This window comes from Pseudomonas sp. GW821-FHT02H09, assembly GCF_059421425.1.
Genome location: NZ_JBWKVA010000005.1, coordinates 171,593 through 228,173 on the forward strand (window position 1 = coordinate 171,593; position 56,581 = coordinate 228,173).

The window sequence follows — 56,581 nt, forward strand, 5'->3', positions numbered from 1 at the left end:
ACAGCGGCACGCCTTACTGGGCGGTCATGCTGTCCACCGCAGCAGCGTTCCTCGCGGTATTCGCCAACTATGTGGCCCCGGCTGCAGTGTTCGAATTCCTGCTCGCCAGCTCCGGTGCCATCGCTTTGCTGGTGTACCTGGTTATCGCCATATCCCAGCTGCGTATGCGCCAGAAGCGCATGGCCGCCGGTGAGAAGATTGCCTTCAAGATGTGGCTATTCCCGGGGCTGACCTACGCGGTGATCGTGTTTATCGTCGGCGTGCTGACCATCATGCTGTTCCAGGAAGAGCATCGCGTGGAAATTCTCGCCACGGGTCTGCTGAGCGTTCTGGTGGTCGCAGCGGGTCTGCTGGTGGCGCGTCGTCGCAAGCTCGAGAAGCGTGGGGCGACGGTGTTGAATTGATGGTTGATTCAGTCGCGTAACAAAAACGGCCGCTGTCAGGGATGACAGCGGCCGTTTTTGTTTCCGGGTGCTTTAACGAATGGGTTTACTCGTTCGTTTCCAGAAGCACATCGAGTGCTTTTTTGTAGCTGTCCAGCGCAGTCCCGAAATCTGTTATGACTTCAGGGTCTTCAAGCCAGCGCTGGGCTTGCTCGCGATCAATACCGTCGGCCCACATGCGGTAATCAATCAGCATGTCCGCGGCCAGGTGAGTAGCGGCCATTGCCTCGTTCTCGGCATTTTCCATATCCAGCAGCTCCGGCTGCTCGTCGATAATCTTGCTGAGCGAGATGAGCATTCTTATCAGCATCTCTACGCGACTGGTGGTCTCTTCCGCGTCCTGCATGAGGATGAACATATTCAGGATGTCTTCCGGAATTTGCTCATCGTCCATGCTGGTCGGATCGTCGTACATTGCTATGGGTTTTCTGGTTCCCATGCGCAGTTGCTTGGCTTTGGCCTTCGCGCGTTTGGCGCGTTTCTGTTGTTTGTTCAGGGATGCCATTGGTTTCGGTCGTTTTAAGGAGGGGAAGGAGGGGGCTGTGGCTATTAAAACGCAGGAGTAAAACCCGATAAACCGTATTTTTTGATGGCTGGCTTCTGAGTTGCGGCAACGCATGTCAGTTCAATTCGTGACGCACTGCGTCACAGTTTGAGCGCCCAGGAAAAACGATGGCCCGCAAGTTACGATGAAGGGTTAGCGTCACGCCGCTTACCCTGGCAGCCTGGTTTCAGTAGGAGTTTACCCAGTCTTCAACGCGCAAGCCGCGAACATGTTCAAACTCTCGAAGGTTGTTCGTCACTACAATCAGGCCCTTTGAGCGGGCATGGCCAGCGATCATGTGGTCATACGGACCTATCGGTGTTCCCGCTTCAGCAAGTTCGGACCTGATCATGCCGGTATGCGCAGCTGCTTCATAGTCATAGGGCAGTACGTCAAGCCGGGCGGAGAAACCTTCGATTACTGCCAGATTCTTTTCCGGTGCTGCTGACTTTTCGGCGCCGTAGATCAGCTCCATTAGCGTGACAGCGCTGATGCACAGTTGACCATGGTGACGATTGAAAGCCTCGCGCACGATTTGTGGTTTGTTCTTGATGGTGAAGATGCAGATGTTGGTATCGAGCATGAACTTGATCATTAGAACGACTCGCGCTCCTGATCGGCTGGTTGTTCACGACCGGCCATAAAGTCGGGGCTCACACTTTCTCCGTCGAACCAGCTATCCCAGGCTTCGCCAGCAGGGGTAATGATGCGGGTTCGGCCGATCGCCACGACATCGACCCGCTTCACGTCTTGAGGCATAGCCACTGCTTTTGGCAGTCGAACTGCCTGGCTTCGGTTGCTCATGAAAAGGGTGGTCTGTTCCATTCGATACTCCTCAGCTCTGAATAGCGACAGCAAGCCCAATCATAGAATGCGGATGGGATATGTCATTGGGATATACGTAGTGGCTGGTGAAGAATGGAGCGCATCGTGACACCTTCATAACGAAAACGGCCGCCGTCAGTGCAGACGGCGGCCGTTTTTTGTCGATTTGAAAGCGTTAGCGTTACGGCTTCAGCAATGCGTCTGATGCAGCAACGTAATCGGCCTGGAATTGCGGGCTCTCGATCCAGGCAAGCGCCGTTGTTTCGTCCGCCTCGGTGGACCACTGGCGATACTCGATGAGTGCGGCGAGGATGAAGTCGGTCGCGCCTTCTTCACCTTCTTGCTCAAACACCAGCTCAAGCAGCGGATCCCCCAGGAAAACCGCGCACATCGCTTGCTGGCTGGTGGTTTCGGCGGCGCGCATTTTTTTGAACAGTTCGGTCAAGTCAACCGATTCAAAGTCGATGCGATCGTCATTCGGATCCAGCGCTTCGACTGAGGTGCCCGCGCGTTGAGTCCGGTTCTGTTTGGCCTTGGCTTTGGCGCGGGAGGCGCGCTTGTGTTGTTTGTTCGCGGATGCCATGGGCTTCGTTCCGTAATTCGTTGAAAAGGGCAGGTCAAGCGGGTGCGTGGCGTGGCATTAGCCGCCCGTGTGTACCGGGGGCAAGCTCGCCGTTCTGCAACCAGGACAATGCAATGGGCCATAGTGTGGCTTGGTAAGGGCTGCGAAAAAAGGCGAAATGTCCGACTTCCACTTCGCCGATGTCTTCTGGGGCGATTCGCAAGTGCGTTTTCGTGCTGGCAGTGAAGTAGCCAAGCAGTCGCTCGATGGCTGCGACAGTGCCATAGGGATCGTCGCTGAGGCTGATGGCGAGTGTCTGGGCTGTCACCGTAGAGAATGGCAGTTCGTCGAACATGCGCCCGCTGGGGCGCCTCTCGTACTGTGCGGTCGGGGTGCTCCAGTCCCGGACTACGCCGGCGGGGGTATCTTCCAGCCAGCCCAGGCGCTTGCCGGGAAAGTAGCCGCAGAACATCGTCACCAGCGGCATCAGCAGATGCCACTTGCAGAACATCTGCCAACGGCTGGCGGGGGCATAGTCGCGCCAGTAGGCGAATTGCGCGCCTACGGTCACCAGGCGCCGGATCAGGTGTCCCGAAGCGCCCAGCCCGGCTGCGCAGCCGCCGAAACTATGGCCGACCACATCAATGGGTTGGCCGGGGAACTCCCTGCGTGCGCGTTGCAATATGGCTTCGAAATCGAGCGCGCCCCAATCCGACCATGACGCGTTGAAGCCACGTAACGATGCCGGTCGTGACTCGCCGATCCCGCGATAGTCGTAGACGATGACATCGAAGCCGTGGCCAAACAGGTAATCGGCGAAGCGAAAGTAATGCCGGCAGCGCACCGAGGTGGCCGCGTTGATAATCACCACCGGGCGCTCGGCGTTTGCGTGAAGATGGCGCCAGGTGAATCCGCCAAGCACGAAGCCATCGGCGGCGGGCTCCTTGAAGGAGTCGCAGGGCCCGGTTGTGACCGACGGTCCCGGTGCCTTGGCAACTGGCGACTGCGACGCTGAAGGCGAGGCTGGACTCTGCAGATTCATGGGCACTGGCTCTTTTTCAGGAGAGACGAAAGAACGATCAAGTTGCTCACTATAGGATCGGCTGAAAACATCGGCAGTCTTTTTTCAGCGGCGCCATTGTCCGGTTCATCGACTCCGGCGTTGTGAAGTCTCACGCCCAATAAGCCGAATTTAAACTTTTTAGAATCAGGCGAATCAACAATACAGGGGGAGACTAAACCGGGATGCCGCCGTTTTATGGCATAGCGCTTAGTGGTGGCATCGCATTCATGGGTTCTGTAAGAACCCGGGAGTCGTCGTCATGAAGTCCTTGCGCATACTTGCGTTTTCTGGAGCTGCTGCGGTCATGCTGTCGGGTTTGCCTGCAACGGTATTGCTGGCTGCCAGCGCAGAGCCGATCGATAGTTCGGCAGTGCAACTTGAGCAACAACAGCAAAACGGTATTGCCTATCTGTCAGGCGGTATTGGTCTGGACGAGTCACGGGCCATTCAGCAGGCCAAGGGATACAACCTGCACATGACCTTTTCCACCGGCCCGGGCAATGAATATATCCCTGATGTCGATGTCGCGATTCAGAACATGCAGGGACATTCAATGCTGACGCTGAGTCAGGTCGGCCCTATCGTTTATGTTCAGTTATCACCCGGTAAATATGTCATCGTTGGCACTCGCAATGGTCAAGAACAACGAAGCACCGTTGAAATCAAGGGCGGGGCTGTTCGTGATCTGGTTTTCCACTGGAAAGATGCCAAATAATCGCTGATGCCTGAAGGTCATTAGTAATTCTTCAAAAACTACAGACAACAAAAAACCCGCACCAGGCGGGTTTTTTGTGGGCTGTCACGTGGTTGTAGACACCACATGAAAGCTGAATGTGGTGCCCAGAGACGGAATCGAACCGCCGACACGGGGATTTTCAATCCCCTGCTCTACCGACTGAGCTATCTGGGCAACGGGGCGCATTAAACGGGTTTTTCAGGGGGTCGTCAAGCACGATTTGAAAAAATGTTTAATTATTACCGTCGCTTACGGCCTAAACCTTCTGCGACGGGTTTATTCAGCGGGTGGAACGTAGCCTTCGGCCTTGGCGTAATCCTCGCCGGAAAAGAACTTGTCCATTTCGCCCTGCAGATATTTGCGGTCTTCGGCGTTCATCATGTTCAGGCGTTTTTCATTGATCAGCAGGGTCTGGTGCTTCTGCCAGTCGGCCCAGGCTTTCTGGGAAACGTGGTTGAAAATGTCTTCACCTTTGGCGCCTGGAAACGGAGCGCGTTCGAGGGCGGGCAGTTCTTCTTTGTACTTGCGGCACATGATGGTGCGGGTCATGACAACTCTCCTGCGTTCAATACATCGGCCGCGCGTTTCAGCAGCTTTTTCACCGGGGCGGCAAGGCCCAGGCGCGGCGGGTTGGCGAGGTTATACCAGAGCCAGTCGGCCTCGGCCACGTGATGGCCGAACGTATGGACCTGAACCAGCCAGGGTTCGATAGCCAACTGGAAATGGCTGAAGGTGTGAATCAGGCTCTGCAGTTCGTGATGCTTGCCCAGTTCCAGCGAGTGTTGCAGCGCCAGATGTTCCAGGTCGCCGAGGTCATCCAGCTCCGGCAAGCTCCAGAGACCGCCCCACAGGCCCGTGGAGGGGCGCCGATAAAGCAGAATGGCACCTTCGCGGTTGGCCAGCATCGGCATCAGGGTGCGCTTCTGAGGGACGCTCTTGCGCGGCTTGGGGACCGGGTAGCGAGTCTCCAGGCCAAGCATGTGCGCTTGGCAGCCGCTTTCCAGCGGGCAAAGCAGGCAACTGGGCTTGCTGCGGGTACAGAGCGTCGCGCCAAGGTCCATCATTGCCTGGGTGTAGTTGTTGACCCGGGTATGGGGTGTAAAGCGCTCAGCGTTGGCCCACAGCTGTTTGGCGACCTTGGGTTCGCCCGGGTAGCCCTCTTGCGCAGTAAAGCGCGCCAGCACCCGTTTGACGTTGCCGTCGAGGATCGGCGCGCGCAGGCCCATGCTCAGGCTGGCGATGGCGCCAGCAGTAGACAAACCGATACCGGGCAGCTCGATGAGCTTTTCGACGTCGCGGGGAAACTCTCCAGCGTAGTCGGCAACGATGATTTTCGCGGTCTTCTGCAGATTACGGGCGCGGGTGTAGTAACCCAGGCCGGTCCACAGGTGCAGCACTTCGTCTTCGGGGGCGGCGGCCAGGGCTTCGACCGTTGGCAAGGACGCCATGAAACGGTCGAAGTAGTTCAGCACGGTGCTGACCTGAGTCTGCTGCAACATGATTTCCGAGACCCACACCCGATACGGGGTGATGCCTTGCTGCCAAGGCAAATCGTGGCGGCCGTGGCGGTCGTACCAGTCCAGTACCGCCGTTGAAAATTGCTCGGATTTCATCGTTTGAATAGCCCCTTGAGGGCGTCTTTCAGTTCTGGACTGACTTTATCGCCGAATTTCTCTTCAAGTTTTTCGTTGAGCTTGTCGCCGGCCAGTTTGCTCGCGACTTGGCCCAGGCGATCGTTGTCCAGGCGGCAGGCTTTGGCGCCGAGCTCCAGCGGACCACGGCAGCGCAGTGGCCACTCGATGCCGGCGTAGCGTTGATTGACTTCGCAGGCAGGGTCCGGCATGTCGCTCTTGTCGCCTTCGATGATGACGCCGACGCGGTAATCCATGCCGAGTACCCGCAGATCGATGTCACCGTTACCGTTGACGGTCAGGCCGGGGATGCGCACTTTCAGGTCCGGGTTGCTGGCCACGCCGTTATGCAAGGTCAGGCTGCCCTGGAACTCCCGGAACGGTGTGTCCTTGCCCCGCGGTGCACTGCTGAGGGTTTTGTGATTGAGCGTGGCAATGCCGTGGCAGAGCTGTTGCTCGAGGTTGGCGTTGAGCAGTACGCCATTGTTGATGAGGAAGCTGGTGGTGCCGTTGAGGCTGTCGATCAGCGCCTTCTGGCTGTTACCGCTGCCAGTCAGGTTGCTGTTCAACGTGACCAGACCTTTGACCGGTGTTGTTTTTCCCTGGCTTTCGAGGAGGCGTTCGACCGGTATTTTGTTGATGCGTGTCTGCATGCTCAACAGCGGCACTGGCTGACGTACATCAAGGTTGCCATCGGCTTCGAAGTTGCCGTTGTAGAGGTCGCCGCGCAGGTTCTCGAGTTTGAGCAGACCGCCCTGGCCGGACGCCTTCAGCGCTGCGTTCTGGATCGGCAATTTGTCGAGAGTCAACAGGCCGAAGTTCAGGTCAGCGTCGATATCCAGTTTGCTCAGGCGTTCGACCGGCAGCAGTTTTTCAGTGCTCCAGGCGTCTTTGGTCGGTGCGGCGGGCAGTGGTGAGTTACCAGCCATGGCGGCGGCTTCGCTGCTTTTCACTTCGGCCTGACGGGTCACCGCGGCGCTATTGGCCTCTGCGGATTTCGGCGGCAGGTAGCGATCGGCGTCGAAGGTATCGCCCTTGAGCTGTACGCGCAGCGACAGTTTGGCGAAATCGTCGACCGCGATGCGCCCGGTGAAGGTGCTGCCGTCGAGTTTCAGACTCAGGTCTTCGAGGGCGATACTGGTCGGCGTGCCAGTTAGACGGCTGACCAGTTCGACTTTGCTCAGGCTGCCTTCTGCCATGGCTGGAAGCTTCTGGTCGATGCTGTCGACAAATTTTGCCAGGTCGAACTGGGCAATCGACAGTCCGCCGCTGATTTGCGGGGTCTTGTCCAGATCATTGACCTTGAGCTCGCCCAGTGCACGCAGTTGGTTGGCCGACAGCTTCAGGCCGTTCCATTCGGCAATGTTCGCCGCCATGTCCAGCAGCAACTGGCCCTGGGCGGCGAAAGTCACGATCTTGCCTTGCAGTGGATCGCCAGAAGCTTCGCCGGACAGTTTCATGTCTTCAAACTGATAACGCTTGAGCGCGCGGTCGAAGCGCAGGTCACCATTGAGTTCGGTCCTGACCCGCAACACAGGTTGGTTGCTGCCCAGAAATGCGGTCAGCTTGACCGGGATGTTCGTCCCATCGTGGATCGCGCCGGTGCTCAGCTGAATACTTTCGGCACTGAATTGTTTGCCACTCTGCTCATCAACGTACTCAACGCGAGCGTTGTTCATGGTCAGGCTGTCGATATCCAGGCGAGCCGGCTGGGCAGACTTGTCGGGCGTTGCAGGCTTGGCTTGCGCGGGCTCGCTGGCTGTCGTTGCGCCAGCGTCAGCCGGTGTGGCGACCGGCACGGTCTTGCCAATATCTTCCCAATTGCCGTGGCCGTTCTTGTCGCGACTCAGGCGCAGGTTCAGACCTTCGACGCGGACATCGCTCATTTGCACTTCGCGGCGCAACAGCGGCAACACTCGCACCGACAGACCGAGCATCTGCAGATCGGCGAAAGGTTTGGTCGGGTTGGCCAGAGTCGCGACGCCGGCTTCGTGCAGTTCCAGGCCCAGCCAGGGGAACAGGCTCCAGCCGATATCGCCATTGAGCGTCAGCTCAATATGGGCCTTATCGCGGGCAATCTGGCGAATCTCGTCTTTGTAGTCGTTGGGATCGAAGAAATGGGTCAGAGCGAAGCCCAGAGCCACAATGATCAGCAACAGCCCGAGAATTACCAGACCCAGGATTTTGCCAAACGCTTTCATGGGCGAGTCCTTGTAGTGTGTCGAAATTCGTAAATTAGCCGGGGAGTATAGCGCTCCGATTCTGACGACTGGTCATGGATCGCGACTAGAGCACATCCAGCGGCAGGTGCAGCTTGGCCGCCAGCGCTTGCGCTTGCAGATGCCCCGCAGGTGCCAGTAGACGCAGTTTTGCACCGGTTTGTTCAACCATTCGTTGTGCTTCGCTCACCAGGCGCTCGGCCACACCGCGACGTCGGGTGATTTTTCGTACGCACAATTGAGATAAATGCCAGACATCTTGCTGTCGTTGCAGGCGCGCGGCCCCCAGCAGCCGGTCATTGAAGCGCCCGACGATCAGGGTGCCATCGCGCAAGTTGCTTTCGATCAGTTGCAGATAGTCCTGGAACGGCGCCAACAGCCAGTCCGGGGCGTCGCGATAGATCTTCTGCAGGTCCTGTTGATCCTGATAGGTGGCTTCGTTTAGCGACTCGACAATGATGGGCATGGGATTTCCTTGAGCAGTACAGGAGCAGATGACGCAGAAAAGGTGATGTCAGTTTGGTTTTTCTGTCATGGGCAAATGGTAACCTTTCGCAGTTCGTCCGTCCTTCTGCGACTTGATGTCGCGTTCCAGAAGTTTCACCCGATAAAACGGTCATGCCTGCGTGCACCAAGGCTGTGGGTGAAGGGTGGCTGACGGACCCTATTAATCATTGGGGGAAATATAAATGAGCTCCAGCTCCGAGGCGGGCATTCTCGCCGCCCAGCCAGCGTTTCTGTCTAAAGAACGCATCATTGCCAGGCCCGGTTTCAACCGCTGGCTGGTACCACCGGCCGCGTTGGCCATCCACTTGTGCATCGGTATGGCCTACGGCTTCTCGGTGTTCTGGTTGCCGCTGTCCAAAGCCTTGGGCATCAGCGCTGCGGTGGCGTGCGCGCCGGACATGAGTTTTATCGCACAGGTCTTTTCGGCCAAGTGTGACTGGCCGATCTCTATGCTGGGCTGGATTTTCACGTTGTTCTTCATCTTCCTCGGCTGTTCCGCGGCTATTTGGGGCGGTTGGCTGGAACACGCCGGCCCGCGCAAGGCTGGCGTCGTTTCGGCGTTGTGCTGGTGCGGCGGTCTGATGATTTCTGCGTTGGGTATCTATACCCACCAGATATGGCTGATGTGGATCGGCTCCGGGGTCATTGGCGGTATCGGGTTGGGATTGGGTTATATCTCGCCTGTCTCGACGCTGATCAAGTGGTTCCCGGACAAGCGCGGCATGGCGACTGGCATGGCGATCATGGGGTTCGGTGGCGGCGCGATGGTGGGGGCTCCGCTGGCGGCAGCCTTGATGAGTCATTTCGCTTCGTCAACGGGCGTCGGCGTGTGGCAGAGCTTTCTGGTGATGGCCGCGATTTACTTCGTATTCATGATCGGCGGTGCGCTGTCCTATCGCGTTCCGCCAACCGGCTGGAAACCTGAAGGCTGGACCGCGCCGGCGAAAAAAACGGCCAACGCAATGATTACCCATCGCCATGTGCACGTTAGCGTCGCGTGGAAAACCCCGCAGTTCATTCTGGTCTGGCTGGTGCTGTGCCTGAACGTATCCGCCGGTATCGGCATCCTTGGCATGGCTTCGCCGCTGCTGCAGGAAGTTTTCGCCGGTCAGCTGCTCGGCAATGGCCTGGCATTCGGCCAGCTGGACGCCGCTCAGTTGGGGCAGATCGCGGTCATCGCGGCTGGTTTTACCGGATTGCTGAGCCTGTTCAACATCGGTGGCCGTTTCTTCTGGGCGACCTTCTCGGACTATCTGGGTCGTAAAAACACTTACTTTGTGTTCTTCGCTCTGGGTTTTGCACTGTACGCGTTGATCCCGAACCTCGGTCATCTGGGCAATATTGCGCTGTTTGTGGCGGCGTTCTGCATCATCCTGTCGATGTATGGCGGCGGTTTTGCGACGGTTCCGGCTTATCTGGCGGACCTGTTCGGCACGCAAATGGTCGGCGCAATCCATGGTCGTCTGCTCACCGCCTGGGCAGCAGCCGGGGTACTCGGTCCGGTTCTGGTGAACTACCTGCGTGAGTATCAGCTGAGCATTGGCGTCGAGCGCGCGGCGGCTTACGACATCACCTTGTACATTCTCGCGGGCCTGCTGGTGCTGGGTTTGCTCTGTAACCTGCTGGTGCGTCCGGTGGCCGACAAGCACTTCATGACCGACGCCGAGCTTGCCGCGGAACAGGCGCTGGGTCATGACAAGGGCGCAAACAGCACCACCGTGCTGGAGTGGAAAGCTTCGCCGGGCAGCGTACCGTTGGCAGTTGCCGCGTGGCTGGTGGTGGGCATCCCATTGGCGTGGGGTGTCTGGGTAACTCTGCAGAAGACCGCGGTGTTGTTTCACTAACACCAACCTGTAGGAGCCGAGCTTGCTCGCGATGAACGATGACGGGGTGTGTCAGACGCGTCGCCTCGCGGGCAAGCCTCGCTCCTACAAAAGCTCGCTCAGCGATGAGTGACAGCTTGTCCTGACATGTATATCACTGACAGCACTGTTTTCAGCTCGTCAGTGATATCGTCCTTCGTGTTTCTGTTTGGCGTCCGCAAGCCTATAATGACTGCCTTTTTCGCCCAATGATTTTGCGGAGCTGGTGATGGCCGAACGTAAGGCGTCCGTCGAGCGCGACACTCTGGAAACCCAGATCAAAGCCTCGATCAACCTGGATGGCACCGGAAAGGCCCGATTTGATATCGGTGTTCCTTTTCTTGAGCACATGCTTGATCAGATCGCCCGTCACGGGTTGATCGACATTGATATCGAAAGCAAGGGCGACCTGCATATCGACGACCACCACACCGTGGAAGACGTTGGTATCACTCTGGGTCAGGCCTTCAGCAAAGCCATCGGCGACAAAAAAGGCATCCGTCGTTACGGCCATGCCTACGTGCCGCTCGATGAAGCGCTGTCGCGCGTGGTGATCGACTTCTCCGGCCGTCCAGGCCTGCAGATGCACGTGCCCTATACCCGCGCTACCGTCGGCGGCTTCGATGTCGACCTGTTCCAGGAATTCTTCCAGGGCTTCGTCAACCACGCCAATGTCTCCTTGCATATCGACAATCTGCGTGGGCACAACACCCACCACCAGATCGAGACCGTGTTCAAGGCGTTCGGTCGCGCGCTGCGCATGGCCGTCGAGCTGGATGAGCGCATGGCCGGGCAAATGCCTTCGACCAAGGGCGTGCTCTGATGCAGACGGTCGCGGTTATCGATTACGGCATGGGCAACCTGCACTCGGTGGCCAAGGCCCTCGAGCACGTCGGTGCCGGCAAGGTGCTGATCACCAGCGATGCCAGCGTGATTCGCGAAGCCGACCGGGTGGTATTCCCCGGCGTGGGCGCGATTCGCGATTGCATGGCGGAAATCCGTCGCCTGGGCTTCGACTCGCTGGTGCGCGAAGTCAGCCAGGACCGTCCGTTTCTCGGCATCTGTGTCGGCATGCAAGCCTTGCTCGACCGTAGCGAAGAGAACGATGGCGTTGACTGCATCGGTCTGTTTCCAGGCCAGGTGAAGTTCTTCGGCAAAGGCCTGCACGAAGATGGCGAACACCTGAAAGTCCCGCACATGGGCTGGAACGAAGTGCAGCAGACGGTGGATCACCCGCTGTGGCACAACATTCCCGACCTGGCACGGTTCTACTTCGTGCACAGCTACTACATCTCTGCCGGCAATCCGCGGCAGGTGGTGGGTGGCGGTCACTACGGCGTCGACTTCGCCGCAGCGCTGGCTGATGGCTCGCGTTTCGCCGTGCAGTTCCACCCGGAGAAGAGCCATACTCATGGCCTGCAACTGCTGCAGAACTTCGCTGCGTGGGATGGTCGCTGGTAAATGGCCGTCAAGAAGAAGCCGCCGATCCTGACCCTCACTCCCGAACAGGAGAACGAGGCGAATCACAAGATCAAGCGCTTCATGGAAGATCGCTTCGAACTGAATCTGGGTTCGTTCGAAGCGGCTGAAATCCTTGAGCTGTTTACCCGCGAAATTGCGCCACACTATTACAACAGGGCGATTTTCGATGTGCAGGCGCACCTCAAAGAGAGGTTCGAAAGCATCGAAAGCGACTTGTGGGCGCTCGAGAAAAGCTGATTTCCGAGCGAAGCTGAAAAATCGAATTTTAAGGTTTGCCAGATGCTGATTATTCCCGCTATCGATCTCAAAGACGGTGCTTGTGTACGTCTGCGCCAGGGCCGCATGGAAGACTCCACGGTGTTCTCCGATGATCCGGTGAGCATGGCTGCCAAGTGGGTGGAGGGTGGTTGCCGCCGTCTGCATCTGGTCGATCTGAACGGCGCTTTCGAAGGCCAGCCGGTCAACGGCGAAGTGGTCACCGCGATTGCCAAGCGTTACCCGAACCTGCCGATCCAGATCGGCGGCGGTATCCGCTCGCTGGAAACCATCGAGCACTACGTCAAGGCGGGCGTGAGCTACGTGATCATCGGCACAAAAGCCGTGAAAGATCCGGCGTTCGTTGCCCAGGCTTGCCGCGCCTTCCCGGGCAAGGTGATCGTCGGTCTGGACGCCAAAGACGGCTTCGTGGCCACCGACGGCTGGGCTGAAATCAGCACCGTGCAGGTCATCGACCTGGCCAGGCAGTTCGAGGCTGACGGCGTGTCTGCCATCGTTTATACCGACATCGCCAAAGACGGCATGATGCAGGGTTGCAACGTGTCGTACACCGCAGCGCTGGCCGCGGCCACGCGGATCCCGGTGATCGCCTCCGGCGGTATCCACAATCTGGGCGACATCAAGTCGCTGCTCGATGCCAAGGCGCCGGGGATCATCGGCGCCATCACCGGCCGGGCGATCTACGAAGGCACTCTCGATGTTGCCGAGGCGCAAGCCTTCTGCGACAGCTATCAAGGCTGAGGACTCACCATGGCGCTGGCCAAACGCATTATCCCTTGCCTGGACGTCGACAACGGTCGTGTGGTCAAGGGCGTCAAGTTCGAGAACATCCGTGATGCCGGCGACCCGGTGGAAATCGCCCGTCGCTATGATGAGCAGGGTGCCGACGAGATTACCTTTCTCGACATCACCGCCAGCGTCGATGGTCGCGATACCACGTTGCATACCGTCGAGCGTATGGCCAGCCAGGTGTTTATCCCGCTGACCGTCGGTGGCGGTGTGCGTACCGTGCAGGACATCCGCAACCTGCTGAATGCCGGCGCGGACAAAGTCTCGATCAACACTGCAGCGGTATTCAATCCTGAGTTTGTGGGCGAGGCCGCGCAGCATTTCGGCTCGCAATGCATCGTCGTCGCTATCGACGCGAAGAAGGTGTCAAAGCCTGGCGAAACCCCACGCTGGGAAATCTTCACCCACGGTGGGCGCAAGCCGACAGGCCTGGATGCGGTGGAGTGGGCGAAGAAAATGGAAGGCCTCGGTGCCGGTGAAATCCTGCTGACCAGCATGGATCAGGACGGCATGAAAAACGGCTTCGATCTGGGCGTCACCCGGGCCATCAGCGATGCCTTGGGGATCCCGGTGATTGCGTCCGGCGGTGTCGGTAACCTGCAGCATCTGGCGGATGGCATTCTTGAAGGCCACGCCAGCGCGGTACTGGCGGCGAGTATCTTCCACTTTGGTGAATACACCGTACCGGAAGCCAAGGCCTACATGGCGCATCGCGGCATCGTGGTTCGATAAGCTGGACAGCATGGCGGGCTCACGGCACTCTTGGGCACGCCATGGATTCCGGTAGCTCGTCATGTTTAAACGTTTTTTCCTCGTACTCGCCAGCGCTTGGGTGTTGCTCACTGGCGCCGCTCACGCAGCAGACAATACCGACACCTCTCTGGTGTTGCTGACGGAAAACTTCCCACCGTACAACATGGCGAAGAACGGTAAAAACTTCGCTCAGGACGAGAACATTAACGGTATCGCGGTGGATATCGTCCGCGAAATGTTCAAGCGCGCCGGAATCAACTACAGCCTGACCCTGCGCTTCCCCTGGGAGCGAATCTACAAGCTCGCTCTGGAAAAGCCGGGATACGGCGTGTTCGTCATGGCGCGTCTGCCGGATCGCGAAAAACTCTTCAAATGGGTTGGCCCCATCGGCCCGGACGACTGGATCATGCTGGCCAGGGCCGACAGCAAGATCACCCTGGAGTCGCTCAACCAGGCACGCAAATACAAGATCGGCGCCTATAAGGGTGACGCGATTGCCGAGACCCTGACCAAGCAAGGTATAGCTCCCGTGTTGGTCCTGCGCGATCAGGACAACGCGAAGAAGCTGGTTCACGGCCAGATCGACCTCTGGGCCACCGGCGACCCGGCCGGTCGCTACCTCGCGCGACAAGACGGGGTGACCGGGCTCAAGACCGTGTTGCGCTTTAACAGTGCCGAGCTTTATCTGGCGTTGAACAAGAATGTGCCGGATGAGGTGGTGGCGAAGTTGCAGGCCGCGTTGGACCAGCTGCGCAAGGAAGGCGTGGTCGACGACATCATGGCGCGGTATCTCTAACCTTCACGCTGATCGTTCCCACGCTCTGCGCGGGCATGCATCCCGTGACGCTGCGCGTCACAGTGGGCGCGGAGCGCCCATGGCTGCGTTACCACGCGGAGCGTGGGAACGATCTATTAGCGATACACCCCATCTTTCCCATGCCCCACCGTCGCCTTGTTCCCGCGCAGGCTGATCATCAACTTGATATCGATCCACTCGATGCCCTGGGCCTTGAGCTTGGGCAGTTCGCGTTCGAGTACGGCGAGGGTTTGCGGGTAGGGGTGGCCGATCATCACCGCCGAGCCCTGTTTGCGGGCCAGGCTGATTGCTGTCTGCAACTGGGTAGTGATGGCTTGTTCGGTGCGCTCATCGTCGAGAAACACGTCTCGTGAAACGCTCGCCAGTCCAATCTTCTGCGCCTCGGCGGCGGCCACGGTTTTAGCGCTGGTGCGGCTGTCGACGAAGAATTTGTGCCGACGCTGCAATTCGGCCATCAGCCAGGCCATGGCCTTGGTTTCTGCGGTCATGCGGCTGCCCATGTGGTTATTGATACCACTGGTATAGGGAACGGCCTTGAACGCGGCATTCAGGCGCTTTTCAAGCTCTTCTATGGGGAGGTCGGGATGCCAGGCAAACGGGCCGGTGGCCGGGTCCATGGGCATGTGCAACATGACGATCTTGCCAGCGCGGTGAGCTTCGCGGGCAAATTCGGCAGCATGGGGAGTGTCGGGCATGATCGCAGTGGTCACCGGCCCTGGAAGCGCCAGCACTCGGCGATCCCGTGGCAGGTTTTGCCCGAGGTCGTCGATGATCAGGCTCAGGTAAGCCTTGTGCGGGGCTGCCGTCGTTTCGGCGGTTGCTGCATGAGCAGCACCCGCCAGACCCCACAGCAGACTGAGGATGAGCGCAAAGCGCATCTCAGTGGCCGCGGGTGATGCTCAGGCCTTTGAGCAGGCTCAGGGCCTGGGCCAGCTGGTAGTCATCGTCCTGCAGCGATGGCTGCTTGGCTTTTGCGGAGGCCCGGGTTGGCTTGTCGGCGCCGCCGTTGCCATTGCCCAGGTGACCTTGCAGATCAGCTTCCTTGAAGTATTCGCCGTCTTGCTCGTTGGTGATTTTGGCTTTGCGCACTTCGATGTCCGGCACGATGCCTTGAGCCTGGATCGAACGACCGTTCGGGGTGTAGTACAGCGCGGTGGTGATTTTCAGCGCGCGGTCATTGTTCAGCGGCAGTACGGTTTGCACCGAGCCTTTACCGAAGCTGGTGGTGCCCATCAACACAGCACGTTTTTGATCTTGCAGGGCGCCGGCGACAATTTCCGAAGCCGAGGCGCTGCCACCGTTGATCAACACCACCATTGGTACGGCTTCGCTTTCGTCTTTACCGGTCGCGGAGAAACGCAGTTCGGAGTTGGCGATGCGGCCCTTGGTGTAGACAATCAGGCCCTTGGTGATGAAGTGGTCGACCACTTCAACAGCCGATTGCAGCACGCCGCCCGGGTTGTTGCGCAGGTCCAGGACGATACCGCTGAGCCGCTTGCCGTTATCCTTGCGCAGCTTGGCCAGGGCCTTGGAGACCTCCTCGCCGGTTTTTACCTGGAACTGGGTGATGCGGATGTAACCGTAGCCGGACTCGAGCAATTGGCTCTTCACGCTTTTGACCTGAATGGTGGCGCGAGTCAGCGTCACGTCGAACGGTGTGCCGCCGTCGCGAACCAGGGTCAGGGTGATTTTCTGGCCGATCTTGCCACGCATTTTGTCGACCGCTTCGGTCATGCTCTGGCCGCGAGTCGGCTGGCCGTTGATCTTGACGATAAAGTCGCCGGCCTGAATGCCTGCTTTGGACGCTGGAGTATCGTCGATCGGCGAAACGACCTTGATGAAGCCGTCTTCGGCCCCGACTTCGATGCCCAGGCCACCGAATTCGCCGCTGGTGCTTTCCTGCAAATCAGCGAAGTCTTCCGGGCCGAGATAGGCCGAGTGCGGGTCAAGGTTGCTGAGCATGCCCTTGATGGCGTTTTCCAGCAGGGTCTTGTCGTCTACGGGTTCGACATAGGCGGCCTTGATCCGGTCCATGACTTCGGCGAAAGTGCGCAGCTCATCGAGTGGCAATGGAGCCTTGGTGGTCGCGGCCGTTGCCACCGCAGCGGCTTGGGCGGCAAACGCGTGAGGCGCACCGATCACAATGGCGATCGTCAGGGCCAGCGAGGTTAGGCGGGACAAATGCAGCATGTCGAACAAACTCCTGAGATTAGGTAACGCGCTTATCCTTGCGCACGGCACCATTGTGCCGGATCACTCGGGTGACCCTGCTGACGAATAGCGAAATACAGCGCTGGCGTGTCTTGCCCGCCACTGTTGCCGACAGTGGAGATCGACTCACCGGCTTTTACAACATCACCAGCGGCTTTAAGCAGCGTCTGGTTGTGACCATAAAGGCTCAGAAACCCGTTGCCATGGTCGAGAATGACCAGCAACCCGGCCCCTCGCAACCAGTCGGCGAACACCACGCGACCGCCATGTACGGCGTGCACCTGGCTGCCGGCGGAGGCGCTGATCATTACGCCGTCCCACTTGGTGCGGGCATCATCGCCACGGGTTTCACCAAAACGCGCAAGCAGTCGACCATCAACCGGCCATGGAAGTTTGCCGCGCGCTGACGCAAAAGGGCCGCCGTAGGAGGCTCCAGCACTGGAAACCAAGGGGCCGGGCGCGGCTTTAGCCGGTTTGTGCGGGCTCTCGTCGGCAGCCGCCTGGGCCTCACGCAAGCGCTTTTTTTCGGCTTCTTGCTGGGCGATCAACGCTTTTTGCCGCGCTTCTTCTGCCTCGCGGGCCTGACGGGCCAGAGTTTCTTCGATGGTTTTGAGTACTTTAGACAGGTCCGCTTGATCCTGCTCGCGGGCTTGAAGCTTCTGGTCGCGAGCCTTCACATCGTCGTTGAGTCTGGCCAATGCCAATTGGCGTTCTTTGCGGACTTTGTCGAGTTCGTCGCGCTGGCTGTCGAGGCTGCTTTTCTGCACCAGCAGTTGGGCTTGCTGCATGGCGATGTCCTGCTCGACGTTGGCCAGTTGGCGCAGGGTTTCGTTGAAATTCTTCAGCTGCTCCAGGCGTGCCTGGCTCAGGTAGTCGTAATAGGTCAGGGTCCGGGCGAACTTTTCCGGGTTTTGTTGATTCAGCAGCAGCTTCAAGTATTCCTGACGGCCGTTCTGGTAGGCGGCTCGGGCCTGAATAGCGATCAGTCGTTGCTGTTCAATGCGCGCGCTCTGGAGTTTTTTTTTCTCTTCATCGAGTCGCTGCAGCTCGGATTCGCTTTTTTTCAGCTCTTTCTGCAGGGTTTCGACCTGTTTCTCCAGTTTGCCCATCTCGGTTTCGGTGCCGCGCAGTTCTTTCTGCACGCCGGATTTTTCCTCCTGCAGTTTGCCGAGGAGTTTTTTCAGCTCAGTAATATCCTGACGCGTGGCGTCCAACTGTTGTTGGGTTTGCGCGCGCTCATCGGCAAAGGCCGGTTGGAGCAGGCAGGTCAGAGCTAGGGCAATCAGGGCGCGAAGCATAGAGGCGGGCGACACCAGGGAAAGGGACAGCCTAGTATGCCCGCCGCGGACCGCAAAAAAAACGCCCCGAAGCTAACTGCTTTGAGGCGTTCGTCATAAAAAGCCGTTTATGGCCTTTGATTGAGTCGTTTTACTATCAGACTAGTATCGAAGTGCCAGTCATTTCTTCAGGTTGCTTGAGACCCAGCAGTTTGAGCATGGTCGGCGCCACGTCGGCCAGTACCCCGCCTTCGCGGACTTTAAGGTCGCGTTTGCCGACATAGATGAACGGTACCGGCTCAGTCGTGTGAGCGGTATGGGCTTGACCTGTGGTCTCGTCCGACATCTGCTCGACGTTGCCGTGGTCAGCCGTGATCAGTGCCTCGCCGCCGACCTTTTCCAGTGCCTCGACAATCCGCCCAACACACAGATCCAGGCATTCAACGGCCTTCACTGCTGCCTCGAACACGCCGCTGTGACCGACCATGTCACCGTTGGCATAGTTGACGATGATGACGTCGTAACGCTGGTTTTCGATGGCGTCGACGATTTTGTCGGTGACTTGCGGCGCGCTCATTTCAGGTTGCAGGTCATAAGTCGCGACTTTCGGCGACGGGATCAGGATGCGCTCTTCGCCCGGGAAAGGTTCTTCACGGCCGCCAGAGAAGAAGAAGGTCACGTGGGCGTACTTCTCGGTCTCGGCAATGCGCAGCTGAGTCTTGCCGTTTTTTGCCAGGTAATCGCCCAGCACGTTTTCCAGGCTGCCCGGCGCAAACGCCGACGGTGCTGGAATGCTTGCCGCGTATTGAGTGAGCATGACGAAACCGGCCAGTTTCGGCTGGCGGGCGCGTTCGAAGTCGTTGAAGCCGTCTTCGACAAACACCCGGGTGAGCTCGCGAGCGCGGTCGGCGCGGAAGTTCATGAAGACCACGGCATCGCCGTCTTCGACCTTGACCGGCGTACCAATGGTTGTGGCTTTAACGAATTCGTCGCTCTCGCCGCGTTCGTACGCAGCTTGCAGGCCTTGCTGAGCAGTGGCCGCGTTGAATTCACCCTTGCCGTCGACGATCAGGTCGTAGGCCTGGGACACACGGTCCCAACGGTTGTCGCGGTCCATGGCGAAGTAGCGGCCAATGATGCTGGCGATCCGGCCCTTGCCAAGGGTTCTGAAGGTTTCATCAAGCAGTTCGATTGACGATTGGGCGCTTTTTGGCGGAGTGTCACGGCCGTCGAGAAAGGCGTGCAGGTAGATTTTCTCCGCGCCACGCTTGAACGCCAGCTCGGCCATGGCCACCAGGTGGTCCTGATGGCTATGCACGCCGCCTTCGGACAAGAGTCCGAGCAGATGCACCGCTTTGCCAGCGGCCACGGCTTTATCTACCGCAGCGCAGATGGTCGGATTTTCGAAAAACTCGCCGTCGCGGATCGATTTGGTCACTCGGGTGAAGTCCTGGTACACCACGCGGCCGGCGCCAAGGTTCATGTGGCCGACTTCCGAGTTGCCCATTTGGCCGTCCGGCAGGCCGACGTCCATGCCTGAGCCCGAGATCAAACCGTTCGGGACAGTGGCGCACAGACGGTCAAGGACTGGCTTTTTGGCCGAATAGACGGCGTTGTGTTCTTGGCTTTCACTGTAACCGAAGCCATCCAGAATCATCAGGACCAAAGGTTTAGGCGTGGTAGTCATAGATTCCACTCGTGGCTGGATTGAAAGAGGCGATGGAAAAGGGAGTGGCAGTTTAAAGCTAAGTTCCGACCGCGTCACCGCCGGGCGGGGTGTGGTCGGCCAAGGCGGCTGTGTATACTGGCCGACATTTTAACGCCCTGGAACCTCCTTCGATGGTTGCTCACCTGATTGAATTTGCCACTAACCACTATCTGCTCGTCGGTATCTTCGTCGTACTGCTGGCGTTGCTGATCGCTTATCAGATGCAAGGCGGCGGCCGCAGCCTGAGCACCGGTGAACTGACCGGGCTAGTCAACAAAGACGCAGGCGTGGTAATTGACATTCGTCCGACCAAGGATTTCGCCGCCGGTCACATCGTAGGCGCGTTGAACATTCCTCAGGACAAACTGACCGCTCGCGTCGGTGAACTGGAAAAGCACAAGGCCAAGACCATTATTCTGGTCGACGCCATGGGCCAGACTGCCGGCACTCATGCCCGCGAACTGATAAAGGCCGGCTTCACCGCCGCCAAGCTGTCCGGTGGTATTTCCAGCTGGAAAGCCGACAATCTGCCGCTGGTGAAGTGATATGAACAACGTCGTCGTCTATTCCAGCGATTACTGCCCTTATTGTTCGCGAGCCAAGTACCTGCTCGAGAACAAAGGCGTAGCCTTCGAAGAGATCAAGGTCGATGGCAAGCCGCAGGTGCGTGCCGCGATGGCTCAGAAGGCCGGGCGTACGTCCGTGCCGCAGATCTGGATCGGCAGCACCCACGTTGGCGGCTGTGATGATTTGTTTGCCCTGGAGCGCGCCGGCAAGCTCGACGCCATGCTCAAGGCTTGAATTCCTTACCCTACAAGACCCGAGATCAGAAAGGATCCGAGATGACTGACCAACAGAACACTGCAGCTAGCGAAGAAGAAACCGCACCGCAATTCTCCCTGCAGCGCATCTACGTGCGTGACCTGTCCTTCGAAGCCCCGAAAAGCCCGGCGATCTTCCGCCAGCAGTGGGAGCCGACCGTTGGTCTGGATCTGAACACCCGTCAGAAGGCTCTGGAAGGTGACTTCCACGAAGTCGTGCTGACCCTGTCGGTTACTGTGAAGAACGGTGAAGAGGTCGCGTTCATCGCTGAAGTGCAACAGGCCGGGATCTTCCTGATCAAGAACCTGGACGACGCTTCGATGAGCCACACCCTGGGCGCGTTCTGCCCGAACATCCTGTTCCCGTATGCTCGCGAAACCCTGGACAGCCTGGTGACTCGCGGTTCGTTCCCGGCCCTGATGCTGGCTCCGGTGAACTTCGACGCACTGTACGCGCAAGAACTGCAACGCATGCAGGCCGCCGGCGAATCGCCGACTGTGCAATAAGCGTTCGATGTTGACGAAAAAAGCGCCGTTACAGGCGCTTTTTTCATGGGGCTGGAATACGTGGCTCGATCATTCCCATGCTTTGCGTGGGAATGCCTCAAGGGACGCTCCGCGTCCAGTGACGCAGAGCGTCACGGGCTGCATTCCCACGCAGGAGCGTGGGAACGATCAGGATGTGTGGTTATTTGAAGCCGAGCTGCCGCCAGCCTTCGTAAACCGCCACGGCGACGGTGTTCGACAGGTTGAGACTGCGGCAGCCTTCACGCATCGGCAGGCGCAGTCGTTGTTCGGCCGGTAGGGCGTCCAGTACGTCGGCGGGCAGGCCACGGCTTTCCGGGCCAAAGAGAAAAGCATCACCTTCGGCAAAGCTGGCATCGTGAAACGGCCGCGAACCTTTGGTGGTAAAGGCGAACAAGCGCGGCTGGCCGAGGCTTTCCAGGCAGCTGGCGAGGTCGGCATGGCGTTGCAGGGTGGCGTACTCGTGATAATCGAGACCGGCCCGGCGCAGGCGCTTGTCGTCCATCTCGAAGCCCAGGGGCTCGATCAAATGCAGGTGGCAGCCACTGTTGGCGCACAGCCTGATAACGTTGCCGGTATTCGGCGGAATTTCTGGTTGAAATAGGATGACGTGAAACATGCACGGCTCCGAAGGTAAAGATGGGCTGCATTCTACGCCTGAAGCAGACCCGCAGCCGAAGCTATTACTGCGGGTGCTCGGCTCTTTGGCGATTGTCGGCGTGATGGTCGGGCTGATGATCGGTCGCCTGACGGCGCCGGATCCCACTGAGTTGCAGCAGGTGGAGGTTGTCGCTGACGGCCTGGTGGTGTGGTTCAACAATGAGCCGAAGATCCACGGTGAACATATCGACGGGACCGTCGCGCTATTGTTCGACGCGACGGGCAGGGCTCAGAACGGCCGTCTGAAGGTCAACGACAGGAGTGTGAACTGGCGGGTAAGGGCTGCGGATGCGGGATTGTTACTGAATCTGGTGGCGGCCCGACCGTTGCGTGGTGAGTGGGCTGGTGCTGAGGTGGACGGGCGCTGGCGGCTGGAGATCCATCTCCGGGAGGAATAAAAGAGGGAATCCCCGGCCTGCCTGTACCAAGGTTCCCGAAACCGGGTGGGGCTCGTCGCTGTCTGCGTCATGAGCCCCAGGTGTAAAGAGGGGAATCCCCGGCCTGCCTGTACCAAGGTCCCCGAAACCGGGCGGGGCTCGTCGCTGTTTGCGTCGTGAGCCCCAAGTGTAAAGAGGGGAATCCCCGGCCTGCCTGTACCAAGGTCCCCGAAACTGGGTTGTGCTTGGACTATTGCAGGGGGCGTGCCAGTTTTTGATAAAACGAGTTGAAAACCCTTTGGATGCCGCTGAAAGCCCCGTATTTCGGGGCTTTTGCGTTTTAGGGGATTTTGTTTTCAGAGAGAAAAACTGAGTTTTTCAGGTTTTTGTTTCTGCTCGATCGCAGCTCACGATGCGTTGAGGCAGTGCACGCACACCATTGCGGTGCACGAAAGCCCAAAAGCATCGCGGGCAGATGTACATTGATCGTGCCCACGCTCCGCGTGGGCATGCATCCCGTGACGCTCTGCGTCACAGTGGGCGCGGAGCGCCCATAGAGGCGTTACCACGCAGAGCGTGGGAACGATCGGGGATCAGGACTTAACCCTCATCTCCCTCGTCATCATCACCGCCATCGACCTTCATCCCCAGTTCCTTGATCTTGCGGGTCAAGGTGTTGCGGCCCCAGCCCAGCAGCACGGCGGCGTCGCGGCGGCGGCCGGCGGTGTGTTTGAGGGCTGTTTCGATCATGATCCGCTCGAAGCTCGGCACTGCACTGTCGAGCAGGCTCGATTGACCGCGTGCCAGCGCCTGATCGGCCCATTGGCGTAGCGCCTGCTCCCAGTTGGTCACCGGTGCAGAGTCTTGTGGCAGGTTCAGCAGTTCTGGTGGCAGGTCGCTGATATGTACTTCGCGACCCGAAGCCATCACCGTGATCCAGCGGCACGTGTTCTCCAGTTGACGCACGTTGCCGGGCCACGGCAGGTTTTTCAGGTATTCCTCGGTTTCGCTCTTCAGCAGTTTTGGCTCGACTGCCAGCTCTTGCGCGGCGCGGCTGAGGAAGTGCTTGGCCAGGGTCGGAATGTCTTCGCGGCGGTCCGACATGCGCGGGATGTGGATACGAATCACATTGAGGCGATGGAACAAGTCTTCACGGAATTTCCCGGCATGAACCAGGGTTTCCAGATTCTGGTGAGTCGCGGCGATGATGCGTACATCGACCTTGACCGGCGTGTGACCGCCGACCCGGTAAAACTCGCCATCGGCCAATACCCGCAACAGACGCGTCTGGGTGTCGGCCGGCATGTCGCCGATCTCATCGAGAAACAACGTGCCGCCATCGGCTTGTTCGAAACGTCCGCGGCGCAGGTTGGCTGCACCGGTAAACGCGCCTTTCTCGTGGCCGAACAGCTCGGATTCCATCAGATCCTTGGGGATCGCGGCCATGTTCAGGGCAATGAACGGTGACGCCGCCCGTGGGCTGTGACGGTGCAAGGCGTGGGCCACCAGTTCTTTACCGGTGCCGGATTCGCCGTTGATCAATACGGTGATGTTGGAGTGGCTGAGACGACCGATAGCGCGAAACACTTCCTGCATTGCCGGTGCTTCGCCAATGATTTCCGGGGTGCGGGTCAGGGTCGGCACCACTTCCAGGCCTTGCTGTTCCTGGGCGTGCTGGTTGGCGCGTTTGACCAGGGAAACGGCTTCGTCAACATCGAACGGCTTGGGCAGGTACTCGAAAGCACCACCCTGATAGGACGCGACAGCGCTGTCCAGGTCGGAGTGAGCCGTCATGATGATCACTGGCAACCGTGGGTGCTGTTCGCGAATCCGCGCCAACAGGTCCAGACCGCTGGTGCCCGGCATACGGATGTCGGAGATGATCACATCCGGTTGCTGGCGAGCCAGGCGGCTCATCACGCCATCGGCACTGTCGAAGCTTTGGGTGGTCATGCCTTCTTGTTGCAAGGCCTTTTCCAGAACCCAACGGATAGAACGGTCGTCATCGACGATCCACACGGTTTCACTACGGCTCATGTCGATGGGGCTCCTTGTTCCAGTGGCAGAAAGATCGAGAACGTGGTGTGGCCAGGATGGCTGTCACATTCGATCAGGCCCTGGTGCTGGCTGATGATGTTCTGAGTAATGGCAAGGCCCAGCCCGGTACCGTCCGGACGGCCGCTGACCATCGGGAAGAAGATGGTTTCTTGCAATTCGGCGGGGATGCCCGGGCCGTTGTCGATGATTTCGATCTTGGTCACCAACCGATGGCGCACATGGCCAATGGTGAACTGACGCATCGCGCGGGTGCGCAGGCTGATCCGGCCCAGGCGCAGTTCGTTCTGGCTGCTGATGGCCTGCATGGCGTTGCGCACGATGTTGAGTACTGCCTGGATCATCTGTTCGCGGTCGATCAATACGTCAGGAATGCTCGGGTCATAATCGCGCACCAAGGTGATGCAGCCCTGGCTTTCTGCTTCCACCAGACTGCCCACGCGCTCGAGCACTTCATGGATGTTGGTCATCGCCAGTGACGGCAGTTTGTTCGAGCCGAGCATGCGATCCACCAGGTTGCGCAGGCGATCGGCCTCTTCGATGATGACGTTGGTGTAATCCTTGAGGCTTTCTTCCGGTAGCTCGCGGGCCAGCAACTGTGCGGCGCCGCGAATCCCGCCCAGAGGGTTCTTGATCTCATGGGCCAGGCCGCGCACCAGCATCTTGCTGGTTTCCTGTTTGGACAGCTGAGCCTCTTCCTTGGTGATTCGCAGCAAGCGGTCACGCGGGTGGACTTCCAGCAGCAGCAGGGTGTTGCCATTGCTGAGGATCGGCGTCACGGCGTAATCGACGGTCAGGGTCTGGCCGGTCAGCGCAGTGAGCATCGCTTCGCGCTTGGTGAACGGGTGAGCCTGCTCGACGGCCTGGCGCAAGGAGTTCAGGGCTTCGGCCGATTCGGTGAACAGCTCGCTGATGAATTGCCCATGACTGCGCTGGCCGCTGATGGCCAGCAGCATTTCCGCCGCGGGGTTCATGTACTCAAGGCGCAGGTCCGCGTTGAGCAGAATGGTCGCGGTGGTCAGGTTGTCGAGTAGCAAGCGGTGCAGTGTGTCGCTGATGGTCATGAGTATATGGTGACCTCTTTTGAAGCAATACAACCCGGGGCCGGTCCCGGATTGCGCGCGCGGATATAGCGCTGATATGAGGAAAATGCAAAAACCAAACCAAGGCTCCGAAAAGAAGCGTTAAACCCCTGAAACAGGCGTTTGAAGCTCGATTGCGTGGCGTTCTGCCAGCTTCTCCGGGTATTTTCGAACCAAAATGGGTTGATAAGTGGGTGGGGTGCAATTCATTGCACCAATATAGTGCGCAAACCTGGGCGGCGTTTAGAAGAATGAAAAGATGCTGCTCTTTTCTTCTTTGGCTTTCCTTGCCATTGGCTGTGGGGTGGTATCGCTCGGGTTCACTGGCTTGGGATTACCCTGTGTCAATTGGACACGTTTTTGCGTTACCTGACTGGGGGTGATCAATGAGGGCCCGATTTCCCGGCGCTTGGACTTCCGTTTGATGAAGGCATCACGGTGCGATGTCAGTATGAGCTCTCTGGCGTGTATCGCGCCCACAAAAAAGGCCTCCCGAAGGAGGCCTCTGTTACGCCGCTTGCGCGAGCGCTACCGGATTAGCAGCTGTAGTACAGCTCGTATTCCAGTGGGTGTACGAAGGTACGTACTTTGATTTCTTCTTCGCTTTTCAGGGCGATGTAAGCGTCGATGAAGTCGTCGCTGAAAACGCCGCCTTTGGTCAGGAACGCACGACCTTTGTCCAGCTCTTCCAGGGCTTCTTTCAGGCTGCCGCAAACTTGTGGGATCTCTTTGGCCTCTTCAGGCGGCAGGTCGTACAGGTTTTTGTCAGCAGCATCGCCTGGGTGGATCTTGTTCTGGATGCCGTCCAGGCCAGCCATCAACAGTGCAGCGAAGCCCAGGTACGGGTTGGCTGCTGGATCCGGGAAGCGAGCTTCGATACGGCGAGCTTTAGGGCTGGACACGTAAGGAATACGGATCGAAGCGGAACGGTTGCGAGCCGAGTAGGCCAGCATTACTGGAGCTTCGAAGCCTGGGACCAGACGCTTGTAGGAGTTGGTCGACGGGTTGGTGAAGCCGTTCAGGGCCTTACCGTGCTTGATGATACCGCCGATGAAGTACAGGGCGGTGTCGGACAGGCCGGCATAACCTTCGCCAGCGAAGGTGTTCTTGCCATCTTTGGAGATGGACATGTGAACGTGCATACCCGAGCCGTTGTCGCCGTACAGCGGCTTAGGCATGAAGGTCGCGGTGCGGCCGTAAGCGTCGGCAACGTTGTGTACGCAGTATTTCAGGGTCTGAACTTCGTCAGCCTTGGCTACCAGGGTGTTGAACTTGACGCCGATTTCGTTCTGGCCGGCAGTCGCCACTTCGTGGTGGTGAACTTCGATGACCAGGCCCATTTCTTCCATGGCATTGCACATGGAGGTACGGATTTCGTGGTCGTGGTCGAACGGAGGAACCGGGAAGTAGCCGCCTTTGACGCCTGGACGGTGGCCTTTGTTACCGCCTTCGACGTCCTGGTCAGACATCCACGAACCTTGTTCGGAGAAGATCTTGAACATGGAGCCGGAGATGTCGGACTTGAACTTCACTTCGTCGAAGATGAAGAATTCTGGCTCTGGACCAACGAATACGGTGTCGCCGATACCGGTGGACTTCAGGTATTCCTCGGCACGGTGGGCAATGGCGCGTGGGTCGCGGTCATAGCCTTGCATGGTCGAAGGTTCGATGATGTCGCAGACCAGGATCAGGGTCGGCTCTTCGGTGAACGGATCGAGAACGGCGGTAGAGTCGTCCGGCAGCAGGATCATGTCGGAGGCTTCGATGCCTTTCCAGCCGGCGATGGAGGAGCCGTCGAACATTTTGCCGATTTCGAAGAAATCTTCATCCAGCGCATCACGGGCCGGCATGGTCACGTGGTGCTGAGTGCCTTTTGTGTCAGTGAAGCGCAGATCAATCCATTTGACGTCATGATCTTTGATGAGTTGAACCGACTTCGACATAGTGTCCTCCGGGTGGCTTCGGGCTGGTAGTGGAGTGCCCTTAGAATGTGGGTGATGCCGGCGCGAATACTCTGCCAAGGCAACCTGCCTCACAAGGGAGCAAATTGCATGCCAGTGCCCCGACTTGGGTTTTTCGCCCCAAACTCACGCATATATAGCTGAACGCAGGAAATTCCGCGGGCTTTTCGCACTGCAATGTGGCGTCAAAAAGCCTTGACGCCCCGTTTTAGTGCACCAAGGGCCATCTGTATATTAACTGGTTAAACCTTGAGCAATTTCCGCTATAATCCGCGCCCCCCTTTTTCGGCTGGCCCCTCGCGCGCTGTTTTCATGAAACTAATCGTAAAAGTTTTCCCCGAAATCACTATCAAGAGCCGCCCGGTACGGATGCGTTTCATCCGCCAGCTGGCCAAGAACATCCGTGCCGTGCTCCGCGATCTGGACCCAGCGGTGGTGGTGAACGGTGTGTGGGACAATCTTGAGCTGGAAACACAGGTCAGCGAGCCGAAAGCCTTGAAGGATATGACTGATCGCCTGAGCTGCATGCCGGGCATCGCGCATTTCCTGCAGGTCGACGAGTACCCGTTGGGCGACTTCGACGACATCGTCGCCAAGTGCAAACAGCACTTCGGTGATGCCTTGCCGGGCAAGATTTTTTCAGTGCGCTGCAAGCGCGCCGGCAAGCACGAATTTACCTCGATGGACGTCGAGAAATACGTCGGTAGCCAGCTGCGTCGCCAGTGCGGCGCCGCCGGGATTTCCTTGAAAACGCCGGCAATCGAAGTGCGGATGGAAATTCGCGACCAACGGTTGTTTGTGATTCACAGCCAGCACAACGGCATCGGCGGTTATCCGTTGGGCGCCCTCGAACAGACCCTGGTGTTGATGTCCGGCGGTTTCGATTCGACGGTGGCGGCCTACCAGATCATGCGCCGCGGGCTGATGAGCCATTTCTGCTTCTTCAATCTCGGTGGGCGTGCCCACGAATTGGGCGTGATGGAAGTCGCGCACTTCATCTGGAAGAAGTACGGCAGCTCCCAGCGCGTGTTATTTGTCAGTGTGCCATTCGAGGAAGTGCTGGGAGAAATTCTCTGCAAAGTCGATAACAGTCATATGGGCGTAGTATTGAAGCGTATGATGTTGCGCGCTGCGTCCCGAATCGCTGATCGGTTGGACATCGATGCGCTGGTGACCGGCGAAGCGATTTCCCAGGTTTCCAGCCAGACGCTGCCGAACCTGTCCGTGATCGACTGCGTGACCGACAAGCTGGTGTTGCGCCCGCTGATCGCCAGTCACAAGCAGGACATCATTGACCTTGCCAACGAAATCGGCACCGCCGACTTCGCCAAGCACATGCCGGAGTATTGCGGGGTCATTTCGGTGAACCCCAAGACCCACGCCAAGCGTCCGCGCGTGGAGCATGAAGAGAAAGAATTCGATATGGCGGTGCTCGAGCGTGCGCTCGAGAACGCCAAACTGGTGCCGATCGATCGGGTGATCGACGAATTGGGCCAGGATGTGCAGGTTGAAGAAGTCAGTGAGGCGCTGGCCGGTCAGATCATCATCGACATCCGTCACCCGGATGCCGCCGAAGACGATCCGCTGGAGCTCGCTGGCATCGAGGTACAAGCGATGCCGTTTTATGCATTGAACGCTCGTTTCAAGGAACTGGACCCTACTCGCCAGTACCTGCTGTATTGCGACAAAGGCGTGATGAGTCGCCTGCATGCCCACCATTTGCTCAGTGAGGGGCATGCCAATGTGCGCGTTTATCGACCGAGCTAAGAGCCCGGGGCTGTATGCCTGTGGCCTGCGTCACCGGCCCCCCGACGCCGCCGTCAAGCTGTAACGGCAAGGCCTGACTCTACTGTAAATCGCTGCCAAGACTTGTCAGCACACCGAATCCTCTGATCGAGATACACAAGTGATCGAAAATCTACGCAACATCGCCATCATTGCTCACGTTGACCATGGTAAAACCACCCTGGTAGACAAACTCCTGCGTCAATCCGGCACCCTGGAGCGCAACGAGCTCAACGACGAGCGCGTGATGGACTCCAACGACCAGGAGAAAGAGCGCGGTATTACCATTCTGGCGAAAAACACCGCCATCAACTGGAACGGCTACCACATCAACATCGTGGACACCCCGGGCCACGCCGACTTCGGCGGCGAAGTTGAACGCGTAATGTCGATGGTTGACTCCGTTCTGCTGCTGGTTGACGCTCAAGACGGCCCTATGCCGCAAACCCGTTTCGTGACCAAGAAGGCTTTCGAAGCCGGCCTGCGTCCAATCGTGGTGATCAACAAGGTTGACCGTCCAGGCGCGCGTCCGGACTGGGTTCTGGACCAGATCTTCGACCTGTTCGACAACCTGGGTGCCACCGAAGAACAGCTGGACTTCAAAGTCGTCTACGCTTCGGCCCTGAACGGTATTGCCGGTCTGGACCACACCGACATGGCTGAAGACATGACCCCGCTGTACCAGTCGATCGTCGACAACGTACCTGCGCCGAAAGTCGACCGTGACGGTCCGTTCCAGATGCAAATTTCCGCTCTGGACTACAACAGCTTCCTGGGTGTTATCGGCGTTGGCCGTATCGCTCGTGGTCGCATCAAGCCGAACACTCCGGTTGTCGCTATCGACGCCGACGGCAAGAAGCGTACCGGTCGTATCCTGAAGCTGATGGGTCACCACGGTCTGCACCGTATCGACGTTGAAGAAGCAGCTGCCGGCGACATCGTCTGCATCAGCGGCTTCGAGCAACTGTTCATCTCCGACACCCTGTGCGACCCTCTGAACGTCGAAGCGATGAAGCCGTTGACCGTCGACGAGCCAACCGTTTCCATGACCTTCCAGGTAAACGACTCGCCTTTCTGCGGTAAAGAAGGCAAGTTCGTGACCAGCCGTAACATCAAGGAGCGTCTGGACAAAGAGTTGCTGTACAACGTGGCACTGCGCGTTGAAGAAGGCGACTCGGCTGATAAATTCAAAGTATCCGGCCGTGGTGAGCTGCACCTTTCGGTACTGATCGAAACCATGCGTCGCGAAGGCTTCGAAATGGGTGTTGGTCGTCCGGAAGTGATCATCCGTCTGGTTGACGGCGTGAAGCACGAACCGTACGAAAACGTGACCATCGATCTGCCGGAAGAATCCCAGGGTTCGATCATGGAACAAATGGGTATCCGTAAAGGCGACCTGACCAACATGGTTCCGGATGGCAAGGGCCGTGTGCGCCTTGAGTACAACATCCCGGCCCGTGGCCTGATCGGTTTCCGTAACGAGTTCCTGACCCTGACCTCCGGTGCTGGCATCCTGACCTCGATCTTCGACCGTTACGACGCGATGAAGTCCGGCGACATGTCCGGCCGTCAGAACGGCGTGCTGGTATCGGTAGCTACCGGTAAGGCTCTGACCTACTCGCTGGAAACCCTGCAGTCGCGTGGCAAGCTGTTCATCGAACACGGCCAGGACATCTATGAAGGTCAAATCGTTGGTCTGAACAGCCGCGACAACGACCTGGGTGTTAACCCGACTAAAGGCAAGAAGCTCGACAACATGCGTGCTTCGGGTAAAGACGAAACCATCGCTCTGGTTCCGCCTGTACGTTTCACTCTGGAGCAAGCTCTGGAATTCGTACAAGAAGACGAGCTGTGTGAAGTCACTCCTAAGTCCATCCGTCTTCGCAAGAAGATCCTGGGCGAAAGCGAGCGTACCCGCGCTGCCAAGAAAAGCGGCAACTGATTCGTTAGTTAGCTGTTAAAAAAAACGCCCCCGACCGCAAGGTCGGGGGCGTTTTTTTGTCTGCAAGATTTGTGGTGTCTGATCTGGCGTTATCGCGAGCAAGCTCGCTCCTACAAGTGCACGCAAACTCCTGTAGGAGCGAGCTTGCTCGCGATAGCGGTCTGTCAGACCACGAGAATTTTGATCAAAACTTGTCCAGTGTCTTGCGGCTTGTATCGCGCTCGACTTCTTTAGGCTTGTACGCGCAATACCCCGGCCGCGGCCCGATCTTCGGGTGATTGCGGCAGGTGTCCGGGCGTTTTTCGTAAATGGTGCACAGGCGGCTCTTGCGGTCCAGATAAAGGCAATCGTTGTTGCTCATGCGCTGGAGGGTAAAAATTTCCGACTTCTGGTTGTAACGCTCGACGATGCCTTCTTTTTGCAAGCGTTTGGCGATGTTCTTTGGCGGGTCGCCGCGCTCGAATTCATCGACGATGCCGATGCGGATCAAGTCTTTGATCTTCACTTCGACCGGCAGGGTGCAGCAGCTGGAAACACAGCCACCGCACATATGACTGGAGTATTTCGCCCAGGTATCGAGTCGGTCGATTTCCGCGGCGGCGATCAGTTGGGGCTTCATCAGGTGTGTTTCCAGGGGGTGTATCAGGGCGCGCGATGATACCGGGGTTGGTGGATGTGTGAACAACCATTTGCCGGTTTTTCACCCGCTCAGGGCATTTAGGCCGGATCGGCACGGCTTCTGCATCTTTTCAGGGCGTACCGGCCGTGGCAAAAGGTTGACTCGGGCAATTGAAAAAAACGCCGAACCAGAACCTTTGCCTCCTGTCAGACCGACTAGGCTCAGACAATTCCATGCCGTCTATCTCGTTCGAGGTCGTATCGATGACTCAGGAACTGCTTGTTCGTGACGCAGAGGTGGTGGCCGCATTTCGCGCCGCTGTCTTGAACAAACTCACCTACGCGGTAGGCAAGGACCCGGATCACGCGTTTGACCATGACTGGTTCGAAGCCATTGCTTTGGCAGCGCGGGACCATATGGTCGAACACTGGATGGACCACACGCGACAGATCTACCGCAAGGTTCAGAAGCGTGTGTACTACCTCTCCCTGGAGTTTTTGATCGGTCGTCTGCTCTACGACAGCCTGAGCAATCTCGGCCTGCTGGACGTGGCGCGCGAAGCCTTGGCCGAATTGGGTGTCGACCTTGAGCGTATTCGCCTGCTGGAGCCGGATGCGGCGTTGGGCAATGGTGGTCTTGGTCGATTGGCGGCGTGTTTCATGGAGAGCATGTCGACCCTCGGTATCGCCGGCCATGGTTATGGTATTCGTTATGAACACGGCTTGTTCCGCCAGGCAGTTGTCGATGGCTGGCAGCAGGAACAGACCGAGAACTGGCTGGATTTCGGCAATCCGTGGGAGTTCGAGCGCCCTGAGGTGATCTACCCCATCGGCTTTGGCGGCAGCGTCGATACGGTGACCGATGAAACCGGCAAGGCCAAGCAAGTCTGGTGGCCGGTGGAAACCGTCCGGGCGGTGGCTTACGACACGCCGGTGGTCGGTTGGCGCGGTGCCAGCGTCAACACCCTGCGTCTGTGGCGGGCGCGGGCGATGGAAGACCTGCATCTGGAGCGTTTCAATGCTGGCGACCACTTGGGCGCGGTGGCCGAAGTCGCGCGGGCGGAAAGTATTTCCCGTGTGCTCTATCCGGCCGACAGCACCGAGGCCGGGCAGGAATTGCGGTTGCGTCAGGAGTATTTCTTCGTCTCGGCATCCCTGCAGGATTTGTTGCGTCGGCACAAGAACATGCATGACTCGGTGCTGAGCCTCGGCGAGCACGCCGCGATCCAGCTCAACGACACCCATCCCTCGATTGCCGTGGCCGAACTGATGCGCCAGTTGGTCGATTTGCACGGTATCGAGTGGGACGCGGCCTGGAAGGTCACCGTCGACACGCTGTCCTACACCAACCATACGTTACTGCCCGAAGCGCTGGAAACCTGGCCGGTGGGGCTGATGGAGCGGATGCTGCCGCGGCATATGCAGATCATTTACCTGATCAACGCCCAGCACATCGATTCGCTGCGGGCAAAGGGCATTCACGATTTCGACGTGTTGCGCGCGGTATCGCTGATTGAAGAGGACAACGGCCGCCGTGTTCGCATGGGCAACCTGGCGTTCCTGGGCTCTCACAGTGTCAACGGTGTATCCGCTCTGCATACCCAATTGATGCGCAGCACGGTGTTTTCCGAGCTGCACAAACTTTATCCGGAGCGGATCAACAACAAGACCAACGGCATCACCTTCCGCCGTTGGCTGTACCAGACCAACCCGGAACTGACGGCGATGATGGTCAAGGCGTTGGGCCATGATGTGCTGGACAACCCCGAGCAACGCCTGGTTGAACTGGAGCCGTTCGCTGAGAAAACGGCGTTCCGCAAGCAGTTCGCCGAGCAGCGCCTGCACAGCAAAAGAGCCTTGGCCAACATCATTCATGAGCGGTTGGGGATCACGGTAAACCCGGAAGCGATGTTCGATGTGCAGGTCAAACGGATTCACGAATACAAGCGTCAGTTGCTCAACCTGCTGCACACCGTGGCGTTGTACCAGGCGATTCGCGCCGAGCCTGAAATCGATTGGGTGCCGCGGGTGAAAATCTTCGCCGGTAAGGCCGCGGCCAGTTATCACCAGGCCAAGTTGATCATCAAGCTGACCAATGACATCGCTCGCACCGTGAACCACGACCCGACCGTGCGTGGCCTGCTCAAGGTAGTGTTCCTGCCTAACTACAACGTGAGTCTGGCGGAGAGCATCATTCCGGCAGCCGACCTGTCAGAGCAGATTTCCACCGCCGGTTTCGAGGCGTCGGGCACCAGCAACATGAAATTCGGCCTCAACGGTGCGCTGACCATCGGTACGATGGACGGTGCCAACGTGGAGATGTGCGAGCGTATCGGGGCTGAGCACATGTTTATCTTTGGTCTCAGCGCCCAGCAGGTTGAAGCGCGCAAACGTAATGGCGAGTTCAACGCAACTCCCGATATCGCGGCCTCCCATCGGCTCAACGATGTACTGGAAGCGATTCGCGGCGGAGTGTTCTCGCCGGACGATCCTGCCCGTTATACCAGCATGATCGATTCGTTGATCGACTATGACCGCTTCCTGGTCTGCGCCGACTTCGATTCATACTGGAACGCTCAAGCACGGGTGGAGGCCCATTGGCACGATTCCAAAGAGTGGTGGCGTTCGGCGGTGCTAAGCAGCGCCCGGATGGGCTGGTTCTCATCCGACCGGACGATTCGTGAGTACGCCACCGAAATCTGGAAAGCGCTGGAATAGTCCACTTCTTGTGATATTTAGCGACAAATGCGAGCAAGGCCCAACTCCTGTTGGGCCGCACCGATATACTAGACGGTAGTTTTGCCAGGTTTGAACAACCTGGATCTGTCCGTCTGCGCGTTTGGTATCTACTCGGCTGCGGGCTGAAACACCTTGCGTAGCAGTTGCTGTCAGCCTGCTGCTACGTGAGTGAGTGTCTTCGGCGCAAAGTAGTGCAGGTATTGGCACCCTTAACGGACCATGAGCCGCTTAGGGATATCGACCATGCAATGGATTTTCATGTTGATAGGGCTGGTGCTGGGCTGGGTACTCGATGAGTCCTTCAGCGATGCGCTGCTCGGTGCTCTGATCGGGCTTGGCGTGGGGCAGGCTATCCGTCTCGGGCGTTTGAGTTCGCAAGCGGCGCAGCAGCGCCAGCAACTGGAACTGGCGCAGAAGGCTTTAGCGGCTGTCGAGCAACGGCTGGCGCAGCTTGAAGTGTCTGCTGACAAAGCTGCCGGGCAGCCTGCACCGACGGCGGCCAGCGAATCTGTCCGGCCAGATCAACCCGACTTGAGCGAAGCGCCGGAACCGATAGCGGCGCCTTTGCGTGCGGTTCCTGAATTGGTCTGGGAATGGCCGGTCGAGTTTGAACCCGAGCAATTCTCTGTTGTGCCAGAGCCGGGCACGCCACCGCCTGTCGATGCCTGGAAGCCGGAGTCCGGTGCCAACGCACCAGGAAAACCGGCCACCCCGGCCGGCCCCCGCGAGCCGAATCTGATCGAGCGCGCCTTTGCCGGTGCACGCAATTGGTTGTTTGGCGGCAACACGGTGCTGCGGGTCGGTGTGGTGCTGTTGTTCCTCGGTTTGGCGTTCTTGCTGCGCTACGCCACCGAAGGCATGGTTGTGCCGATCGAGCTGCGTTACGCCGGGGTCGCCGCTTGCGCGCTTGGCCTGCTCGGGGTGGGTTGGTGGCTGCGTCTGCGCAACAGCAACTTCGCGTTGATGCTGCAGGGGACCGGGATCGCGGTGTTATACCTGACGGTGTTCGCCGCAATGCGCCTGCATCCGCTGCTCGATCCGACTGCCGCCTTGAGTTTGTTGGTGGCAGTCACGGTGTTCTCGGCGATTCTGGCGATCACTCAGGACGCCTTGGGCCTGGCTGCAGCGGCGGCCCTCGGTGGCTTTGCCGCGCCGATCCTGACCTCCACTGGCGCGGGCAACCATGTTGCGTTGTTCAGCTACTTCGCCTTGCTCAACGCTGGCATCCTGGGCATCGCCTGGTTCAAGGCCTGGCGGTTGCTCAATCTGATCGGTTTCGTCGGCACCTTCGGCATTAGCTTCGCCTGGGGCCTACGCTCTTACACACCGCAGCTGTTGTGGAGCACCGAGCCGTTTCTGATTCTGTTCTTCCTGATGTACCTGGCGCTAGGGCTGCTGTTCGCGCGGCGCAAGTTACTCGAGATGAGCGATGCGCCAGAAGACGACGGCCGCGAGGCGCTGCTGCGTTGGTCGGCCCGCAAGGGCGACTATGTTGATGGCTCGATGCTATTCGGCCCGCCGCTGGTTGGTTTCGGTTTGCAGTTCGCGCTGGTCCAGCATCTGGAGTTCGCGACGGCGTTCAGCGCGCTGGCGCTGGGCATCGTCTACATGAGTCTGGCCCGTTTGCTCGCTGGCGGGCGAGCGCTGTTGCTGGGGGAAACCTGCCTGGCGCTGGGGGTGATATTCGCCAGCCTGGCGATCCCGCTTGGGCTGGATGCCCGGTGGACCGCAGCGGCCTGGGCGGTGGAAGGCGCGGGGATTTTCTGGCTCGGCCTGCGTCAGCAACGACCTTTGGCCCGGGCATTTGCCTTGCTGCTGCAAGTGGGCTCTGCGCTGGCGTTCCTCAGTGAACTGCGTATTGGCGAGGCGAGCCTGCTGGACGGCGCGCCGTTGGGGGCTTTGCTGCTGGGTGCGGCCTTGCTGTTCAGTTTTTATCAACTGCGCAACGCCTTGCCCGAGCAAGCGTCGAACCGGGAGCGCAAGGCGTTGCCAGTACTGGCCTGCGGTGGCCTGGGGTTCCTCTATCTGTTGGCACCGTTGTTTTTCTTGACTCACGGCACGGCTATCAGTTGGGCGCTGGCGGGGCTGGCGACCTTGTTTGTCGGTCTGCGCCTGCAATCGCGGACATTCCTGTTTAGCGCTTTCGCTGTGCAACTGCTGGGCGGCGCGTTGTTCCTGCTGCGGCTGCAAGGCGCGCAGGGCGACTTTGCGGTATTGAGCGCTGGCTGGAGTGGTTTGCTCAGTGCGTCCTTGATCGGTCTGGCGTTGATCGGTGGCATGTTGCTGGCGGCACGCGATGACATGGTGCGCAGCGACGTACGGCTGTTGCGTGGTCTGTCGGTGGTGTTGCTGGCGGGTCTGGTGCTGATCAATCTGGCTGTGCTGTTTGTCCTGCCGTGGCAAACCGCAAGCGCGGTGTGGGCAGCCAGTGGTCTGTTGATCATCTGGTTGAGTCTGTACTTGCAGCAACGCGTGAGTTTTGTCTTTGGTCTGCTGTTGCAGGTCATCGGCGGTGCGGCGTTCCTGATTGCCGGCCCCGATCTGCTGGGTCCGTTATCCAGCGAAGGCTTGCGCCCATTGGCCCACGGCGGTTTCTGGACGCCGATGGTATTGGGTCTGGCGGCGATGGTCGGGGCCTGGCGCTTGCAGCTGGGTAATCATGCGACGGCGTTTGATACCTTGAGTTTGCGGCGTTTGTCCGAACTGTTGCTGGTGTGGGGGGCGGCCTGGTGGGCGCTGGCGTTGGTCAGCGAAGTGTTGCGCTTCGCACCGGCGGATCTGCACGCCGCGCTGTTACTGGCCGTTGCGGCGCTGAGTGTCGCAGTGTGGGCCGTGCTGGCTTTGCGCCTGAGGTGGTCGGCGTTGGGCTTGCTCTGCACCTTGCTGGTGCCGGCTGCGGGTCTGGTATTGGTCGCGGCCTGGCATGCTCGCTATCACCCGGCGGCGAACTTCGGCTGGCTGGCGTGGGCGGCGGTGTTCGCTGTGCACTTTGTGTCTGTGCGGCGATTGGCGCCAATGCTCTCGGCCAGGGCCTTGAGCACTGCCCATGTGCTGGGTTGCTGGCTGCTGATCGGCGTGCTGGCGCTGGAACTGCGTTACAGCCTGCTGCTGTTGTCCGAGCAGTACAACGCCTGGCGCTGGTTGGGCTGGGCGATTCTGCCGAGCCTGTATCTGGTGTTGATGGCCGCACCACGCAGCTGGCCGTGGCCGGTCTCGAGTTATTCCCGTGAATACCGTCTGTACGCGGCGCTGCCGTTGGCATTGCTGATGCTCGGTTGGGTCTGGCTGGCCAATATCGCCAGTGACGGCAGCGCCGAGCCGTTGCCTTACGTGCCGCTGTTCAACCCGCTGGAGCTGGGCCTGTTGTTCGCGTTGTTCGGGGCCTGTGTCTGGTTCCGCAGTGCAGTCTCGCAATTGGCGATCCGCGCCGACTATGCCGAACGCGCTATGCAACTGGTGGCGGGTGTCTCGCTGTTCGCCTTCTTCACCGCACTGGTGATGCGCAGCGCTCACCATTGGGGCGGCGTGCCATTTGAGCTGGATGCGCTGCTCGAGTCGATGCTGGTACAGGCTGGTCTGTCGATCGTCTGGACGCTGATTGCCCTGAGTCTGATGATCGGCGGTCATTTGCGTCACCGTCGCGAAATCTGGCTGATCGGCGCCGCGTTGATCGCGGTGGTGGTCGCCAAACTGTTCTTTATCGAGTTGAGCAACCGCGGCGGACTGGCGCGGATCGTGTCGTTTATCGGCGTGGGTGTGTTGCTGCTGGTGGTGGGCTATTTCGCGCCGCTGCCACCCAAGCGTGCCGAAGCTGAGCCGGGTGCTGAAAAACCGGCCAATGAATCTGAAGGAGTGTCGTCTTGAGTCAGAAAGTGAGCCTGGGTTGGTTGGGGGCTGTCGGATTGTGTGTGGCACTGTCGGCCAATGCCCAGGAGAAGCCGGGGGATTTCACCACTCAAGTGCCGTTGACCCTCAGCGGTGAAGGCCCTTGGTATATCGCCTCGAGTTACCGCTGGCGGTGCAACTGGGCGCGCGTCAGACCGATCTGAGCGATGTGCGGGTGTTCAACGCTGCAGGTGAAGCCCAGGCCTATGCGCTGGCCCGTGAGCAGGCGCAAACCACCGAAAATCGCACGCTGACCGACGTGAAGTGGTTCCCGTTGTACAGCTCGGCGGACGCCAGCGAAGCCACGCCGAGTATTCGGGTGCAATCGAACGCCAACGGCGCCTTGGTCGAAGTTCAGCCTTCCAGTCAGCTGGAGGCCGGTGAAGAAATCCTGCGCGGCTGGCTACTGGATGTCAGTGCGATCAAGGCGCCATTGCAACAGTTGATTCTTGACTGGACCAGCGAGCGTGACGGCTTCCAGCGCTTCAGCATCGAAGCCAGCGATGACTTGCAGCATTGGCAGTCGTGGGGTGAGGGGCAGGTGGCGCGCCTGTCGTTTGCCGACGAGCGGGTCGAGCAGCATGAAGTCGGTTTGCCTGGGCAGTCGGCGCGGTATCTGCGCTTGCTTTGGAATACCCCGCAATCTGCACCGGTCCTCACCTCGGCCCAATTGGAGAGCGCCAGCATCAACAGCCTGCCGCTACCATTGGTCTGGTCGCAGCCGTTGGCTGGCAGCAGCGTCAAGGCGGGTGAATACACCTGGCAACTGCCGATGGGCCTGAGCATCGAGCGGTTGCGGGTTGAACTCAGCCAAGCCAATAGCCTGGCTCCGGTGACCCTGTATGGCCGTCGTGAAAGTAGTCTGCCGTGGCAATCGCTAAGCGGTGGTTTGCTCTATCGCCTGACCCAGAACGGTCAGGACGTCGTGCAGGACGAATTAAAGCTACCCGGTCAGACCGTTCAGCAGTTGAAACTGACGGTGGATGAGCGTGGCGGAGGCCTGGGCGCTGAAGCCCCGGCATTGCGCTTTGCCGTGCGGGCGACGCAGTTGGTGTTCCTGGCTCGCGGTGCAGGACCTTACACGCTGGCGCTGGGCAGCCCGACGGTGAAAGCGGCGAATTTGCCGCTGTCGACGCTGATTCCGGATTACAGCGCCAAGCGCTTGGCTGCACTGGGCCAGGCCAGGGTCGACGGTGGTTCGGCGGTGACTCAGCCGACCACAACGACGCCGGTTGCCTCCGGCACCGACTGGAAGAAAATCGGCCTTTGGGCTGTGCTCTTGCTGGGTGTGGTTCTCCTCGCGGCAATGGCGCTCAGCCTGTTGCGCAAACCAACAGCGAAAATCTGAACCTCGCGCCAAATCGCAGGCAGGGACGCTCTGTCAGTCACAGAGGATTGCTGAAATCGTGAGGAATCTTCAGGCTCATTCGTCCGGTTTCGGGCTACGCTGAGCCCGGCGCATGAACTCTATCTCCCTTAACTGGGTCTGACAGGAGGAAATGCGCCTCGACTCGCGCTAAACTGCGCGGGTTTTTAGCCCCCCATCCTCCGGAGCCATCCATGTCCCGCGTTACCCTGAGTCGCTATTTGATTGAGCAGACCCGCAGCAACAACACTCCTGCCGATCTGCGCTTCCTGATTGAAGTGGTGGCGCGTGCTTGCAAGGAAATCAGCCACGCCGTCTCCAAAGGCGCCCTGGGTGGTGTTCTGGGCAGCATGGGCACCGAAAACGTGCAAGGCGAAGTGCAGAAGAAGCTCGACGTGATTTCCAACGAAATCCTGCTCGAAGCCAACGAATGGGGTGGTCACCTGGCCGGCATGGCGTCCGAAGAAATGGACAATGCCTACCAGATTCCGGGCAAATACCCGAAAGGCGCCTACCTGCTGGTTTTCGACCCGCTGGACGGTTCGTCGAACATCGATATCAACGCGCCGGTCGGTACTATCTTCTCGGTGCTGCGTTGCCCGAACGAATACCTGAGCCAGAACGAACCCTTGAACGAAAAGGCGTTCTTGCAGCCAGGTACCCAGCAGGTAGCCGCCGGTTATGCCATCTACGGCCCGCAGACCATGCTGGTGCTGACCCTGGGCGATGGCGTGAAAGGCTTTACCCTGGACCGTGAAATGGGCAGCTTCGTGCTGACCCATGAAGACATCAAGATTCCGGAGTCCACTCAGGAATTCGCGATCAACATGTCCAACCAGCGTCACTGGGAAGCGCCGGTACAACGCTACGTCGGCGAACTGCTGGCTGGCGAAGAAGGCCCGCTGAAGAAGAACTACAACATGCGCTGGGTCGCTGCGATGGTGGCCGACGTGCACCGCATCCTGACCCGTGGTGGCCTGTTCATGTACCCACGTGACAGCCGCGAGCCCTCCAAGCCGGGCAAACTGCGTTTGATGTACGAAGCCAACCCGATGTCGTTCCTGGTTGAACAGGCCGGCGGCGCTTCCACCGACGGTCATCAGCGGATCCTCGACATCAAGCCGGAAGGTCTGCACCAGCGTGTAGCAGTGTTCCTGGGCTCGAAAGAAGAAGTTCAACGGGCCACGGCTTACCACAAGGAATAAATCCATGTCCGCGCCCTGGCAGCCGTTGCTCGAATGGTGGTTCGGTTCAGCCGAAGCACCTAATGATGTAGCGGCTGACAAGGGCACATTGTGGTTCGGTAAGCGTGACAGCCAGGACCTCGAAGCGCGCACGCGTTTCGGGGATCTGGTGGAGCAGGCACTGGCCGGCGGATTGACCGAGTGGACGCAATGTCCCGAAGGTTGGCTGGCCCTGGTGTTGTTACTCGATCAGTTACCGCGAATGATCTTTCGCGAAACCGCCAAATCCTTTGCAGGCGACTTGAGAGCCCAGGCTCTGGTGGCGCAAGGTATTGCCGCGGATTTCGATCGGCAACTGCTGCCTATCCAGCGGGTGTTCATCTACCTGGTGTTCGAGCATTGCGAGCATCTGGCGGTGCAAAACGAAGCCATCTCACGTTTTGCCGACTTGTTGGCTCAGCAACCCGAGGCGGATCGTGCGGTGTTTGCCGATAACCTCGATTACGCCGAACGGCATCAGAAAATCATCGCAAGGTTTGGGCGCTTTCCCCATCGCAATGCGATTCTTGGGCGGGAGAGTACGCCTGAAGAGTTGGCGTTTTTGAGCAGGCCTGGGTCGCGGTTCTAGCCACAGATCGTTCCCACGCTCCGCGTGGGAATGCCTCAATGGACGCTCCGCGTTCGGCTCTTGGGACGCAGAGCGTCCCGGGCTGCATTCCCACGCGGAGCGTGGGAACGATCATTGGCGTTGTTTAAATCCTGAAACTACCCACCAACTGCTTGAGCCGCGCGGCCTGCTGCTCAAGGTCGGCACACGCGCGCAAGGTCGATTGCAGGTTTTCCACGCCTTCCTGGTTGAGGGTGTTGATCTCGGTGATGTCGACGTTGATCGACTCGACCACGGCCGTTTGCTCTTCGGTGGCGGTGGCTACCGACTGGTTCATGCCGTCGATCTCGCCGATGCGCTGGGTCACGCTGCTCAGGCGCTCGCCGGCCTGGTTGGCGATACCGACGCTGCTTTCGCTCTGGCGCTGACTGTCGGTCATGGTGACGACGGCTTCCCGCGCGCCGACCTGCAACTCTTCGATCATGGTCTGTACTTGCTGCGCTGAATCCTGAGTACGGTGGGCGAGGTTGCGTACCTCATCGGCGACCACCGCAAAACCACGTCCGGCCTCACCGGCACGGGCGGCTTCGATGGCAGCGTTGAGGGCCAGCAGGTTGGTTTGTTGCGAGATGCTGGTGATCACTTCGAGGATTTGCCCGATGTTCACCGTGTTGCTGTTCAGCGTCTCGATATTGCCGCACGAATCGCTGATGTTGGCCGACAGCTGCTGCATGGCTGCGATGGTTTTATCCACCACTTGCTGACCGTCCTCGGCCAGGCTGCGTGCATCGCTGGAATGCTGCGAGGCGAGGGCGGCGTTCTGGGCGATTTCCTGCGCCGCAGCGCCGAGCTGGTTGATTGCCGCGGCAACGCTGCTGGTACGCGAAGCCTGCTGGTCGGAGTTGAACATCGACGAGTTGGAAGCGCTGACCACCCGCAAGGCCACTTCGTTGACCTGGCCGGTGGCCGAGGCGACTTCACGAATCGAGGTATGAATTCGCTCGACGAAACGGTTGAAGGACATGCCCAGCGCGCCGAATTCGTCGTGGCCATGAATGGTCAGGCGCTTGGTCAGGTCGCCTTCACCTTCGGCAATATCGTGCATGGCGCGGCCCATGGTCAGCAGTGGTTGCATCAACACGCGGATCAGCATGCCGAGCAGGGCGATGATGATCACCACGGCTATCGCCATAGCGATGATTGCCGAGGTGCGGAATTCGCTGAGCATCGAGAACGCGGTGTCCTGGTCGAGCACCAACGCCACATACCAGTCCGCCGATGGCACCCCGTTGACGTGGGTGAAGGAGATGAACTGGGACTTGCCGTCCAGATCAACTTCTTTCATGCCCGGGCTGATCTTCGGTGCGCCGTTTGGATAAGCGTCAGCCAGGTTTTTGAGCACCAGTTTGCTGTTCGGGTGGATCAGGATCTTGCCGTCGGCGCTGACGATAAAGGCATGGCCATGGCCGCCGAAGTTCAGCGAGTTGATGATCGCGCTGACGCTGGACAGGTCGATGTCGGCGCCGGCCACACCGATGAATTGGTTCTGATGCTGCACCGGGGTAGCGATGGTGATCACCAGCTTGCCTGACGACGCAGCGATGTAGGGCTCGGTGACAATGGTCTGCTGGGCGCTGTTGGCCGCTTTGTACCAGCCACGGGAGCGCGGGTCGTAGTCCGCCGCCCGATTACCGGCCGGAACCGAAAACATCACGCCGTCCTGGCCGCCGAAGTAGCTCAGCTGGAAATTGCTGGTGTAGGCCGGCAGGCCGACGCTGCGCTTGAGGTTGTCAGGCGTGCTGCCGTCGATGGCGATCTGTTGGGCGAGCGACTGCAGCAATTGCATGCGGCTTTCCAGCCAGGTCTGGATGTTGCTGGTGGTCAGGCTGCCAAGTTCCTGCATTGAGGATTCGGTGCTGTTGCGCAAGGTTTGACGCTGTCGATAGTCATTGAACAGGATGAAGCAGGCAAACGCGACAGCGACCACAAGAGCGGCTGCAAGCAGAATCTTATGGCTGAATTTCATATTTCTGGTCATTAAATGAACTACCGCGATGGGCTGGTCAACGAAAGGCGTCAATTTGCCAGGTGTCAGGGGCTTTTGCGCTGCCTCTATGTCGACTCGCCAGCGCCAAAGATTAGGCCGCTTTTGAGATATCCGACGAAATACCTGTTTGCGTAGGAAAATGGCTGATTTCAGGGGGGATTAGAGAGCTTTACATGTAAGAAATAGCCCGTGGCTTGGGGAACCAGATGGCACTTTTCTCTTCTAAGCTTCTGGTTGGCAGCCATGCCTTCCCCCTTCCGTCCAGGAGTTTCACCATGTCGCTGCGTTCTCTCGCTCTGTTGTCGTTCTGCGTGCTGTTGGCTGCGTGCAGCAAGGTCAATCAGGAAAACTACTCGAAAATTTCGACCGGCATGCCCAAGGCCGAAGTCGAAAAACTCTTGGGTACTCCTTCCGATTGTTCCGGCGCCCTGGGCATGTCCAGCTGCACCTGGGGCAACAAGAACAGCTTTATCAGCGTGCAGTACGCGGGTGACAAAGTGCTGATGTTTTCCGGGCAAGGCCTGAAGTAAACCGGGGCCAGGCGCTCACGGGAGAAAAATAATGATGCGGTTCGTAATAGCTCTTTTGGCCAGCCTGGTATTGGCTGGCTGCGCCACTTCTGGCAATGACCCATTGGCACCCAAGACCGCCAACAGCGTCAATCTCAAGCGTTACCAAGGAAAATGGTATGAGTTGGCCCGCCTGCCAATTTACTTCCAGCGTAACTGCGCGCAATCCGAAGCCCATTACATCCTTAAGGCTGATAGCAATGTCCTGATATTCAACCGCTGCCTGACCCCTGACCGGCAATGGGAAGAGGTCAAAGGCACGGCAACGCCGCAGATTCCCGGCAAAACCGACAAGCTGTGGGTCGAATTCGATAATTGGTTGACCACCCTGTTGCCAGGCGTTTCCAAGGGCGAATACTGGGTGTTGTACGTCAGCGACGACTACAAGACGGCCATCGTCGGTAGTCCGAGCCGTCGCCACCTTTGGCTGTTGTCCAGAACGCCAGAGCTTGATGCGGCGAAGCGTGAAGAACTGCTGAGCAGGGCGCGTCAGCAGGGTTACGACACGACCCGCCTGATCTGGCGAGTGTCGGATACGAAGATGGCCCAGACGTCGAAGTAGCGACACCGGGTTTGATCGTTCCCACGCGCGTGGGAACGATCGTCAGTCAGACCTTACTTAGCCCAACAACTCGCGCAACACTTGGGTGAATGCCCGGCTGCTGTCTTCTTCTCCGGCATGATGGCCGTTGCGGATCACCCATTGACCGTTGACCAGTACGTCCCGCACCTGGCGATCGCCACCGGCGAATAGCCAGCGGTTGAGTATCGCGTCGCCATTTGCCGTTGCCAGATATGGATCGTTGCCGTCGAGTACCAGCCAGTCGGCGCGCTTGCCGACTTCCAGAGCGCCGATCGGCTGCCCCAATGCCTGGGCCCCGCCGTCCAGTGCGGCGTCATACAAGGTGCGGCCGACCATTGGCTGATCGCCGCGATACAAGCGATTACGCCTTTGATCGCGCAGACGCTGACCGTATTCCAGCCAGCGCAGTTCTTCCACCACACTGAGCGACACATGGCTGTCGGAGCCAATGCCCATCCGTCCGCCCTGGGCGAGGAAGTCCACCGCCGGAAAAATCCCGTCACCAAGGTTGGCTTCAGTGGTCAGGCAGAGACCGGCGATGGCCTTGCTCCTGGCCATCAGCGCGACTTCTTCAGGATTGGCGTGGGTCGCATGGACCAGGCACCAGCGCTGATCGACCTCGGTATTTTCGTAGAGCCATTGCAGCGGACGGCGACCGCTCCAGCTCAGGCAGTCGTCGACTTCCTTTTGCTGCTCGGCGATGTGGATATGTACCGGGCACTGTTTATCGCTGGCCGCCAGTACTTCGCTGATCTGCTGTGGCGTCACTGCGCGCAGCGAGTGGAAGCACAAGCCCAATTGTTGCGCCGGTTGTTGTGCCAGCAGCGGCTGCAGACGCGCCTGTAAATTCAGATAGTTTTCGGTGCTGTTGATAAAGCGCCGCTGGCCTTCATTGGGCGCCTGGCCACCGAAACCGGAATGGCTGTAAAGCACTGGCAGCAGGGTCAGGCCGATTCCGGCAGCGCTGGCGGCCTGGCTGATCTGCAATGACAACTCGGCCGGATCGGCGTAGGGCTGGCCATTGGTGTCGTGATGCACATAATGGAATTCGGCGACTGAGGTGTAGCCAGCCTTGAGCATTTCGATGTAAAGCTGACGGGCGATGATCCCGAGTTGTTCCGGACTGATTTTTCCGACGAGGCGATACATCAGGTCGCGCCAGGTCCAGAAGCTGTCGTTCGGATTGCCGGCGACTTCCGCCAGTCCGGCCATCGCCCGCTGGAACGCGTGGGAGTGCAGATTCGGCATCCCCGGCAGCAGCGGACCGCTTGATATTTCGGCGCCATCTGCACTGGCATCGGCCTGGATGTGGGTCAGTACGCCATCGGCGTTGACCTCAAGACGTACATTGTTGGCCCATCCACTAGGCAGCAGTGCGCGTTCGGCAAAGAAAGCGGACATGGTTCAGCACCCCATCGTGTGTTATTTGTATATACATATACAGACGTTTGCCTGCCCGGTAAACTCCGGCAAGCTATCAACCTTTATTAACGAACAAGGATTTCCCGTGCCGACTCCGCCTGCCGTCTCCCCGCTGGCTGCCCATATGGGCGACAGTCCGGCGCCCTTGTACGCCCGCGTCAAACAGATGATCACTCAGCAAATCGAGAGTGGGAACTGGCCGCCGCACTATCGCGTTCCGTCGGAAAGCGAGCTGGTCAGCCAGTTGGGCTTCAGTCGTATGACCATCAATCGCGCCTTGCGCGAGATGACCGCCGACGGTCTGCTGGTGCGTATGCAGGGTGTCGGTACATTCGTCGCCGAACCGAAGAGCCAGTCGGCTCTGTTCGAAGTGCATAACATTGCCGACGAAATCGCCTCCCGTGGCCATCGCCACACGTGCAAAGTGATCACCCTCGAAGAAGAGGCTGCCGGCTCCGAGCGCGCTTTGGCGCTGGATATGCGTGAAGGCCAGAAGGTCTTCCACTCGCTGATCGTGCATTTCGAGAACGATATTCCCGTGCAAATCGAGGACCGTTTCGTCAACGCGCTGGTGGCGCCGGAATACCTCAAACAAGACTTCACCTTGCAAACGCCTTACGCCTACCTGAATCAGGTTGCCCCATTGACCGAAGGCGAACACGTGGTCGAAGCGATTCTTGCCGAGCCTTCCGAATGCAAATTGCTGCAGATCGAAAAAGGTGAGCCGTGCCTGCTGATTCGCCGTCGGACCTGGTCCGGGCGTCAGCCAGTGACGGCCGCTCGTCTGATCCACCCCGGTTCCCGTCATCGTCTGGAAGGGCGGTTTCATAAATAAAGAGCCATAAACAAGAGGCATAAATGAGTCAGTTGAACGTTTTGCGTGCCGCCGATTATCCGCGCATGCCCTGGAAAAACGGCGGCGGCAGCACCGAAGAAATCACCCGTGATGCGGGCACCGGCCTGGACGGTTTCGGCTGGCGCCTGTCGATTGCCGATATCGGTGAGTCGGGCGGCTTCTCCACCTTTGCCGGTTATGAGCGGGTCATCACCGTGCTGCAGGGTGATGGCATGACCTTGACGGTCGATGGTCAGAAAACGCGGCCACTGTTACCGCTGGACCCGTTTGCGTTCAGCGGCGAAAGCCAGGTTTCCTGCACGCTGCTTGGCGGTGCGATTCGCGACTTCAACCTGATTTATGCGGCGAATCGTTACCAGGCGCGGTTGCAGTGGGTCAGTGGCGAGCAGCGGTTTTTCAGCTCGACCGCAACGCTGCTGGTGTTCAGCGTGGCCGATGCACTCCAGGTGCAGATCGATGGCGGCGCGGTCCATGTATTGGGTCGTCATGATTGCCTGCAACTGAACGGTAACACCGGGTTGCTGGATGTTTCCGTCCGCGGCCAGTGCTGTGTGATCGAACTGACAGCGCTCTGATTCAACCGTCTTAAAAGAATCGCAACGTGCGGCCGCTCTGAGAGCTGTCGTCAGTTGCGATTTTTTGCTTTCTGGCTTCCGGTAACCCGTTTCCCTACGCGCACCAATTTGTTACCGAACGCCCCAGCGTGGCGCAAAATCGCGCTCAGGTAACAGATCTCACGCTTCGAAAAAATCCTCCCCAAAAAAATCTCCAGTGGCCAAACCCTTGCCCCAAGGGCTTTTCAGCCAGATCCAACACTTTATTGAATGTCCATCCAGCAAGTTGGCCGCTTGATTGCATATGCTTGTATGTACAAGTAAAGACGTATGTGTATGAGTCGCGGAGACTCGACCATCGTCCACTGATTCGCCGGTGTGCACCGTTTGCACATTGGCTTGCTCGCCCACTGCCTGGGTTAGTTTGGATTGATCGCTGAGGAGTTTTTTTCGTGACCGAGAATAAGCCTACTAAATACCGTGATGTCGAAATCCGCGCTGCTCGCGGCAACAAGTTGACCGCCAAGAGCTGGTTGACCGAAGCGCCGCTGCGGATGCTGATGAACAACCTCGACCCGGAAGTGGCCGAGAACCCCAAGGAGCTGGTGGTTTACGGTGGTATCGGTCGTGCGGCACGTAACTGGGAGTGCTACGACAAGATCGTCGAAAGCCTGACCAATCTGAATGACGACGAAACCCTGCTGGTGCAATCCGGCAAGCCGGTCGGCGTATTCAAGACCCACAGCAACGCCCCGCGCGTGCTGATCGCCAACTCCAACCTGGTGCCACACTGGGCGAACTGGGAACACTTCAACGAACTGGACGCCAAAGGCCTGGCCATGTACGGCCAGATGACTGCCGGCAGCTGGATCTACATCGGCAGCCAGGGCATCGTTCAGGGCACCTACGAAACCTTCGTCGAAGCCGGTCGCCAACACTACAACGACAACCTCACCGGTCGTTGGGTCCTGACTGCCGGTCTGGGCGGCATGGGCGGCGCTCAACCGCTGGCCGCTACCCTGGCCGGCGCGTGCTCGCTGAACATCGAATGCCAACAAGTGAGCATCGATTTCCGCTTGAACAGCCGCTATGTCGATGAGCAAGCCACCGACCTCGACGACGCGCTGGCCCGCATCGCCAAATACACCAGGGAAGGCAAGGCGATTTCCATCGCCCTGCTGGGTAACGCGGCTGAAATTCTGCCGGAACTGGTCAAGCGCGGCGTGCGCCCGGACATGGTCACCGACCAGACCAGCGCCCACGACCCGCTCAACGGCTACCTGCCAGCCGGCTGGACCTGGGACGAATACCGCGCTCGCGCCAAGACCGAGCCGGCTGCCGTGGTCAAAGCCGCCAAGCAATCCATGGCCGTGCACGTCAAAGCGATGCTCGACTTCCAGAAAATGGGCATTCCGACCTTCGACTACGGCAACAACATCCGTCAGATGGCGCAAGAAGAAGGCGTCGAGAACGCCTTCGACTTCCCGGGCTTCGTACCGGCTTACATCCGTCCGCTGTTCTGCCGTGGCATCGGCCCGTTCCGTTGGGCGGCGCTGTCGGGCAACGCTGAAGACATCTACAAGACCGACGCCAAGGTCAAAGAGCTGATCCCGGACGACGCCCACCTGCACAACTGGCTGGACATGGCGCGCGAGCGCATCAGCTTCCAGGGGCTGCCGGCACGTATCTGCTGGGTGGGCCTGGGTCTGCGCGCCAAGCTCGGTCTGGCGTTCAACGAAATGGTTCGCAGCGGTGAATTGTCCGCGCCAATCGTGATCGGCCGCGACCACCTGGACTCCGGTTCGGTGGCCAGCCCGAACCGCGAAACCGAGTCGATGCAGGATGGCTCCGACGCCGTGTCCGACTGGCCACTGCTCAACGCCCTGCTCAACACCGCCAGCGGCGCGACCTGGGTGTCCCTGCACCACGGCGGCGGCGTCGGCATGGGCTTCTCCCAGCACTCGGGCATGGTGATTGTCTGCGACGGTACGGACGAAGCGGCCGAGCGTATCGCTCGCGTGCTGCACAACGACCCGGCCACCGGGGTCATGCGTCACGCCGATGCCGGTTACCAGATCGCGATCGACTGCGCCAACGAGCAGGGCCTGAACCTGCCGATGATCACCGGTTGAGAAACTGACCCAACGCAAACCCTGTAGGAGCCGAGCTTGCTCGCGATAAACGATGACGCGGTTTGTCAGGTACACCGTCATCGCGAGCAAGCTCGGCTCCTACAGGGGTCGAGTGAATTACTGGAACAATCCATAGAGGTTGAACAATGGCTGTTAATGACGATCGTGCAAGCAGTAAACCGTTGATCGAAAAGCGTTCGATCGACTACATCCCGGAAGCGGAAAGACACGGTCGTCTGTTCAGTCAATTCACCTTGTGGCTGGGTGCCAACCTGCAAATCACCGCGATTGTTACCGGTGCATTGGCGGTAGTGCTCGGTGGGGATGTGTTCTGGTCGTTGATTGGTTTGCTGGTCGGGCAGTTGCTCGGCGGTGGCGTCATGGCGTTGCATGCGGCCCAAGGCCCGCAGTTGGGGTTGCCGCAGATGATTTCCAGCCGCGTGCAGTTTGGCGTGTATGGTGCGGTGATTCCGTTGGTGCTGGTGTGCCTGATGTACATCGGGTTTTCCGCCAGCGGTTCGCTGCTCGCGGGGCAGGCGATTGCCCAGTTGCTGAATGTCGATGACTGGATCGGGATCGTGACCTTTGCCGGTCTGATCGTGGTCCTGACCATCTTCGGCTATCGGGTCATTCACGGGATTGGCCGGGTGGCCAGTGTGCTGGGTGTGATCGCGTTCGCTTACCTGTTCTACAAACTGCTCGCCGGCAACGATATCGGCGCGCTGTTGGGTAACAAGCATTTCTCCCTGAGCAGTTTCCTGCTGGCGATTTCGCTGTCGGCGTCCTGGCAGATTGCTTTTGGTCCGTACGTCGCGGACTACTCGCGCTACCTGCCGCGCACGACCTCGGCGTCGAAGACGTTTTGGGCGGTGGGCCTGGGTTCGATGATCGGCGCGCAGACCTCGATGGTCTTCGGGGTGTTCGCGGCGGCATTGGCCGGTTCGCAGTTCGCCCATCACGAAGTGTCGTTCATCGTCAGCCTCGGCGGTACCGGCATCGTCGCGGCCCTGCTGTACTTTGCCGTGGCCTTTGGCAAGGTGACCGTCACCACGTTGAACGCCTATGGCAGCTTCATGTCGATTGCCACCATCATCAGTGGCTTTCGCGGCAGCCGGAAGATTTCCAGCACGGTTCGCCTGCTGTACATCTTCGCCATGGTCGTGATCGCTACCTTGCTGGCAGTGCTTGGCAAGGACTCGTTCCTCAAGGAATTCTCCGCGTTCATCCTGTTTCTGCTGGCATTCTTCACGCCGTGGAGCGCGATCAACCTGGTGGACTTCTACTGCATTACCAAAGAGCGTTATGACATCCCTGCACTGTCCAATCCCGACGGTCGCTACGGGCGCTGGAACATCATGGGGATCACCATTTATGTGTTCGGTGTGCTGATTCAGATGCCGTTCATTTCAACGCATTTCTACACCGGTCCATTGGTCGCGAGCCTCGGTGATACCGATATCTCCTGGATCATTGGCCTGGTGGTACCTGCAGGGATGTATTACCTGGCGGCCAAGAAGTGGCATGGCGCAGTACCTGACCGTTTGATCCTGCCGGTAGAGCAGGGCGCGGTAACAGCACACAAGCTGAGTGGGGCAGGCCGCGCTACTGCGGTCTAGACCTTGATTGGACGTGGACAGGGCTGGATGCCTTTTGACTGCCGTAATCCATTTCATGTTTAGGAGTGTCACACAATGAAAATGAATAAGACCCTGCTGACCACTATGCTTTCATTGGGTGTACTCGCCAGCGCGGGCGCCACTCAGGCAGCCAGTTGGTGCGAATCCGGCAAGCCGGTGAAATTTGCCGGGTTGAACTGGGAAAGCGCCATGCTGCTCACTGACGTGCTGCAGGTCGTGCTGGAAAAAGGTTACGACTGCAAAACCGACAGCCTGCCGGGCAACTCCATCACCATGGAGAACGCCCTGAGTAGCAACGACATCCAGGTTTTCGCCGAGGAGTGGGTTGGCCGCAGCGAAGTCTGGAACAAGGCCGAGAAGGCCGGCAAGGTCGTTGGTGTCGGTGCGCCAGTGGTTGGTGCGATGGAGGGTTGGTACGTGCCGCGCTACGTGGTTGAAGGTGACGCCAAGCGTAAACTGGAAGCCAAGGCCCCGGGCCTGAAAAACATTGCTGATCTGGGCAAGTATTCCGCCGTGTTCAAAGACCCGGAAGAGCCAGGCAAGGGCCGTTTCTACAACTGCCCGGCCGGTTGGACCTGTGAGCTGGACAACAGCGAAATGCTGAAAAGCTACGGCCTGGAAAGCAGCTACACCAACTTCCGCCCAGGTACCGGCCCGGCACTGGATGCTGCGGTGCTGTCGAGCTACAAGCGTGGCGAGCCGATCCTGTTCTACTACTGGTCGCCAACGCCGCTGATGGGCCAGGTTGACCTGGTGAAACTGGACGAAAAACCAGGCGTGGATAAAAGCGTGAGCATCAAGGTCGGCCTGTCCAGGACCTTCCACGACGAAGCCCCGGAACTGGTCGCCGTGCTGGAAAAGGTCAACCTGCCAATCGACCTGCTGAACCAGAACCTCGGGCGCATGACCAAAGAGCGGATCGAATCGCCAAAACTGGCCAAGATCTTCTTGAAGGAACATCCTGAAGTCTGGCACGCATGGGTGAGCGAAGACGCAGCCAGGAAAATCGACGCGGCCTTGTAGGTTGAGCCTTTCCGACTGCCCCAAAGGGCAGTCGCAAGCTTGATCGCAACCCCTTGATTGAGAGTCTCTTATGTTTCCCGAAAGCTTTACCTTTTCCATCGCCGACTGGGTCAACGGTTGGGTCGATTCGCTGGTCACCAACTATGGTGATGTGTTCCGGCACATCTCCGACACCCTGCTCTGGGCCATCGTCAACCTCGAAGGCCTGCTGCGTGCGGCACCGTGGTGGTTGATGCTGGCGATCGTGGCGGGCGTTGCCTGGCACGCGACCCGTAAACTGGTAACCACCGCGGTCATCGTTGGCTTGCTGTTCCTGGTGGGCGCTGTCGGCCTTTGGGACAAGCTGATGCAAACCCTGGCGCTGATGCTGGTGGCAACGGTCATCTCGGTGTTGATTGGCGTTCCGTTGGGCATTCTGTCGGCGCGCAGCAACCGTCTGCGTTCGGTGCTGATGCCGATGCTGGACATCATGCAGACCATGCCGAGCTTCGTGTACCTGATCCCGGTGCTGATGCTCTTCGGTCTGGGCAAGGTTCCGGCGATTTTCGCCACGGTGATCTACGCCGCACCGCCGCTGATTCGTCTGACCGATCTGGGTATCCGTCAGGTCGACGGCGAAGTGATGGAAGCGATCAACGCCTTCGGCGCCAACCGCTGGCAGCAACTGTTTGGTGTGCAACTGCCGTTGGCCCTGCCGAGCATCATGGCCGGGATCAACCAGACCACCATGATGGCCCTGTCGATGGTAGTGATTGCCTCGATGATCGGTGCCCGTGGCCTGGGTGAAGATGTATTGGTGGGTATCCAGACCCTCAACGTCGGACGCGGCCTGGAAGCCGGCCTGGCGATCGTGATTCTCGCAGTGGTCATCGACCGCATTACTCAGGCCTATGGTCGGCCACGGCATGAGGTGAGCAAATGAGTAGCGCAGCCATCAGCAAGATCGAAGTCAAAAACGTCTTCAAGATTTTCGGTAATCGTTCGGCCGACGCGCTGAACATGATTCGCCAGAACAAGACCAAGGACCAGGTGCTGGCCGAAACCGGCTGCGTGGTCGGGGTCAACAACCTGTCGCTGAGCATTGGCACCGGCGAGATCTTCGTGATCATGGGCCTGTCCGGCTCCGGTAAATCGACCTTGGTGCGGCACTTCAATCGCCTGATCGATCCCACCAGCGGCGCGATTCTGGTGGACGGCGTGGACATTCTGCAATACGACATGGACGCCCTGCGCGAATTCCGTCGGCACAAGATCAGCATGGTGTTCCAGAGCTTCGGTCTGCTGCCGCACAAGAGCGTGCTGGATAACGTCGCCTACGGCCTGAAAGTACGCGGTGAAACCAGGCAAGTGTGTGCCGAGCGTGCGCTGCACTGGATCAACACCGTGGGCCTCAAGGGCTACGAAAACAAATACCCGCATCAGCTGTCCGGCGGTATGCGTCAGCGTGTGGGCCTGGCCCGCGCCTTGGCGGCGGACACCGACATCATCCTGATGGACGAAGCCTTCAGTGCACTCGATCCGCTGATTCGCGCCGAAATGCAGGACCAGTTGCTCGAGCTGCAAAAGACTTTGCACAAGACCATCGTGTTCATCACCCACGACCTCGACGAAGCCGTGCGCATCGGCAACCGCATTGCGATCCTCAAGGATGGCCGGTTGATCCAGGTCGGCACGCCGAAAGAGATCCTGCATTCTCCAGCGGATGAATACGTCGATCGTTTCGTTCAGCGACGGGCAGCGGTGGTTTAAGAGATTTGCAGTGAGTTTGTTGGCCTCATCGCGAGCAAGCTTGCTCCCACATTGGATTTTCAGTGTTTACATAACCCCTGTGGGAGCGAGCTTGCTCGCGATAGCGTCGCAAAGGCTGCACAAAAATTCAGGTTTGTACGGTGAGGTTGAAGATGTCCCAGGCTGAAAAAATCGTTATCGCCGATGCCCCATTGCGTTGGCAGGATGTGGTTGCGGTCGCACGTGGTGGCGCGGTGCTTGAGTTGTCGGCTGGCACCTGGGCGCGGATCGAGAACGCTCAAGCCATCGTCCAGCGCATCGTCGTCAGCGGCGAGCGTGCCTATGGCGTCAATACCGGCCTGGGTGCGCTGTGCAACGTATCCTTGCAAGGCGAACAACTGAGCCAACTGTCGCGCAATACTCTGCTCAGTCATGCCTGCGGCATCGGTGCGCCTCTGGCCAACGAACAGACCCGGGCGATCATGTGCGCGGCGATCATCAACTACAGCCATGGCAAATCCGGCGTGCATCGGCAAGTGGTCGAAGCGCTGCTGGCTTTGCTCAACCGCGGTATCACCCCGCAAGTGCCGTCCCAGGGTTCGGTGGGTTACCTGACCCATATGGCCCACATCGGCATCGCCCTGCTGGGTGTCGGCCAGGTCAGCTATCGCGGGCAGATCGTTTCCGCGCAGCAGGCCCTGGCCGAAGAAGCTCTGAAACCTGTGCAACTGGGTGCCAAGGACGGTCTGTGCCTGGTCAACGGCACGCCGTGCATGACCGGCCTGAGCTGCCTGGCGATTGCCGACGCCACCCGACTGGTGCAGTGGGCCGATGTGATCGGCGCCATGAGCTTTGAGGCCCAGCGCGGGCAGATCGCCGCGTTCGACGCCGAAATCATCGCCCTCAAGCCGCACCCGGGCATGCAGCAGGTCGGTATCAACCTGCGTAGCCTGCTCGATGGCAGTGAAGTGATTGCCAGCAGCAAGGGCATTCGCACCCAGGACGCATTAAGCATCCGCTCGATTCCGCAGGTGCACGGCGCGGTGCGGGATCAGCTGGACCACGCCACCCGTCAGGTCGAAATCGAACTCAATTCCGTCACCGATAACCCGATGCTGCTGGGCACTGCGGACAACTTCCGGGTGATGTCCCAGGCCAACCCGCACGGCCAGTCGGTGGCTTTGGCTGCTGACCTGCTGGCGATTGCCATGGCGGAAATCGGCTCGATTGCCGAGCGTCGCCTCGACCGTTTGATCAACCCGCACGTGAGTGGTTTGCCGGCATTCCTGGTGGCTAACCCCGGCGTCAACTCCGGGATGATGATCGTCCAGTACGTTGCGGCTTCCCTGTGCGCAGAAAATCGCCAGTTGGCGCAACCGGCAGTACTCGACAACTACGTCACCTCGGGCCTGCAGGAGGACCATCTGAGCATGGGCACCAACGCAGCACTGAAGCTGCATCGGGCGCTGGAAAACTGCACGCAGATTCTCGCTATCGAATATCTGCTGGCCGCCCAGGCCTTCGAATTTCTCAAGGAGCAACGCTTCGGTGCCGGCACTGACGTCGCGTGGAGACTGTTGCGTGAGCGCGTTCCGGCCTATGACCAGGACCGCTGGCTGGCGCCGGATATTGCCAGCGCCGCAAGCGTTTTGAAAGACCCGATATTGCTGCAAACCGCTTTACCGAACTTGCACTGAAACCGATTTCCACAAAAGCCAGCGTGCCAAGGCGCCACCCCCTCAAAAAGTGGGCAGCGACGGACAACGGAATCATCCGGAGCGACTGGCTAGTTAATAAAACTCTCAAAAGGAGCATAAATATGAATGCGCTAAACCTTATTCCAGGTCAACTGACCCTTGCCCAACTGCGTGCTGTCTATCAGCAGCCAGTAACCATCAGCCTTGACGAAAGCGCCTCGGCACAGATCGAAGCCAGCGTCGCCTGCGTGGAACAAATCCTCGCCGAAAACCGCACCGCCTACGGCATCAACACCGGTTTCGGTCTGCTGGCTTCAACCCGCATCGCCAGCGAAGACCTGGAAAACCTCCAGCGCTCCCTGGTGCTGTCTCACGCTGCCGGTGTGGGCGTGCCAATCAGCGACGCGCTGGTGCGACTGATCATGGTCCTCAAGGTCAACAGCCTGAGCCGTGGTTTCTCCGGGATCCGTCGCAAGGTGATCGATGCGCTGATCGCACTGATCAACGCCGAGGTGTACCCGCATATTCCTCTCAAAGGTTCGGTCGGTGCTTCCGGCGACCTGGCGCCACTGGCCCATATGTCGTTGGTACTGCTGGGCGAAGGCAAGGCGCGCTACAAAGGTGAATGGCTGGACGCTGTGAGCGCCTTGAAGCAAGCCGGTCTGCAACCGCTGACTTTGGCAGCCAAAGAAGGTCTGGCGCTGCTCAACGGTACCCAGGTATCCACCGCCTACGCACTGCGCGGCCTGTTCGAAGGCGAAGATCTGTTTGCTGCGGCAGTGGCTTGTGGCGGCTTGAGCGTCGAAGCAGTGCTGGGCTCGCGCTCGCCGTTCGATGCACGGATTCACGACGCTCGCGGTCAACGCGGTCAAATCGACGCGGCTGCCGCTTATCGCGATCTGCTGGGTGAGCGCAGCGAAGTCTCCGACTCCCACCAGAACTGCGAAAAAGTTCAGGACCCGTACTCCCTGCGCTGTCAGCCACAAGTCATGGGCGCCTGCCTGACCCAGTTCCGTCAGGC

The 56,581-nt window shown here is 59.0% G+C and carries 50 protein-coding genes, 1 tRNA gene and 1 pseudogene (2 of these 52 cut by a window edge); 31 read left to right on the forward strand and 21 right to left on the reverse strand.

Translation table 11 applies throughout. The annotated features are described in order from the left end of the window. Positions 1 to 404 carry the final stretch of a GABA permease gene (gene gabP / locus AC07VR_RS08630; RefSeq protein ID WP_495011019.1) on the forward strand. The gene continues 988 nt to the left of window position 1, outside the view, so 404 of the gene's 1,392 nt are visible here — the last part of the coding sequence; the start codon falls outside the window, past its left edge; it ends in the stop codon at positions 402 to 404. A gap of 85 nt (positions 405 to 489) precedes the next feature. Here gabP and AC07VR_RS08635 read toward each other — a convergent pair whose 3' ends face one another. The 5 genes from AC07VR_RS08635 to AC07VR_RS08655 form a co-directional block, all read right to left on the reverse strand. Further along, positions 490 to 948, reverse strand: a complete 459-nt coding sequence (locus AC07VR_RS08635; protein WP_495011020.1) for a hypothetical protein — start codon at positions 946 to 948, stop codon at positions 490 to 492. Positions 949 to 1,174: 226 nt separating this feature from the next. Beyond that, the gene (gene vapC / locus AC07VR_RS08640; protein WP_495011021.1) at positions 1,175 to 1,582 is read right to left on the reverse strand and encodes a type II toxin-antitoxin system tRNA(fMet)-specific endonuclease VapC; all 408 of its coding nucleotides are present in this window, start codon (positions 1,580 to 1,582) and stop codon (positions 1,175 to 1,177) included. Continuing rightward, positions 1,582 to 1,812: a type II toxin-antitoxin system VapB family antitoxin gene (vapB, locus tag AC07VR_RS08645; RefSeq protein WP_495011022.1), complete on the reverse strand. Its 231-nt coding sequence runs from the start codon at positions 1,810 to 1,812 to the stop codon at positions 1,582 to 1,584. Before vapB ends, vapC begins: the two co-directional genes overlap by 1 nt. Positions 1,813 to 1,993: 181 nt before the next feature. Beyond that, positions 1,994 to 2,395 (reverse strand): hypothetical protein, encoded by a 402-nt coding sequence (locus AC07VR_RS08650; RefSeq protein WP_495011023.1) that lies wholly within the window; start codon positions 2,393 to 2,395, stop codon positions 1,994 to 1,996. Positions 2,396 to 2,429: 34 nt separating this feature from the next. After that, a complete protein-coding gene (locus AC07VR_RS08655; RefSeq protein ID WP_495011024.1) occupies positions 2,430 to 3,416 on the reverse strand; it encodes an alpha/beta hydrolase family protein in 987 nt (328 codons plus the stop codon). Between the two features lie 280 nt (positions 3,417 to 3,696). Between AC07VR_RS08655 and AC07VR_RS08660 the strand changes: the two genes are divergently transcribed. Beyond that, complete coding sequence (locus AC07VR_RS08660; RefSeq protein WP_495011025.1) at positions 3,697 to 4,152, forward strand: carboxypeptidase regulatory-like domain-containing protein; 456 nt, start codon at positions 3,697 to 3,699, stop codon at positions 4,150 to 4,152. Positions 4,153 to 4,271: 119 nt separating this feature from the next. Here the strand turns inward: AC07VR_RS08660 and AC07VR_RS08665 are convergent. The 5 genes from AC07VR_RS08665 to AC07VR_RS08685 form a co-directional block, all read right to left on the reverse strand. Beyond that, positions 4,272 to 4,347 (reverse strand) — tRNA-Phe (locus tag AC07VR_RS08665). A gap of 102 nt (positions 4,348 to 4,449) precedes the next feature. After that, the gene (locus AC07VR_RS08670; protein ID WP_494994362.1) at positions 4,450 to 4,722 is read right to left on the reverse strand and encodes an oxidative damage protection protein; all 273 of its coding nucleotides are present in this window, start codon (positions 4,720 to 4,722) and stop codon (positions 4,450 to 4,452) included. Beyond that, positions 4,719 to 5,786, reverse strand: coding sequence for an A/G-specific adenine glycosylase (mutY, locus tag AC07VR_RS08675; protein ID WP_494994361.1), 1,068 nt, complete (start codon positions 5,784 to 5,786; stop codon positions 4,719 to 4,721). Before mutY ends, AC07VR_RS08670 begins: the two co-directional genes overlap by 4 nt. Continuing rightward, positions 5,783 to 8,005 (reverse strand): AsmA family protein, encoded by a 2,223-nt coding sequence (locus AC07VR_RS08680; protein ID WP_495011026.1) that lies wholly within the window; start codon positions 8,003 to 8,005, stop codon positions 5,783 to 5,785. Before AC07VR_RS08680 ends, mutY begins: the two co-directional genes overlap by 4 nt. 85 nt (positions 8,006 to 8,090) lie before the next feature. After that, a complete protein-coding gene (locus AC07VR_RS08685) occupies positions 8,091 to 8,489 on the reverse strand; it encodes an acetyl-CoA sensor PanZ family protein (protein WP_495011027.1) in 399 nt (132 codons plus the stop codon). A gap of 223 nt (positions 8,490 to 8,712) precedes the next feature. Here AC07VR_RS08685 and AC07VR_RS08690 point away from each other — a divergent pair, with 223 nt between their 5' ends. From AC07VR_RS08690 to AC07VR_RS08720, 7 genes are all read left to right on the forward strand, one after another. Next, positions 8,713 to 10,374 carry an OFA family MFS transporter gene (locus tag AC07VR_RS08690; protein ID WP_494994358.1) on the forward strand — a complete coding sequence of 554 codons (1,662 nt, stop codon included), beginning with the start codon at positions 8,713 to 8,715 and terminating at the stop codon, positions 10,372 to 10,374. 247 nt (positions 10,375 to 10,621) lie between these two features. After that, positions 10,622 to 11,215, forward strand: a complete 594-nt coding sequence (gene hisB, locus AC07VR_RS08695) for an imidazoleglycerol-phosphate dehydratase HisB (RefSeq protein ID WP_494994357.1) — start codon at positions 10,622 to 10,624, stop codon at positions 11,213 to 11,215. Beyond that, a complete protein-coding gene (gene hisH / locus AC07VR_RS08700; RefSeq protein ID WP_495011028.1) occupies positions 11,215 to 11,853 on the forward strand; it encodes an imidazole glycerol phosphate synthase subunit HisH in 639 nt (212 codons plus the stop codon). The genes hisB and hisH overlap by 1 nt, the downstream gene beginning before the upstream one ends. Then, positions 11,854 to 12,111: a DUF2164 domain-containing protein gene (locus AC07VR_RS08705; protein WP_494994355.1), complete on the forward strand. Its 258-nt coding sequence runs from the start codon at positions 11,854 to 11,856 to the stop codon at positions 12,109 to 12,111. Positions 12,112 to 12,153: 42 nt separating this feature from the next. Then, positions 12,154 to 12,891 (forward strand): 1-(5-phosphoribosyl)-5-[(5-phosphoribosylamino)methylideneamino]imidazole-4-carboxamide isomerase, encoded by a 738-nt coding sequence (hisA, locus tag AC07VR_RS08710; RefSeq protein ID WP_494994354.1) that lies wholly within the window; start codon positions 12,154 to 12,156, stop codon positions 12,889 to 12,891. A gap of 9 nt (positions 12,892 to 12,900) precedes the next feature. Further along, a complete protein-coding gene (gene hisF, locus AC07VR_RS08715; protein WP_494994353.1) occupies positions 12,901 to 13,671 on the forward strand; it encodes an imidazole glycerol phosphate synthase subunit HisF in 771 nt (256 codons plus the stop codon). A gap of 61 nt (positions 13,672 to 13,732) precedes the next feature. Next, positions 13,733 to 14,488 (forward strand): substrate-binding periplasmic protein, encoded by a 756-nt coding sequence (locus AC07VR_RS08720; RefSeq protein WP_495011029.1) that lies wholly within the window; start codon positions 13,733 to 13,735, stop codon positions 14,486 to 14,488. Between the two features lie 116 nt (positions 14,489 to 14,604). On the opposite strand, the gene AC07VR_RS08725 is transcribed toward AC07VR_RS08720, so the two are convergent. The 4 genes from AC07VR_RS08725 to gpmI form a co-directional block, all read right to left on the reverse strand. Beyond that, the gene (locus AC07VR_RS08725) at positions 14,605 to 15,387 is read right to left on the reverse strand and encodes a divergent polysaccharide deacetylase family protein (RefSeq protein ID WP_495011030.1); all 783 of its coding nucleotides are present in this window, start codon (positions 15,385 to 15,387) and stop codon (positions 14,605 to 14,607) included. 1 nt (position 15,388) lies between these two features. Further along, the gene (locus tag AC07VR_RS08730; protein ID WP_494994350.1) at positions 15,389 to 16,699 is read right to left on the reverse strand and encodes a S41 family peptidase; all 1,311 of its coding nucleotides are present in this window, start codon (positions 16,697 to 16,699) and stop codon (positions 15,389 to 15,391) included. Between the two features lie 32 nt (positions 16,700 to 16,731). Then, positions 16,732 to 18,018 carry a murein hydrolase activator EnvC family protein gene (locus tag AC07VR_RS08735; protein WP_494994349.1) on the reverse strand — a complete coding sequence of 429 codons (1,287 nt, stop codon included), beginning with the start codon at positions 18,016 to 18,018 and terminating at the stop codon, positions 16,732 to 16,734. Between the two features lie 136 nt (positions 18,019 to 18,154). Beyond that, positions 18,155 to 19,684: a 2,3-bisphosphoglycerate-independent phosphoglycerate mutase gene (gene gpmI, locus AC07VR_RS08740; protein WP_495011031.1), complete on the reverse strand. Its 1,530-nt coding sequence runs from the start codon at positions 19,682 to 19,684 to the stop codon at positions 18,155 to 18,157. Between the two features lie 152 nt (positions 19,685 to 19,836). On the opposite strand from gpmI, the gene AC07VR_RS08745 reads away from it, so the two are divergent. From AC07VR_RS08745 to secB, 3 genes are read left to right on the forward strand one after another with little or no spacing between them, the layout of a single operon-like run. Next, complete coding sequence (locus AC07VR_RS08745) at positions 19,837 to 20,250, forward strand: rhodanese-like domain-containing protein (RefSeq protein ID WP_494994347.1); 414 nt, start codon at positions 19,837 to 19,839, stop codon at positions 20,248 to 20,250. Between the two features lies 1 nt (position 20,251). Beyond that, positions 20,252 to 20,506 (forward strand): glutaredoxin 3, encoded by a 255-nt coding sequence (gene grxC / locus AC07VR_RS08750; RefSeq protein WP_007939440.1) that lies wholly within the window; start codon positions 20,252 to 20,254, stop codon positions 20,504 to 20,506. Positions 20,507 to 20,547: 41 nt separating this feature from the next. Next, positions 20,548 to 21,033 carry a protein-export chaperone SecB gene (gene secB / locus AC07VR_RS08755; protein ID WP_494994346.1) on the forward strand — a complete coding sequence of 162 codons (486 nt, stop codon included), beginning with the start codon at positions 20,548 to 20,550 and terminating at the stop codon, positions 21,031 to 21,033. A 181-nt stretch (positions 21,034 to 21,214) separates the two neighbouring features. Here secB and trmL read toward each other — a convergent pair whose 3' ends face one another. Further along, positions 21,215 to 21,670, reverse strand: coding sequence for a tRNA (uridine(34)/cytosine(34)/5-carboxymethylaminomethyluridine(34)-2'-O)-methyltransferase TrmL (gene trmL / locus AC07VR_RS08760; protein ID WP_494994345.1), 456 nt, complete (start codon positions 21,668 to 21,670; stop codon positions 21,215 to 21,217). Between trmL and AC07VR_RS08765 the strand changes: the two genes are divergently transcribed. Further along, on the forward strand, positions 21,669 to 22,109 hold the full coding sequence (locus AC07VR_RS08765; RefSeq protein ID WP_495011032.1) for a hypothetical protein: 441 nt from the start codon (positions 21,669 to 21,671) through the stop codon (positions 22,107 to 22,109). The two genes, trmL and AC07VR_RS08765, sit on opposite strands and share 2 nt — an antisense overlap. Positions 22,110 to 22,688: 579 nt before the next feature. Here AC07VR_RS08765 and ntrC read toward each other — a convergent pair. The 3 genes from ntrC to glnA form a co-directional block, all read right to left on the reverse strand. Further along, positions 22,689 to 24,125, reverse strand: coding sequence for a nitrogen regulation protein NR(I) (gene ntrC / locus AC07VR_RS08770; RefSeq protein WP_494994343.1), 1,437 nt, complete (start codon positions 24,123 to 24,125; stop codon positions 22,689 to 22,691). Further along, on the reverse strand, positions 24,122 to 25,207 hold the full coding sequence (glnL, locus tag AC07VR_RS08775) for a nitrogen regulation protein NR(II) (protein ID WP_494994342.1): 1,086 nt from the start codon (positions 25,205 to 25,207) through the stop codon (positions 24,122 to 24,124). The genes ntrC and glnL overlap by 4 nt, the downstream gene beginning before the upstream one ends. A gap of 554 nt (positions 25,208 to 25,761) precedes the next feature. Continuing rightward, positions 25,762 to 27,168: a glutamate--ammonia ligase gene (gene glnA / locus AC07VR_RS08780; RefSeq protein WP_494994341.1), complete on the reverse strand. Its 1,407-nt coding sequence runs from the start codon at positions 27,166 to 27,168 to the stop codon at positions 25,762 to 25,764. Between the two features lie 330 nt (positions 27,169 to 27,498). On the opposite strand from glnA, the gene thiI reads away from it, so the two are divergent. Continuing rightward, complete coding sequence (gene thiI / locus AC07VR_RS08785) at positions 27,499 to 28,953, forward strand: tRNA uracil 4-sulfurtransferase ThiI (RefSeq protein ID WP_495011033.1); 1,455 nt, start codon at positions 27,499 to 27,501, stop codon at positions 28,951 to 28,953. 139 nt (positions 28,954 to 29,092) lie between these two features. Then, positions 29,093 to 30,913 (forward strand): translational GTPase TypA, encoded by a 1,821-nt coding sequence (gene typA, locus AC07VR_RS08790; protein ID WP_494994339.1) that lies wholly within the window; start codon positions 29,093 to 29,095, stop codon positions 30,911 to 30,913. Between the two features lie 184 nt (positions 30,914 to 31,097). Here the strand turns inward: typA and AC07VR_RS08795 are convergent, their stop codons facing one another. Then, positions 31,098 to 31,532, reverse strand: a complete 435-nt coding sequence (locus AC07VR_RS08795; protein WP_494994338.1) for a YkgJ family cysteine cluster protein — start codon at positions 31,530 to 31,532, stop codon at positions 31,098 to 31,100. Between the two features lie 263 nt (positions 31,533 to 31,795). Here AC07VR_RS08795 and AC07VR_RS08800 point away from each other — a divergent pair, with 263 nt between their 5' ends. The 5 genes and pseudogenes from AC07VR_RS08800 (at position 31,796) to AC07VR_RS08820 (ending at position 41,333) form a co-directional block, all read left to right on the forward strand. After that, entirely contained in the window at positions 31,796 to 34,249 is a 2,454-nt protein-coding gene (locus AC07VR_RS08800) for a glycogen/starch/alpha-glucan phosphorylase (RefSeq protein WP_495011034.1), read from the forward strand. Positions 34,250 to 34,513: 264 nt separating this feature from the next. After that, on the forward strand, positions 34,514 to 38,134 hold the full coding sequence (locus AC07VR_RS08805; protein ID WP_495011035.1) for a DUF2339 domain-containing protein: 3,621 nt from the start codon (positions 34,514 to 34,516) through the stop codon (positions 38,132 to 38,134). After that, positions 38,131 to 39,503 (forward strand): annotated as a pseudogene (locus tag AC07VR_RS08810) (DUF3999 domain-containing protein). The gene AC07VR_RS08805 and the pseudogene AC07VR_RS08810 overlap by 4 nt, the downstream one beginning before the upstream one ends. A gap of 212 nt (positions 39,504 to 39,715) precedes the next feature. Beyond that, a complete protein-coding gene (locus tag AC07VR_RS08815; RefSeq protein ID WP_494994335.1) occupies positions 39,716 to 40,726 on the forward strand; it encodes a class 1 fructose-bisphosphatase in 1,011 nt (336 codons plus the stop codon). A gap of 4 nt (positions 40,727 to 40,730) precedes the next feature. Then, positions 40,731 to 41,333, forward strand: coding sequence for a DUF924 family protein (locus AC07VR_RS08820; RefSeq protein WP_495011036.1), 603 nt, complete (start codon positions 40,731 to 40,733; stop codon positions 41,331 to 41,333). A 124-nt stretch (positions 41,334 to 41,457) separates the two neighbouring features. Here the strand turns inward: AC07VR_RS08820 and AC07VR_RS08825 are convergent, their stop codons facing one another. Further along, on the reverse strand, positions 41,458 to 43,350 hold the full coding sequence (locus AC07VR_RS08825; RefSeq protein ID WP_494994333.1) for a methyl-accepting chemotaxis protein: 1,893 nt from the start codon (positions 43,348 to 43,350) through the stop codon (positions 41,458 to 41,460). Positions 43,351 to 43,634: 284 nt separating this feature from the next. On the opposite strand from AC07VR_RS08825, the gene bamE reads away from it, so the two are divergent. Both bamE and AC07VR_RS08835 read left to right on the forward strand, forming a co-directional pair. Continuing rightward, positions 43,635 to 43,889, forward strand: a complete 255-nt coding sequence (gene bamE, locus AC07VR_RS08830) for an outer membrane protein assembly factor BamE domain-containing protein (RefSeq protein ID WP_419113747.1) — start codon at positions 43,635 to 43,637, stop codon at positions 43,887 to 43,889. A gap of 31 nt (positions 43,890 to 43,920) precedes the next feature. Further along, positions 43,921 to 44,490, forward strand: coding sequence for a lipocalin family protein (locus AC07VR_RS08835; RefSeq protein ID WP_495011037.1), 570 nt, complete (start codon positions 43,921 to 43,923; stop codon positions 44,488 to 44,490). 57 nt (positions 44,491 to 44,547) lie between these two features. Here the strand turns inward: AC07VR_RS08835 and AC07VR_RS08840 are convergent, their stop codons facing one another. Then, on the reverse strand, positions 44,548 to 45,912 hold the full coding sequence (locus AC07VR_RS08840) for a formimidoylglutamate deiminase (protein ID WP_494994331.1): 1,365 nt from the start codon (positions 45,910 to 45,912) through the stop codon (positions 44,548 to 44,550). A 145-nt stretch (positions 45,913 to 46,057) separates the two neighbouring features. Here AC07VR_RS08840 and hutC point away from each other — a divergent pair, with 145 nt between their 5' ends. From hutC to hutH (AC07VR_RS08885), 9 genes are all read left to right on the forward strand, one after another. Beyond that, a complete protein-coding gene (gene hutC / locus AC07VR_RS08845; protein WP_494994483.1) occupies positions 46,058 to 46,768 on the forward strand; it encodes a histidine utilization transcriptional repressor HutC in 711 nt (236 codons plus the stop codon). A gap of 23 nt (positions 46,769 to 46,791) precedes the next feature. After that, a complete protein-coding gene (locus AC07VR_RS08850; protein ID WP_495011038.1) occupies positions 46,792 to 47,364 on the forward strand; it encodes a HutD/Ves family protein in 573 nt (190 codons plus the stop codon). Positions 47,365 to 47,795: 431 nt separating this feature from the next. Further along, entirely contained in the window at positions 47,796 to 49,475 is a 1,680-nt protein-coding gene (hutU, locus tag AC07VR_RS08855; RefSeq protein ID WP_495011039.1) for a urocanate hydratase, read from the forward strand. A gap of 146 nt (positions 49,476 to 49,621) precedes the next feature. Next, entirely contained in the window at positions 49,622 to 51,091 is a 1,470-nt protein-coding gene (locus AC07VR_RS08860) for a purine-cytosine permease family protein (protein ID WP_494994328.1), read from the forward strand. Positions 51,092 to 51,166: 75 nt separating this feature from the next. Then, the gene (locus AC07VR_RS08865) at positions 51,167 to 52,135 is read left to right on the forward strand and encodes an ABC transporter substrate-binding protein (RefSeq protein ID WP_495011040.1); all 969 of its coding nucleotides are present in this window, start codon (positions 51,167 to 51,169) and stop codon (positions 52,133 to 52,135) included. A gap of 70 nt (positions 52,136 to 52,205) precedes the next feature. Beyond that, positions 52,206 to 53,057, forward strand: a complete 852-nt coding sequence (locus AC07VR_RS08870) for an ABC transporter permease (RefSeq protein WP_494994326.1) — start codon at positions 52,206 to 52,208, stop codon at positions 53,055 to 53,057. Next, positions 53,054 to 53,884 carry a quaternary amine ABC transporter ATP-binding protein gene (locus tag AC07VR_RS08875; protein WP_495011041.1) on the forward strand — a complete coding sequence of 277 codons (831 nt, stop codon included), beginning with the start codon at positions 53,054 to 53,056 and terminating at the stop codon, positions 53,882 to 53,884. Before AC07VR_RS08870 ends, AC07VR_RS08875 begins: the two co-directional genes overlap by 4 nt. Positions 53,885 to 54,036: 152 nt before the next feature. Beyond that, positions 54,037 to 55,560 (forward strand): histidine ammonia-lyase, encoded by a 1,524-nt coding sequence (gene hutH / locus AC07VR_RS08880; RefSeq protein ID WP_495011042.1) that lies wholly within the window; start codon positions 54,037 to 54,039, stop codon positions 55,558 to 55,560. Between the two features lie 122 nt (positions 55,561 to 55,682). Next, positions 55,683 to 56,581: the 5' portion of a histidine ammonia-lyase gene (gene hutH / locus AC07VR_RS08885; RefSeq protein WP_494994323.1), read on the forward strand. It continues 634 nt past the right edge of the window; the window shows 899 of its 1,533 coding nt (coding positions 1–899); it begins with the start codon at positions 55,683 to 55,685; its stop codon lies off the right edge, out of view.

Coding starts and splice junctions, on each gene's coding strand:
- AC07VR_RS08655 (WP_495011024.1), bottom strand. CDS start 3,416: ATGAATCTGCAGAGTCCAGCCTCGCCTTCAGCGTCGCAGTCGCCAGTT.
- thiI (WP_495011033.1), top strand. CDS start 27,499: ATGAAACTAATCGTAAAAGTTTTCCCCGAAATCACTATCAAGAGCCGC.
- hutH (WP_495011042.1), top strand. CDS start 54,037: ATGTCCCAGGCTGAAAAAATCGTTATCGCCGATGCCCCATTGCGTTGG.
- trmL (WP_494994345.1), bottom strand. CDS start 21,670: ATGTTTCACGTCATCCTATTTCAACCAGAAATTCCGCCGAATACCGGC.
- AC07VR_RS08725 (WP_495011030.1), bottom strand. CDS start 15,387: ATGCGCTTTGCGCTCATCCTCAGTCTGCTGTGGGGTCTGGCGGGTGCT.
- AC07VR_RS08735 (WP_494994349.1), bottom strand. CDS start 18,018: ATGCTTCGCGCCCTGATTGCCCTAGCTCTGACCTGCCTGCTCCAACCG.
- AC07VR_RS08840 (WP_494994331.1), bottom strand. CDS start 45,912: ATGTCCGCTTTCTTTGCCGAACGCGCACTGCTGCCTAGTGGATGGGCC.
- glnA (WP_494994341.1), bottom strand. CDS start 27,168: ATGTCGAAGTCGGTTCAACTCATCAAAGATCATGACGTCAAATGGATT.
- AC07VR_RS08635 (WP_495011020.1), bottom strand. CDS start 948: ATGGCATCCCTGAACAAACAACAGAAACGCGCCAAACGCGCGAAGGCC.
- AC07VR_RS08820 (WP_495011036.1), top strand. CDS start 40,731: ATGTCCGCGCCCTGGCAGCCGTTGCTCGAATGGTGGTTCGGTTCAGCC.
- AC07VR_RS08825 (WP_494994333.1), bottom strand. CDS start 43,350: ATGACCAGAAATATGAAATTCAGCCATAAGATTCTGCTTGCAGCCGCT.
- mutY (WP_494994361.1), bottom strand. CDS start 5,786: ATGAAATCCGAGCAATTTTCAACGGCGGTACTGGACTGGTACGACCGC.
- hutC (WP_494994483.1), top strand. CDS start 46,058: ATGGGCGACAGTCCGGCGCCCTTGTACGCCCGCGTCAAACAGATGATC.
- AC07VR_RS08730 (WP_494994350.1), bottom strand. CDS start 16,699: ATGCTGCATTTGTCCCGCCTAACCTCGCTGGCCCTGACGATCGCCATT.
- AC07VR_RS08685 (WP_495011027.1), bottom strand. CDS start 8,489: ATGCCCATCATTGTCGAGTCGCTAAACGAAGCCACCTATCAGGATCAA.
- AC07VR_RS08720 (WP_495011029.1), top strand. CDS start 13,733: ATGTTTAAACGTTTTTTCCTCGTACTCGCCAGCGCTTGGGTGTTGCTC.
- AC07VR_RS08670 (WP_494994362.1), bottom strand. CDS start 4,722: ATGACCCGCACCATCATGTGCCGCAAGTACAAAGAAGAACTGCCCGCC.
- AC07VR_RS08650 (WP_495011023.1), bottom strand. CDS start 2,395: ATGGCATCCGCGAACAAACAACACAAGCGCGCCTCCCGCGCCAAAGCC.
- AC07VR_RS08765 (WP_495011032.1), top strand. CDS start 21,669: ATGCACGGCTCCGAAGGTAAAGATGGGCTGCATTCTACGCCTGAAGCA.
- hisB (WP_494994357.1), top strand. CDS start 10,622: ATGGCCGAACGTAAGGCGTCCGTCGAGCGCGACACTCTGGAAACCCAG.
- vapC (WP_495011021.1), bottom strand. CDS start 1,582: ATGATCAAGTTCATGCTCGATACCAACATCTGCATCTTCACCATCAAG.
- bamE (WP_419113747.1), top strand. CDS start 43,635: ATGTCGCTGCGTTCTCTCGCTCTGTTGTCGTTCTGCGTGCTGTTGGCT.
- hisF (WP_494994353.1), top strand. CDS start 12,901: ATGGCGCTGGCCAAACGCATTATCCCTTGCCTGGACGTCGACAACGGT.
- AC07VR_RS08870 (WP_494994326.1), top strand. CDS start 52,206: ATGTTTCCCGAAAGCTTTACCTTTTCCATCGCCGACTGGGTCAACGGT.
- AC07VR_RS08690 (WP_494994358.1), top strand. CDS start 8,713: ATGAGCTCCAGCTCCGAGGCGGGCATTCTCGCCGCCCAGCCAGCGTTT.
- gpmI (WP_495011031.1), bottom strand. CDS start 19,684: ATGACTACCACGCCTAAACCTTTGGTCCTGATGATTCTGGATGGCTTC.
- secB (WP_494994346.1), top strand. CDS start 20,548: ATGACTGACCAACAGAACACTGCAGCTAGCGAAGAAGAAACCGCACCG.
- hisA (WP_494994354.1), top strand. CDS start 12,154: ATGCTGATTATTCCCGCTATCGATCTCAAAGACGGTGCTTGTGTACGT.
- glnL (WP_494994342.1), bottom strand. CDS start 25,207: ATGACCATCAGCGACACACTGCACCGCTTGCTACTCGACAACCTGACC.
- grxC (WP_007939440.1), top strand. CDS start 20,252: ATGAACAACGTCGTCGTCTATTCCAGCGATTACTGCCCTTATTGTTCG.
- AC07VR_RS08660 (WP_495011025.1), top strand. CDS start 3,697: ATGAAGTCCTTGCGCATACTTGCGTTTTCTGGAGCTGCTGCGGTCATG.
- AC07VR_RS08680 (WP_495011026.1), bottom strand. CDS start 8,005: ATGAAAGCGTTTGGCAAAATCCTGGGTCTGGTAATTCTCGGGCTGTTG.
- AC07VR_RS08800 (WP_495011034.1), top strand. CDS start 31,796: ATGACTCAGGAACTGCTTGTTCGTGACGCAGAGGTGGTGGCCGCATTT.
- vapB (WP_495011022.1), bottom strand. CDS start 1,812: ATGGAACAGACCACCCTTTTCATGAGCAACCGAAGCCAGGCAGTTCGA.
- AC07VR_RS08745 (WP_494994347.1), top strand. CDS start 19,837: ATGGTTGCTCACCTGATTGAATTTGCCACTAACCACTATCTGCTCGTC.
- AC07VR_RS08805 (WP_495011035.1), top strand. CDS start 34,514: ATGCAATGGATTTTCATGTTGATAGGGCTGGTGCTGGGCTGGGTACTC.
- ntrC (WP_494994343.1), bottom strand. CDS start 24,125: ATGAGCCGTAGTGAAACCGTGTGGATCGTCGATGACGACCGTTCTATC.
- AC07VR_RS08875 (WP_495011041.1), top strand. CDS start 53,054: ATGAGTAGCGCAGCCATCAGCAAGATCGAAGTCAAAAACGTCTTCAAG.
- hisH (WP_495011028.1), top strand. CDS start 11,215: ATGCAGACGGTCGCGGTTATCGATTACGGCATGGGCAACCTGCACTCG.
- AC07VR_RS08795 (WP_494994338.1), bottom strand. CDS start 31,532: ATGAAGCCCCAACTGATCGCCGCCGCGGAAATCGACCGACTCGATACC.
- AC07VR_RS08850 (WP_495011038.1), top strand. CDS start 46,792: ATGAGTCAGTTGAACGTTTTGCGTGCCGCCGATTATCCGCGCATGCCC.
- AC07VR_RS08705 (WP_494994355.1), top strand. CDS start 11,854: ATGGCCGTCAAGAAGAAGCCGCCGATCCTGACCCTCACTCCCGAACAG.
- AC07VR_RS08860 (WP_494994328.1), top strand. CDS start 49,622: ATGGCTGTTAATGACGATCGTGCAAGCAGTAAACCGTTGATCGAAAAG.
- AC07VR_RS08835 (WP_495011037.1), top strand. CDS start 43,921: ATGATGCGGTTCGTAATAGCTCTTTTGGCCAGCCTGGTATTGGCTGGC.
- AC07VR_RS08865 (WP_495011040.1), top strand. CDS start 51,167: ATGAAAATGAATAAGACCCTGCTGACCACTATGCTTTCATTGGGTGTA.
- AC07VR_RS08815 (WP_494994335.1), top strand. CDS start 39,716: ATGTCCCGCGTTACCCTGAGTCGCTATTTGATTGAGCAGACCCGCAGC.